Origin of the sequence: Alloacidobacterium dinghuense, from assembly GCF_014274465.1 — a bacterium.
Lineage (GTDB): Bacteria > Acidobacteriota > Terriglobia > Terriglobales > Acidobacteriaceae > Alloacidobacterium > Alloacidobacterium dinghuense.
In genome coordinates this window covers 2,883,568-2,938,576 of sequence record NZ_CP060394.1, presented here as the reverse complement: position 1 = coordinate 2,938,576, position 55,009 = coordinate 2,883,568, and the positions used below count along the sequence as shown (strand labels likewise).

Here is a 55,009-nt window from a genome sequence, read left to right as displayed (position 1 = left end):
AATACTTGCCGAAAAGGATGCGGTCGCCGGACTTCACATCGAGCGGAAAGGTTTTGCCTTCATCGTTCGACTTGCCCTTGCCCACGGCGATCACTTCGCCTTCCTGCGGCTTTTCCTTTGCGGTGTCGGGAATGATGATTCCGCCACGAACGGTCTCGCCCTCGTCTACGCGGCGGACCAGGATGCGATCATGCAGCGGCGTAAAGGTAGTGGCTACAGTTGCAGTTGCCATTGCGGTGCTTCTCCTTCGCGCGAGGGTTATCCTCGCGGTTTTGATTGCTGAGTTTGAGAAAAGTCTTACTGTAAGCGAGGAGCTTTCATGCGACAGGAAGGCCGATTTCGCAGCCTTTAGCACTTCCACTCTTCGACTGCTAATGTAGGAGAGTCCTGCAACGGTTGTCAAGTGTGGAACCGAAATATATGAGTGTGTCTCGCTCATATATTTCAGGAATGTGAATCAAGGCCGAAACCAAGTAACCCGAACAAACGTCAAATACTTGTGCAGACGGGTATCGCTTCTCGAAACGATTCAAACATGGTGCTTTTGCGGCATGTTTCGTTTCAATAGAATGCGATTTTTCTATTGATTTTTGGAGAAAAACTACCTAAAATAGAAGAGTTTGTAACTTCCCGGCGAGTTCTGCTGGTTACAATGTTTCCCGCCAACGCCGGAGTATCTGCACGTCACCTTACTGCTAGGGGTAAATAATAAATGGCAAAACGTCGTGGTAATCCTAACTGGGGCAAACCGGAGCCCATTGGACCGGTCGTGCCCACTGTCACCTCCTTTGAACAGGTGGTCAAGGAATATAAGCTCACCCCGGATCAATATATCCGCTCGACTCGCCTGCGCGAATGGGCCCGCCGTAACCGCAACTCGAAGTACATCCCCGAGGGCCTGCTGGAAGCATGGGGCTTCGAGATCGAGTCTACCCTGTAAGCTGAGTTCTGAGTTCAGTCGATGAGAAACGCCGCCCGCCAAGGGCGGCGTTTCTGCTTCAGAAGTTGTTCGTAATCCGCAAGTTAGCTCGACTTCGGCGGAAAGTCCTTTAACATCTTCCCGATATCCCCATCCAGCGGTTTCGTGTTCTTGTTGGTGTTGCTTGAAAGGTCTGCCGTAGCCAGCCCCCTCCAGAGTATGTTCTTTCAAAATGTTGAGTGGAATCCTTACAGATGGTGGTTACCGCACATCCATGTTGCTCTTACCCGTCAGGGCCGTCAATTAAAGTTCCGCAGGCAAGGCAGTTAGAAAAATTTCGGGTCGCGCGTCGCGACCTGTCCAAATGGCCACCTCCCGTGCGTCACGGTAGTGACGGGCCAATGACCCGCCTACAATTCATCACGGAGGGAAATTCATGCAATACCTATTACTTCTCTACGCCAACGAGTCCGGCTGGGATCAAATGACGTCGGAGCAGCAGCAGCAGGGATACGCAGCCTATATGGCCTACACCGAAGCGCTCAAGGCAGCAGGCGCCCTCAAAGGCAGCAACCGCCTGCGGCCAACCGCAACCGCAACCACCGTGCGCGCCAACAACGGCAAATCACAGGTGCTGAACGGTCCGTATGCCGATACCAAGGAGCAGTTGGGCGGCTACTATCTGATTGACGCTCCGGACCTCGATGCCGCACTCGCCTGGGCAGCCCGTTGCCCCGGATCGGGTCACGGCACAGTCGAAGTCCGTCCGGTATGGGAAATGGGCGCAGCCTGAGAAGGTCGAAACATGGGAGGCATCAACTTTCGTTCAGCCACAATCGCTACGACGGAACTCATGCCTCCACCCATTTTGTTCGCTGGAAGTACGGATAAATAGAACGTCGCCTGATCGGCGTGAGATTTCGATGCTCACAGAAGAGTCCACACCGCCTCAAACGCTTGCTATTGAAGCGTCATCGCCGGCCGCCGGATGGCCATGAGTACAACGGGGACTCCTGCGATGCCATGTGAATCCGGTGACCAGGCTTATAGCATGGCAGAAGGAGTCGCCCGCCGCAGCTACGGCAAACTCGTAGCCTTTCTCGCTGCGCGAACGCACGATGTAGCCGCCGCCGAAGACGCGCTCTCGGAGGCTTTTGCTTCAGCATTATCGGACTGGCCGAAAAGCGGCTGCCCAGACAACCCGGAAGCATGGCTTCTCACCGTGGCCCGCCGCAAGTCGATCGACATGATCCGCCGACAACATACCGATAGCTTCGTCGATGAGGATCTGCAGCAGATTGCCGCCGTCCTCGACACAATGGTCGATACAGATATCCCCGACCGCCGTCTCGCGCTCATATTCGCCTGTGCCCACCCCGCCATCGATCCTGAGATTCGTGCGCCCCTGATTTTGCAGGTCATTCTCGGACTTGACGCAGCACGCATCGCCTCTGCCTTTCTCATGGCTCCGGCGACGATGGGCCAGCGTCTCGTCCGCGCCAAAAGCAAAATCCGCAAAGCCGGTATACCGTTCCGTATTCCCGAGCGCGAAGAACTCCCAGCCCGTCTTGACACAGTGCTCGAAGCCATCTACGCCGCCTTCGCCGAGGGCTGGAGCAACGCCGCCGGAACCGACGTAGCGGATCGCGATCTCGCCGAAGAAGCCATCTTCCTCTGCCGTGTCGTCACCGAGCTGCTCCCAGACGAGCCGGAAGCGCTCGGCCTGCTAGCGCTTATGCTGTACGCCGAAGCTCGCCGTCCAGCGAGGCGGGGCTCCAGCGGCGAATATGTTCCCCTCGCCGATCAGGATGTCGCCGTCTGGAATTGGCAGATGATTGACGAAGCCGAGGCCCTGCTTCACCGCGCGAGCACATCCAACTCCATTGCCCGTTATCAGCTTGAGGCCGCGATCCAGTCTGCGCATGTAAGCCGCCGTCGGACGGGCCACGCCGATTGGTACGCGGTGCTCGAACTCTACGACGCGCTGCTCGAAATCTCTGGCTCGCCCGTAGTCGCGATCAACCGCGCCCTCGCCGTCGCGGAGATTCACGGCGCTAGAGCCGCGCTCGAAGCACTCGACGAAATAGCCGCCGACCCGCGTCTCGCTCAGTATCAGCCATGGTGGGCGGCACGCGCCGAATTGCTCGCCAGAACCGGCGCAATCCATGACTCACACCACGCCTACGAAGTCGCAATCGGCCTCGAACGCGATCCCTCCGTGAGCCGTTTCCTCGCACGGCGTCAATCCGCGCTCGTGCAGTGAGGCGTTTCTTGTGCAAGAATTTCCGTAAACCGTGAAATTCTTCCCGACGAACTTTTTAAAGTGTCGGGCTCTAACCATCACATAGAAAATGACTTGTGATTAGAGGGTCGTGGAACGGAACGTGCTTTCACGTTAATCGGAGATAGATCTGTCAGTTCTCTCCGGAGGCACTATGGAAGACTCGCTTATTCCAACAGCGGCGCCTTTTGTCAGGCGCGTTGTCCCTTATGTTGTCGCAGTTGTGATTGGCGGTGCCGGTGTCGGCTACGCCGTCCATGAGCACCATGCCGCACAAAACCTTGCAGCGCAGAATGAGCAGGTAACGGCCCAGCTCAACGCTACGCACAGCCAGCTCGATGCTCTTACGGCAAAGGTGAATGATCTTGCCACACGCAGCGAAACAGCTCCTCCTCAGCCAGTACCTGCCGGCACGAGTACGGCCAAACCCCATGCCGCCACTGCACCGCATCCTCACGCACAGGACTCGCGCTACAAGAAGCTGCAGTCGCAGGTTGATGCCCAGGGGAAGGAAATCGAGGCGACGCGGACCGATCTTGTAAGCACTCGCACTGAGCTTACCGGCTCCATTGCGCGCACGCATGATGAACTCGTAGTGCTCGAAAAGAAGGGCGAGCGAAATTACACCGAATTCGATATCCAGAAGTCGAAGCAGTTTCAGCGCGAAGGACCGCTCAGCGTCAGCCTCAGGAAAGCCAATACGAAGCATCAGTATGCCGACCTGCAGCTGATGGTGGATGATCGCAACGTCACGCAGAAGCACGTGAATCTTTACCAGCCGGTGATGTTCTACGTGCCCGACAGTCCGCAGCCCGTCGAAGTCGTCATCAATGACATCACCAAAGACCACATTCACGGGTATGTAAGCGCGTCCAAGTATCGCCAATCGGAGTTGACCGCAGCGGCGAACGCTGATGCCAACGCGGCGCCAGGCTCAACGCAGACAGCAAACTCCAATCCGCCTCCTGCGCCCAGACAGAAGTTGCCAGTACCGCAGTAGCGACAACTGTCCGGCCCTGCTTTCAGCAAGGGCCGGACAGTTACGATCCTGCATATAACCACCCTCTAAGCGGTACCAGCGAGTTGACTTTCCTCCCGGGCGCAGCGTCTTCTTAAACTGAGGCGAATGTCAGATGAGAGCAATAGCCGGTCTCGCGTTCACTCTCATATCCACGCTTGCATGGAACGCACACGCGTCTCAGAGCGCGCCGCCTGCTGCACCCCGAGAACCTTATACCGCTGCGCATCCTCCCGATCAGTCACATGCCGGCTCGAAAGTATCGATTGCCTGGTTGAGTGACGTGGAGGGTGAAGTGCAACTCGCAAGCGCTGCTGGCAAAGAGTTTCAGCGTGCGCTCTCTCACACCTCCGTTCTTGAGGGGAACATCATTCGGACCGGGATGGGCAGAGCCGAAGTGGAGCTTCAAGATCTAAGCACGATCCGCCTCGGTCCTTATTCCGTGATTGCATTTCCTCAGCTGGAACTGCTTCCTTCCGGCATCAAGGCGTCCAGCGTACGTGCTTTTCAGGGAACGATCTACATCAGTTTGATGCCCAGGTACATCGTCGACAGCAAAGGTAACGAATTGCAACTCACCTTCGGCCAGCAACAACTCCAATTGCAAAACTCCGGCCACGTTAGATTGGAAATGGATGCCACGGAAGCACGGCTCGCGTTGCTTGATGGCAAAGGCCAGGTGAGCGGGCCCTTTGGCTCAATGGAACTGGCCAGGAAGAAAACCTTCACTTTTGATCTAACCGGGCAGTCTCAACCTGCCGTTTCAAAGAAAGTGGTTTCCAACCCAATGGATAAATGGGACATGACCGCTGTCTTCTATGAACGGCACGGCTCATTGTCATCCAGCCGTGGGCTTTTCAGGGGGCCATAAACCCATTGTGGCGGGAACAGCCTCAATTGGCAGACAATAGATGCATGGCTGCCAAAGCTCCATTTACCGATGTTCCAGGTGCAATCGAAGAGATCAAAGCAGGACGCATGATCGTCGTCGTCGACGACGAGGACCGCGAAAACGAAGGCGATCTCACCCTCGCCGCTGAGTTCGTTACTCCTGAAGCCATCAACTTCATGGCCAAGCACGGACGCGGCCTTATCTGCCTCACCCTGACCGAAGAGCGCGCGGACTATCTCCGCCTCGGCCCCATGACGCAGCAGAACTCCTCGCGCTTTGGCACGGCGTTTACTGAGACCATTGAAGCCCGCGAAGGAGTCACCACCGGCATCTCCGCGCATGACCGCTCCCACACCATCAAGGTAGCCATCGATTCGGCGTCAACCGCCAATGACCTGGCCCGCCCCGGACACATCTTTCCGCTGCGCGCCCGCAAAGGCGGCGTCCTCGTCCGCGCCGGACAGACAGAAGCCTCCGTCGACCTCGCTCGCATGGCTGGACTCATCCCCGCCGGCGTGATCTGCGAAATCATGAAAGACGACGGCACCATGGCCCGCGTCCCCGATCTGACCGAGTTCTGCACTCAACACGGCATGAAGATGCTGACAGTGGCCGAACTCATCCGCTACCGCCTGCAGAACGAACGCTATATCGTCCGCGTCGCCGAAAGCGAAGTGCCCACGCCCTACGGCGACTTCCGCATGATCGCCTACGAAAGCGAAGTCTGTGGTGGTGAGAGCCATGTTGCATTGGTCAAAGGCGACGTAAGCCAGGGCAAAGAGCCGGTGCTGGTGCGCGTCCACTCGCACTGCCTCGCAGGCGACATCTTCGGTACGACGCTCTGCGACTGCCACAGCATCATGCAGCGCTCCCTCAAAGCCATCGCCGAAGAGGGAAGAGGCGCGCTCATCTACCTGCACAACACCAGCCGCGGATTCGACATCGACCGCACCATCGCGCCACATCGCATCATCATGCACCGCGAAGCGCGCGCCCGCGAGCACCACGACGACCGCCATCAGAGAACGCTGCGGCAAGTCGGCTTAGGCGGCCAGATCCTCGCCGACTTGGGCATCCATAAGGTCCGCCTGCTCTCGAACACCCCAACCCACGTCCCCGCCCTGCAGGGCTTCGACGTCGAGATCACCGAGCAACTCCCCATCCCCGAGAACGAAACCACGGAACTGAATCGCAGCTGACTGCGAGGGCAGGCAAACCACTATTGAATCTGCACAGGTATAAGAACGTAATCCCGCAGCTTCTCCGATAGTTCTTCCGCAGGCAGGATCTCGCCTTGGGAGCGTTTTCCCTTGAATGCAAATACGAGCTGATTTTCTCCGTCGTCGGGAATAGCGATTACCGTGCGCCCATGGAAAGCATTGCGGATGTTGTCTATCGAACCCTGATCTTCAGGGCCGCATAAATTAACGACCATCAGCCCATCGGGAGCGAGAGCCCGATAACAGTTTTTGTAAAACGCCGGCGAACATAGCTGTGGAGATTGCCCGTATGCATCGAAACCATCTACCAGCAGCACCTCTGTCCTATCCTTCGTGTTGGCTACATAATCGGCTCCATCTCCCTCAATCACACGAAGTCGATGATCGTCTGGTGGAATAAGGAACTGTTCTCGTGAAGAAATAACATCCGGATTGATCTCGATGACAGTGATCCCTGCATCAGGATGGTTTTGATAACACCACTTCACCACGGATCCACCGCCTAATCCGATGATTGCAATGCGTTCAGGCTTCTGGTGAAAGAACGAAAAAGCCATCATGGCCCGGGTATAAGTGAGTACGAGGTGATTCGGGTCGCTCATGAGCATCTGGCTTTGAATCTCCCCGTTCGCAAATTCCAGGCTGATGCAATCTCCGTCCTGATAAATGCGGGGGTGCGAATGCCGACTGGTTTTCTTATGCATCAACTTCAATTTGCCCATTGGTCCGAACACTGTATCTTCGACAACTGCAGGGAAACGCTCGTCTATCGCCCCATTGTTGTTGTTCAATCATATGAGATGAAGAAAGAAGAAGTGAACGACCATCCAGGCAAGATTCGTTGTTCATGGGCGCAGAACGATCCGCTCATGCGTGAGTATCACGATAAGGAATGGGGTGTGCCCGATTTCGATAGCCGCTCCCTGTGGGAATGCCTGATGCTCGAAGGCTTTCAAGCCGGACTGGCCTGGATCGTCGTGCTCCGGAAGCGAGAGGCCTTCAGGTCCGCCTTCCGTCAGTTTGATCCGGCAAAGGTCGCTCGCTTCGCCGAAAAGGATATTGCCAGGCTACTTGAGAACCCGGGCATCATCCGGTCCCGCGCAAAGATCGAGGCGACGATCGGCGGCGCCCGCGCCTTCCTCGAAATGCAGGAAGCCGGCATCGATTTTTCCGATTGGGTTTGGGAAATGGCTGGAGGTCAGCCAATCCAGAACAGCGGTCCGGTCCCGGTCAGCTCGCCGCTTGCCGAAAAAATGTCAAAGGAACTCAAGCGGCGTGGCTTCAAATTTGTAGGACCGGTAATTGTCTATGCATGGATGCAGGCCGCCGGCATTGTCAATGACCATGCTACAGATTGCTTTCGACGCAACATTTGTGCCCGAAAGAAGAGAACAGCCCGATGATACAAACACCCGGTGCCCATAGCCTGCACTGAGCGTAGCCGAAGGGTCGCGCGAACCGGTTGTTCTATATTCTCGCAAGCTAACGTGGGCCAAAACGACTGCCGTCAAAGACGGCATACTGATTCTCTCTACTCACTCCGCAGCGCCACCATCGGATCAATCGACGCCGCTCTTCGCGCCGGAATCCACGCCGCAACCACAGCCAGCAACAACATCAGCAATGGCACAACACAGAACGTCAGCGGATCAAAGGGCCGCACCTCAAAGAGAAACCGCCGCAGCAGGCTCTCACAAACAATAGCGCCTGCAAGCCCGGCAACCGAACCCGCAACCGCCAGCAACAAACTCTGCCGCACCACCGCGCGCACAATCTGCCATCGCGGCGCACCCAGCGCCAGCCGAATCCCAATCTCTCGCGTCCGCCAGCTCACAACGTAAGCAATCAGGCTATAGACACCCACCGACCCAACACCAACCGCCAGCGCCCCGAATCCGAGCAACAGAATCGCCAGTGATCGCGGCGTCGAATTCGAAGCCGCCACCACCTCATCCAAAGTCCGCACATGTGTCACCGGAACCAGCGGATCGATTTCCGCCACAGCCCTGCGCAATCCATCTGCTGTCTGCGCAGCCGGAAGATGCGAATGCAACAGCACCATCATCTGAGGCTGCTCATTGTCTCGCGTCATCGGCAAATAAACTTCTTCGTCAAAACCGCTCGCCAGGCTATCGTGATGCGTATTGCTCACCACCCCCACCACAATCGAAGCAACATTCGGATTCAGCATCCCCGGCGACGGCTCATCCGCCACTGACTCAAGGTGCTTGCCAATCGGGTCCTGCCCCGGCCACAGCGTCTCCGCCATCTTCTGATTGATCACCGCCGCGCGGCTCGCCCCCGACTGATCCGAATCCGTCAGCAGCCGCCCACGCAGCAAATGCAGTCCAACCGTCTCAAAATATCCCGTCGAAACCGTTCGTCCAGCCGCCTGCTTCGCCACCTGCCTCGCATCACGCGGATGCCCCTCAGCGTCGTAAATATAACTCAGGTCCCACCCCGTCATCGGCAGAGTGTCGACGAGGGCCGCATCCTCCACGCCAGCAATCGTGCGCGCCTTTTGCTCTACCTGCTGAAAGAACGCGAGACAATATCCCGGCTGCCTGCATGCCGAAGCATTCAGCGAAACCTCCGCAGTCACAATCCGACCCGTGCGGAATCCCGGATTCACCTGCGACAAGCTATACAGACTGTGCAGCATCAGGCCCGCCGCCGTAATCACCACCACCGACAAGCCAATCTGCCCCACCACCAGCAGCATCGAAACCCTGAACTGCGATCCACGCCCCGCCACACTCAAACCACCCGAACGCAGCGATTTCTGCAGATGCGGCGATGCCATCCGCATCGCCGGAACCAGCCCGAAGAGCACGCCCGTCAGTACCGACGCGACCGCCGCAAACAAAAACACATCCCAGTGCAAACCAACATCCGCGATGCGCGGCGTGTCAGCCGGGAGCAGCCGCGTAAGCGCGCGCAGACTCAGCGCCGCAGCCGAAAGCCCCGCAGCGCCCGCCAACAAACCCAGCAGCACACTCTCCACCAGAAGCTGCCGAACAATCCGCCACCCCGAAGCCCCGAGCGCGCCGCGAATCGCCATCTCCCGCTCCCGCGACGCCGCCCGCGCCAGCGCCAGGTTGGCAACATTCGCGCACGCGATCAACAAAATCAACCCGACAGCCCCGAGAAGCAGCAAAAGCCGCGGCCCCGTGTCCCCCACAATCGAATCGAGCAGCGGAGTCACCGTCGTCTCCGCCTCCCAATCCGTCGGCATCACCCACGGAAACAACGGCATCAGCAGTTTGTGCAACCGCCGCCACTCCGCCTGCGCCGCCGCCGTCGTCACTCCATCCTTCAAGCGCCCAATCGCCTGCTTGTCAAAAGGATGCCCCCACGCATCCGTCGCATCTCCACCCTTGAACGAAATCGGCACAACAAACTGCGTATCCGCATAAGGAAAGCGAATCCCCTGCGGCATTACACCAAGAATCTTGCGCGAAACGCCATCAATCCGAACCGTCTGCCCAATCACATGTAGATCGCCCGCAAACCGCTGCTGCCAGTAGCCGTAGCTCAGCACCACGACCAGATCCCGCCCGGCAATTTCGTTCTCACGCGCAAAGAAACTCCCCAGCGCAGGATGAACACCCAGCGTGTCAAATGTATTCACCGACACCGTCGACCCGAACACCCGCTCAGCCGCATCCGTGCCCTCAACATTCGCTTCCGCATCCGTCCCATAGCCAGAGAGCGAAGCAAACGACTGCCCATGCTCCTGATACGCGCGCACCCATCCCTTGGGAAAATTCCCCGAAATGCGCATCAGCCGCTCCTGGTGCGGATAGGGAAGCGGCCGCAACATGATCGAATCAATCAGCGTAAAGATCGCCGTGTTTGCGCCAATCCCCAGCGCCAGCGTCGACACCGCCATGACCGTGAACGCGCGATACCGCACAATCTGCCGCAGCCCAAACCGCACATCCGGCCAAAGCGAATCGAGCGAAGGCCACTGCCACGCCTCCCGCCCGCGCTCTTCCATCAGAGTCACATTGCCAAACTCGCGTCGCGCAACATGCTCGGCGTCGATGCGGCCCATGCCCTCAGCCACCAGCGACTCCACCCGCTCCTCCAGGTGCTGGCGAATCTCTTCCGCGAGATCGTCGTAAGCCTTATCACGCGAAAACAAATTGCGAAGCCAGCGCATGTGCGCCTCCTGTGTGAGCTACGACTCAGCCGGTGAAAGAACCAGATGAATCCCCGCCAGCATCTGCTCAAAGCGCGACTTCTCGCGTTCCAGATGCCGCACACCCGCCGCCGTAATGTTGTACTCACGCACGCGCCGGTTCGTTGCCGAAGTCTTCCACTCAGCCTTCACCAGTCCATCCTTGAGCATGCGCTGCAGCGCCGGATACAGCGACCCCTCTTCCACTTGCAGCAGCTCATTCGACCGTTGCTTGATGTGCTGCACCAGCGCATATCCATGCATGGGCTGCCACCGCAGCGACTGCAGCACCATCATCTCTAGCGCCCCAGGAAAGAGATCGCGAGGTTCAGTTTTGCCGGATTTCGTCATAGGCTTGTCCGAGACATGCCTAGACTAAAATAGTATAAGAGGAGAAGTCAATATGTATTCATTGATCGTCATTCTGACGACCGAAGGAAGAGCCTGTCCTGAGCGAAGCCGAAGGAAAGAATCTCAACGATCCTACAGCAGGCCGAAGAAGCGGGTCGTCGCTATAGGAGCGGTTCAGATGGATGGAAACGACTTACCCCAAAGGCAGCACCAACTCATCCAACAACCCACGAGCCTCAAGATCCCGCTGCAATTGCTTAACATCCCTGAACTGAATCCCAACCAGCCCAACCTCTTCCGCCGCGCGAATATTCTCAGCCTTGTCATCCAGAAACAGAGCCTCGCCGGGAGCAACGTCCAACTTCTCGCACGTGTAGGTGTAAATCGCCGGATCGGGCTTCGCGATCCCCAGTTCACACGACCATGTGTGATGGTCGAAATCGCCCAGCCACGAAAACTCCTGCCGCATATAGGCGAGCGTGTCTTCTCCCATGTTTGAGAGAATCCCGATCCGTAGCCCCGACTCAGCCAGCGACTTCGCCCATTTCAGCATCGGCTCATTGATCGTGCACCACATCAGCACATCGTTCTCAATCAGCCGCTCAATCTCCGTCGCCGTCAACTCAATCGCAGAGTCGGAAGCAAACTGCTTCCAGTAGGTATGACCGTTCAACTTGCCCATGTCATACGCATGCCGATGCGTCCAGTAGTGCCTGTCAAACGTGTCGCGATCGAGCCCGGTAATGGTGAGCAGGTTATTCAGCGCGCCCGGCTCCTGCGCCTGGCTCAGCACCATTCCGTAATCGAAAATCACAGCACGAATCGCCATGCAAGCTCACCTCTCTATTCCATTATGCGGGATTGTCAATAAAAGAAAGAAAAAGCAGGCGCCCCTAACCGCTGTCATCCTGAGCGAAGCGTAGCGCAGTCGAAGAGCCTGTCCTGAGCGCAGCCGAAGGGTTCGTGCGAAGCCTTGCAAAGCAAGGCCCGCTTTTAACTTAGCAACAGCACGAAAATGGGTGCCCCATCCTGACGCAGTCAGGGTGGGAAAGCAAGAACCCAACCCAGCCGAGCTTAAGGCAAAACATGAAAGGATAACCCCATGCCTTTCTCCGCGCGCACCAACTGGGAAACTACTGAAACCGACCTCGCCCGCGCGTTACGAGAAAGAAGGGAATCCGGCCAACCGATCTGCGACCTCACCGCCTCCAACCCAACCCACAGCGGATTCACCTACGACGAAGCCGCCATCCTCGCCCCATTAGCGACACCAGAAGCCCTGATCTACGACCCGAACCCGCAAGGCATCCTCAAAGCACGCGAAGCCGTCAGCGCCTACTACAAAAGCCACGGAGCAACCGTCGATCCTGCGCAGATATTCCTCACCACCAGCACCAGCGAAGCCTACAGCTACGTCTTCCGCCTCCTCTGCGATCCTGGCGACGAAATACTCATCGCGCAGCCTAGCTATCCACTCTTCGATTTCCTGGCCGCGCTCGACGACGTCAAGCTCACGCCCTACGCCCTCTTCTACGACCACGGCTGGCACCTGGACATGGAAGCCGTCCGACGCCGCATTACGCCATGCACCCGTGCCATAGCGCTCGTCCACCCGAACAACCCAACCGGCCACTTCACCAAACAGAACGAACGCGCCCAACTCGAATCCCTCTGCGCCGAGCACAACCTCGCACTCATCATCGATGAAGTCTTCCTCGATTACGCCTTCGATCCAACACGCGCAGAAAGTTTCTCGACAGGTCCGCATCCCGCTCTGACATTCGTTCTAAGCGGACTGAGCAAAATCGCGGGACTGCCACAGATGAAGGCCGCCTGGGTTTCCGTCTTTGGTCCCTCCGTATTCGGCCCGAACAAAGCGTTAAAGCAGTCCTTAACCAGCCTCGAAGTCATCGCCGACACCTTCCTCTCGATGAACGCGCCGATCCAGCACGCCCTGCCACACTGGCTCGCGCATCGCCGCGCCATCCAGCAGCAGATCAGCGAGCGGACTGCGAGTAATCTCGCAACCCTCGACGCGCTCCTCGCCGAGCAAACCATGATCACCCGCCTCGAAGTAGAAGCAGGCTGGTACGCCATCCTCCGCATCCCCGCCATCCGCCGCGACGAGGAAGTAGCCATCGACCTGATCCGCAACGCCGGAGTCTCAACCCATCCCGGCTACTTCTTCGGCCTCCCCGGAGAGGGCTGGCTGGTGGTCAGCTTACTGGCGCCAAAAACCGACCTTAAAACGGGATTAACGGCAATAATCCGCACTTATCCCGAATGAAAACGCACCATCTTGCTGCTCCAATAAACGAAGATGTCATCCTGACCCTGAACGCAGTGAAGGGGAAGGATCTGCTTTTTCTTGGCGGCAGCACGAAAAAAGGGTGCCCCATCCTATGCAAAGCATAGGGTGGGAAAGCAATATCTCTAACCAACCAACCGAAAGAGGTGCAAAGCACCTCCCGGGTAATCGGCTAAATAATAATGGTGATCCCTTTGACGGTGGTTGGAGTTGGATCGTTTGACCTGGAAGCAGGAGGGCCGTGAAAGAGCGGCGCTCAGCCATGCGGTAAGACCTCAAGAAAAAAGGCTCTAGAGGGTGCTGAAAAACCGTTGCTTTGAAGGGGCACGGCTTCAGCCGTGCCGTAAGTGCCACAAAATGAGCGCGGCTTTAGCCGCCGAGGGGAGGAGGGTTTTCACTCACAATCAAACTTCTTACGGTAGCCCTCATTAGCCCCGGGCTTTTCCCTGCTTCTCCTTTGTCAAGGGGATGATCGGCAAAATAATTCTTAAGGTATTGAAAACAAATCAAATAAAGATACAGAGATGTGGCTGCCGGAATTATTCTGCACCGAATACAGGATTTAGGCTGCACCACTAGTGCAAGATAATTCCTGTATTCCATTTTTCATACTTCCCGAGACGCCACGGTAACCAGACTCTCCCATATCTGTGGGATATGATGTTCTGGCTCAAATGGATACCTCCAAGAACGCCCGGATTCCAACTCTCGATGGATGGCGCGGCATTGCGATCCTGCTTGTCCTGATTGACCATGTGCAGCATTCCTGCTTTAGGGCGACCCGATATGAGACTTTCAGCTACCTCGGCCAGCATGGCGTCACAATCTTCTTTGTCCTCAGCGGCTATCTGATCACCTCAAAACTTCTGAGCGAACTCAACACCACAGACACCATCGACCTCGGCAAATTTTACAGGCGTCGTTTCTTTCGCCTGATGCCCAGTGCGTGGCTCTATCTAAGCATCGTCACCCTCGTCTGCATCGTGCTGCACAGCGACAATTTCGGGGTCATTCCAGCACTCTTTTTCTTCCGCAACTACGTCGGCCACAACCTGCTTACCGGCCACTTCTGGACGCTCTCAATCGAGGAGCAATTCTATCTCGTGTGGCCCGCGATCCTTCTTCTGCTGCGCAGAAAGGCATGGACCGTCGCAGTGCTCGGCTGCATCATTGTCTGCCTGTGGCGCATCGCAGACTGGAACATTCTGCTGTCCGAGCATGTCGCCTACAGCTTCCTGACGCAATATCGCGCTGACGCCATACTGTTCGGCTGCCTGCTAGCGCTCATGATCGTCCGCCTGAAGAAGATGCTCCGCGCCTGGATGCTCTGGCCGCTCTTGCTGGCTTTTGTCGCCTGTATCGGCTCTTATCATAAGTTCATCCCCACGCGGGAATCGATCGTCATTGCACTGATCCTCGCAGTGACATCCACGAGACCAGATTCGGTTCTGTCAAGGCCGCTTAATGCGAAATGGCTGGTCAGCCTCGGCCAGATGTCCTACAGCCTCTACATCTGGCAGGAGTTTAGCCTCATCCAGTTTGGCGGCCATTGGTATATCGCGCTGCCCACGCTCCTCACGATCATCTTCGTGCTCGGCTACCTCAACTATTACTTTATTGAGCAACCGTTGAACCGGCTTGGGCACAGCCTACTTGAAGCTCATGATTGTCCCACCCCACCACCCAGTTGCAGCAAGTCCATTGTTGAGTGTGGCCGTGATGCTCGTCTGCGCTCCATTGGTTAGCGTACCAATGCAGGGTGCAGCCCCCGAGCTGAACCCCGCTCCGAAGGATGCCGCATAAGGCCCAATCAAACCAGGCTGAAATGTGCCCGCATTGAACAGCGCGTCCGGACAAACGATGACAAGGCCCTTTGCCGAGGTGGAAAAGGCGTTGCTCGTATAGAGCGAGACCTTGCTGCCGGTAACGATGTTTGAATAACTGACCCCATTATCGACGGAAGTCAAAAAGCCGGGACGAAACTGCTCGACGGTCAATCCAACAAAATTTGCTGAAGTCCCAATGCTATGCGTGAAGGTTGCAGTGCCGCTGTGAGTGACGAAACTATAGCATCCAAAGTCATATCCCGTTGCGCCGGATGGAGAAATCGAGTTGATGGTTCCACAGGTGAACGTGTCGCCTAGGGAATCCGTAATTGACATCGTTGTTTCGCTCGCACTGTTACCCCTTCCTACAGCGATAACCAGGTCACCTGCAGTAAAAGTGAAGGACGATGCATAGTCGCCTGTCGATAGAGTCACGCTAGAAACAGTGGATGACCCCGAGAAAGTAGAGCCCGTGTTTACAAGGGTGGGCCAGTTTGTCTGCGGGACATACTTAGGTGCCGATGACACGGCAAAATTGCCAATCGATCCCGAAGCTGTACCCCAAAGCACATCGGCGAAACTAATGAGATATTCAGTGTTGCCGAATGCGACCAACTCTGGATGCGAAGGATTAAAGGTTCCAGCAGGCCAGGGAGCATTCAATGCGCCGAGGCTGCTGCCAGCCGGGCTGTAAATCGAGCTGGTCCTCACTGCGCTGCCAATCTTGCCGCCCCATGCGCCAAAATAGCTGACCCCTTTACTTCCTGATGTAGTTGCTGTTCGCAAAATGCGCGAACCCTCATAACCCAAGTTCGATGTGGAAGCCAGCACCGACCACGAGTTAGCACTCGGATCAGCCGTCGAGCTGAGAAACTCAGAGCCTACGCCCGAGCCTGGATTTCCCGACACTATCGCCATGGTCCACAAAGAACAGGTGCTGGCGGAATAGTTCCAGCTTGTGCAGGCCATATTAGCGTCATAGTTTGATGAGGCACTTGGAACCGTCACCGTTGATGCGGCTGGCGTAACATGCGGGCCACCCGACAGCCAATCATCAGTTGAAATTGACTGTGATGTGTAAACAGTCGCGGGGGCGTTGCTAGTCGTTGCCCACGTTCCAATTAACAGTCGCTCTTGGTTGTTGATGGGGTCATAGATGATATCGCCGGCCTGGTCTTCATAGACAGCGCTGCTCCTGCTTACGCCGAGCGAACCGAGCATTGTCAGCGTCCCACTGACCAGATCATAAGAAAAAATCGCGTTTCCAGAATCGAGCGTTGTGCTTGTAAACCCTCCAATGGACGCTATGAAATAGGCTACCGAGCCTCGCATATAGGGGCGGCCATCCGGATAGGTTACAAGCGCAACGTCACGCATCCCCGTGCCCCCGAATAGCCCCGTCTTCAGATTCGCCAGCTTCCAAGTTGTCGCCTGCGAAGTAAATAGCTTGACCGCCGTCTGAAATCCGGTCAGATTGCCCGATGTACGCGGGTCGTAATAAGAAGACACATCCCCCGTCGTGATCTGCTGCCATCCGCTGCCAGAGTTATAGAAAGCCGTCGCCTGCGAACCCATCAGGGAGAAACCCAGATACCACGGTGCGGATGGGGCGGTAAAAGACGCCGAGCCGAGTACATGGTCTGTCCCGGCGTAGAGAACATGCATAAAGCAATTTCTGCCCACCATATCCACTTCAGCGTTGATCTGCAAAGTCGGATTAGAACCCGACTCAGGCGCAGTCATCCCCAGCGCAATATGATCCGTGCCGCTCGTCGTCCCGTTCTGCATAATCTCGACTTCGATAAATGTATCCGGAATCGAGAATGACGAGGCGGAACTCCCAATGACATAGTTCGCCCCGGAAGCAGAACCGGTAGTGATTGTACCCACGTTCGACGCCACACTGAACGTCGTCGTCGCATCGTCCTGGCGGATTGCGGTGAAGTTTGAAGTAGAAGCGAACGCGTTGTTATCCGAGATCGTCGACGCGGGCTGCACTTGGGCGTTCGATAATAGCGTGTAGCCAGGCTGATTATTGTAAGGAGCGACAGCGGTAAACGGGCCGAAGTTGTATTGAAGAGGCGTCAGCTCGCCATGCCGACGCGAAGCACCCGCGCCGGTCTGAGCCATCGCCGGCACAGTCGTCAACAAGACCAAAATTGCGGTCATAAATCTCATTGCAAATCTCCTTCAGCAACCCACACATTGGTTGCGATCTGCTTGATCGCGATCGTTGAATACTGAGCCCGGCAAGAAAGGCTGGTGGGAGTGTTGATCGTTACTCCGGCACCTGCAGCCAAGGCTGTCTGTCCTGCTCCGAGCTGGACAAATTCGAGGACGGTGCCGACCGGATAATTCACGCTGGAGTTCGGTGGAACAGTGACCGTATTATTCGCCGCATTGTTCATCGTCACAGTCCCGAGTCCGTTGGGCGCATCGGAAAGCTGAAGCGTATACGAGGTTCCAGTCTGCGCATCAACTGGTCCGTACAGGTTGCCGCCCCCGCCGCCACCCCCAGCGTCAATCGTGACCGCACCGGTTCCCCCCGAAGGCGAAATAGTGACATTGGTTCCTGCAATGATCTGCGTGACACCGCCGCCGCCCGATCCGCTTCCACCAATGATTTGAAACTCGGTGCCGTCGTATGCCAGCTCGATGATCTGACCCGCTGCGATCTCGCCGCCGGTCAAAGCGGTCGTGCCCGCCTTGGTGATGTTGATCGCCGTACCGCCGTTGATGCTGACCGTGCTGGCTCCAGTGTTGGCGTGAGCTGCCTTCATCTGGAATCCAAAGCCTGCAACCAACGATGGGGCCGGTGAGATCGTCACCGCGTATGCGTTAGCTGATCCGCTATCGGCAAAGTATCCATTGATTGCCGCTGTCGCACGTCCCTTCACGTCAAACGTGACGGTCGGATTGTTATATGTACCGGCTGTAACGCCAGAAGCTGCGAGCGTGGCCGCTGCGCTGCCAGGGCCGGTTGCCGTCACATCTCCGGTGAGCGCAGTGATGGCGCTCGCGCCGGCAGGCGTGACGTTATCCCATGACGTTCCGTTGTCGCGCCAGATCTGCTCTGTGTCCGTTGCGAAATAGAGGCGGCCAGGAATGCTCGCGGCCGGCAGCGCGGAATACAAACCCTTTTCAATAACACTTGCTAGCGTGCTCAATTCGGAACTCCTGTCACCACGATGATGTCGCCGCCCGCTGTGGGCGTCGCGGCGAAGATAAAGTTTGCGTTGCCGTCCGTCAGCGGCTCAGAGTGAGTAGTGCTGATCGGAGGATTCACCCAGCTCGGCGCTGCGCTCGTGCCGTCTGTCTGCAGGAGCTGCCCAGCAGTGCCGGCAGGCAGGCGCGTCGGCGTGCCCGATGCACCGCCGTAGATGATGTCACCCTCGGTGGTCATCGGATTCGTCATGCCGCTCGATCCATTCGAGGCCGCAGTGATGCGGCCTTTTGCGTCAACGGTGATATCTGGATTCGTGTAGATTCCGGGCGTCACACCGGATGGGGCGAGCGTCGCCTCAGCGAGGCCGTTGGCAGGTCCGGCTGTTACGTCGCCGACGAGCTGGTAGAGGCCAGGGCCAACGCCATACGCGCCGAGGAATCCAGTCGGCGCTCCCGCAACCAAAGTGCTGACCGGAATGGTTGCCAGTCCTGAGCCGGTATAGGTTGGGTTCGGATAGTAGTATGTCGTGATGCCAGCGCCCGCTGTCCCGCCCGATCCCACTGCTGTTTCACTGTTGGCTCCAGCGGCGAACTGGACATATACCCAGTAGTCATGGGCGGAGTCCGTCTGTAAGTCGATGACATCCGAATAAAACGTCGTCATCGCTGGCTCAGTTGGCAGCGTTGGCGCGGCTTGGCCGCCGATGGTCACCGGCGTGAACGACAGTACCGAGTCAGAACCGTGCAGCGTGGTGTAGATGCCCATGCCCGCAATCACAATGGGACCAGTGCCAAGGCTGGTGAATGCCTGGAAAGCGAAGTTCCACAGCGCTGGATACTCCAGCAACAGCGTTCCGTCGATCTTGAGGTAGATGACGCTGTTCTGCCAGTCGTTGGCGGACGACGAGAACGCGTTGATGCCACTGATGGGCGTGCCCGCAGAAACAACTTCGCGCACGCTGATTCTGCCGGTGGCATCCAGCTGGATACTCGTCCCATCCGGCATAACCAGGCCGAGCGAGGTAGGCGTCGCAGCAGCCAGAAATGCAGTAGTCGGAATGGGATCAGCCTCGGTTCCGAGGTGCGCGTTATCCGTGCGGAAATGCACGTTTGCCGCATTCGCCGGCGGTGCCGGATCGCTCGCGTTCAGATTTATCCAGGCCATCAGTCCTCCGTCACGATGAAGCCTTGCGTGGCTCCGCTATTGCCTGCGCCTGTCACAGAAACCTTCGCCGATCCTGAAGCGCTCGTATCCGCCACGCTGGTTGCGGTGATGGTGTGCAAGCCACTCGTTACCGGCGCGGAGTAGTTGCCGCTGGCGTCGATGGTGCCCACAGTCACGTTGCCGCCGGCGATGCCGTCTACGCTCCAGGTGACGCTGGTATTCGCATTGTTCTGGACCGTCGCCGTGAATGCTTGCACCGAGCCAGCGGGCATCGTCACAGAACTGGGCGAGACTGTCACTACGGTCGGCGTGGCGCTGCCCGAGGTGCAGAAGAGGCCGAAGACGTCGGCGGTGCCGTTCCACTGGTGGCCTTCGCCGTCCTCGAACATAATGACCACATCGTTGTTGCCGTCGAGATAGCATGCGCCCACGCCGTGGGCAGGGTGATCGACGATTTGAAATCCACTTGGCCCGGCGATCGCCTGCAGCGTCGATCCATCACCGGCAATGGCCGGCAGCGCGAAATTCGCGCCCTGCGACATGCCAAGGCCGCAGCCCACGCCGAACACCTTTCCGTTTGTGAGTGTGCAATGCATCCACTTCACGCCGCTGTCCGTCTCGGTCGTCACTGTGCCCATGTTGTTCTGCCAGGCGAAGACGAGCACCTTCGCATTGCCGTGCCAGGTGTTTCCGCTGCCGTCTTGATAGTTGAGGTGCACTGTGAGCGTTGATGGATCGACGAAAGCTGCCACGCCATGTGCGTCGTTCCCATTCGTCACAGCATCATGCGGATAGGCCACTGCAAAGCACTTCGCAGCGGTGAAACCGCTTGGCAGCGGGATCGAGAAGGAACCGTCGCCGGCAACAATCGCTTCGCCGAAGAGAATGATTTCGCCGCCGAGCAGCGTGAGTTGCAGCCACTTCATCGCGCCGGACGTCGTGGGCGCATAGCTTCCCATCCAGGTGAGAGCCGCGAAATTCACGTCGCCCGGCCACTCATTCTCGCCGCCGTCTTCATAGGTCAGCGTGAGCTGCCGCGTGGACTCGTTGGCATCGCACAATGCGATGACGTGCATGGGATGGCCGTATTCGATGTAGCCCTGCGGTCCGGCCCAGGCGAGCAGGTTGCTTGGCGTGAAGCCCGTCGATGGCAGTTGGAACACGCCGCCGCTCGCGAGCGCGCCGGTAAAGAACACACCAACGCCGCCGCCAGCCAGATCGAAGCCCGTGAAGCTTGTATCGTTGCCGGGATCTGAGCCCGGAACGTTCAACCAGCCTGCAGCGTTCTGATTGCTCGTGTCATAAAACACGGCTTCGTTGTAGGGACCGAGATTGAATTCGATCTCGCCGCTATTTGCATCAGGCGTGAGCCGGATTCCGTCGCCAGAAGAAGATGCAGACACCGTTGTTGGATAAACGGTGAGCGGCTCAAGTACCTCGTATTCGCCGGTATACGTGAAGCTCAACGTATCGTCGACCGTCACATGATCGCCAGGACGAATCGAGGCAGCGAGATTGCCGAACGCATCCTTTGCGAACAATGGCACGCGCAGCTTTCCCGCCGGCGGCGTGATATAAGGCGACTGATCGAGGCCGAGCGTGCGATCGCGCTCATAAGTGCTGATGCGCGCGGCCTGGTCAAACGTGCAGGTTGCGAAATCGAGCTGGTTCTTCACCTTGTTGCGCTGGCGCACAATGCCCACGCCGAGAGCGCCGCGCGCCAGCATGTTGGTCTTGTGCCAGAACTCCGGAGCGCGCTCCTTGAAGCGCGAATAGAGCAGGCCCGCGTATCCGCCTTCGCCCACGCTGGTGGGATAATTCGAGCCCTTGCTGTGCATGGTGAAGGTGTAGACATCGTCGATTCCCGGATCGGCCGGAGTGGGAACCTGGTCGACCTGCCACTCGCCGTCGTAGACGGTGCCAGTGCCACCAATCGCAATCCAGTCAGCGTTCGCGAAGGGATGCGGCAGGACGGTGGTGACGGTCGGCTCCTTGTGATCAGGGCAGCTGATCGATGCGATCTGCGCGGCCGCCGGAATCAGCAGGTCGCGAAACTGCGCAATGTAGCGATTGGCAGCGGTGTGCAGCGACTGATCGCTGAACTCAAGACTGCCGGGGATGACATGCTGGCGCGAGAAGGTGAAGATCGAAGGCCGCGGCGCATCGCAGATGAGCTGAATCTTCCCCGCATATTCACTGCAGAAGCTGCGGCAGCAGAGCAGGATCTGCGTAAGGACAGCCTGCAGCGTGGTCTGCGAGCTGAAGGCATAATTGCCGGTGAAACGGCGACGGCCGTTCGCGAGGATCTCGTCGAAGTATTGCGCCGAATTGTAGATCGTCTCCCAGTCGAAGCGCGCTGCGACGGCAGAGGGCAGCGGATCCGGACCATTGTTCAGATCGAGCGCGTAATCAGGAAAGAGCTTGCGCCGCAGCAGCACGTCGACGAAGTGCCATGCTGGATTGGTCGTGAAGGCATAGCCAGTTTGATTGCCATTGGCGTCAAAGAGCCGGCAGCGGAGCGCGCGCCACAGGCCGATGGGATTGATATCGGTCCACTGCGTCGGATCGTCCTGATGATCGTTCTGCGGATTCTCGATCGCCTGTTTGCGGAAGATCGAGTAGTACGCGATGCGCGAGTAGTGCAGCGGATTGATCGCCGAAGGAAAGTACTGGAAGAAGCTCTCGACGCCCTGGTCCGGTCCCGAGCTGGAGGGCGTCATGCCCGAACCGATAATTGAATCAGCGCCGCGATGAAAGTGGAACTGCGTCGGCTGATCGTTCTCGCTGCGCCAGATCAGGTTGTCGTTGATCCACAGCTCATTGCAGCCATCCCACTCCCCATGACCGAGCAACCATATGCCGACGCGCGTGTAGTCGAGATATTTGTTGCCGGTGTTCTGGAGCATGAAATACTCGGCGCGCTTGCCCGTGACCCATGCGTAGCCATAGGCCAATGGGATCGGTGTGCCGGTGGTATCGCTGGCCGAAGATGCGAGCGTGGTAGAGGAGTTTGCCACTCAGAACCTCCTCCGGCGATTGATCACTTGCTGCGCGGTGTTAGCCAGCGCTTCGCCATAATTTTTCTCGTAGTCGTTCATCACGACCATGATCCTTTCGAGCACCTGGCATGTCTGATAGCTGTAGCTGCACTCGGTCGGCTGCGTGGATCCGCAGCGGCGTCCGGCCCACTGGATCTGGCACGTCTCCGAATAATTTTCCAGCGGCGTATCGTCCTGCGAAGGGTTGATCAGTTGCGATCCGCGCAGCGTGACGGTGTCGACTCCCACCGGCTCGACGCTCAGCGTTCCATGCACTTCGAGCCATGCCGCCTCGGCATCCGGCTGCCAAAGACGATAGACAAACAGAGCGCCTTCAAGAGCGCTGGCGCGAATGATTTTCTCCATGTCGCGCGAGAGCGTGTCGCCTGAAATGTTCTGGACGACAAATGATCCGGTGTCCGTCTGCAGCGAGCGATGGAAGGCGAAGCTGGGCACGCTCAGCAGCCACGGCTTATAAACGCCACCATTGCTGCCTGCAGGCGCTGTATAGTAGACCGCGAGCGCGACGAAACTGATTTCCATCGCTGCGATGACGGGATGCGGACCGAGCGAATCTTGCACCGAGCAAGTGATCGAAGCATTCTGGATGGCCGCTGCAGTCGATCCGATGCTGCCCGTGCTTGTGAACTGGCCGTCGAAATCCGTAAGTCCATTGCCTGGGATATTGAGACCGCCGCTGCTGCTCGGCGTGCCGCTTACTGCCCAGGTCGCCGTTGCGCTGGGCTCGGTTGTTGAGAAATTGAGGACCGCAACGGGATAGATTGCCTGGATGACCGCGCCAGGGGGAAGATTCGGCAGCGCGAAATTCTGCCATTCGCAAAGGTACGTATGCGGCTCCAGCCCACCACTCGAAGACATCGATGCTGCGCCTGAAGTGAGCGTTGACGACGCCCCCCCATTCGGGCCAGGGCCAGTCGCCGCAGTCTCCGTCGCATAAGCCCAGGCCAGCTGTTGGCCGGCGGGCACGGGAACCGGAGGAGTCACGTTTGGGGCAGGCGCCACGCTGCCGGTGATCACAGGTGTCGCATCGGAAGGACGATCCGACCAGTAATAGAGATTGCCGTTGATGTCCTCGACGTCGAGCAGGTTCACAGGCGCGATGCCGGTCCGCGCGCCGCCCACGGCGAGCAGCGATGGTGGATACTGCGTGGCCATTAGCGCATCACCTGCAGCCCATACCAGCTGATCGCCGCGCCGGTCGAGCTGGCGTTCTTCGTCGCGTCGACGACCACCTTCACGCGATGGATATCGAGCGAGACGTTCGGCTGACTCACTGCGATTTGCACGCCTGCATCAATACCAGGTGAGGCGGCATAGCAGTCGACGGTCGTCAGCAGCACGTCGTCGAGATATACGTCAGCCTTTCCCATCGCTGGGCCGTTTACGAGATAGAGCTGAAAACCATACCCGCGATATTCGAACTGCGCCCAGTCGCCCGCGTTCGTGCCCGGATTGGTCATGATGACGCCAGGAAGATTTGTGCGCAGGATGCCGCCCAAGGTGATCTGCGCCGCTGCATAACTCGCTTCCGACCACGCGCCGCTGGTTGCGAGCTTCTGATCGCCGAAGTCATTGTTGACCCCGAAGAAGATCGAATCGTGGTCCCAGTCGCTGGGATACTCGACCATGGCCACGCGCGGGATCTCTTCGAAGGTCACATTCTGCACGTCCCATCGACCGTTGCCCGTCTCGGTCGGAACGACTTCCGAGCTAAACCGACCGACGTAATGGCGGCCGCCGCCGTCCTGATCAATGATGGTGAAGAATCCATCCTCGTACTGCTCGTAATACTGCTTGAGGCGCTGCACGCATAGCCACGAGCGCTGCAGCCAGGAGAAGAGGAACGTATGTCCGGTGTTCTGCGTTTCGCGCGTCCACGGTGTTCCGCCGACGGCTTTCTTTCTCAGCTGCGTCGTGGCTCGTTTGCGCGTGAACCCATAGTCCGGCGTCATCGAGTCTTCGATGTCGCTCTGCCAGGTAGTCGTCGGATTGAGGATGTCAGTCTCAGGCATCGGCCCCTCCGGAGTCCTCGCCATAGCTCGCATTCATTGCCTTGCGGATGCTGTGTTTATTGGCCATCAGGAACTGCATCGAACTCTTCGCGTCGATCGCGCTGAGATGCAGGTGGGTATCGCCGCTCCCCGTATCTGCAGGCATGTATCGCGGACCCGCACTCGCCATCGACCCGTTCTCGATGGCGCTTGTGATGCGCTCATTCTGATCGGAAGGCATGATGCGCTCGCCTTCGTGGATGAACGCGAACCCATCGCGCGGCACAGAGTCGGTTCCGACAGCATATTGCGCGGCGCTCACGCCGTATTGGCTGCGCCCTGCCCGCTGCTCGCGTGATAGCTGGCCGAGCGCATCGTTCAACTCTTTCTTGATCGTGTCCTGGTAGTAGCCCTGAGCGCCTGAACCCATCTTGTTGGTCTGGTTCTTCGCGTCAGTCATCAGCGTTTCGATATCCGTATACGCAGTGAGGTAATCCATGCTGCCCTGGTTATAGGCATCGAGATCGTTCTTCATTTGCGGGCGCACCTGCTTGATGTCGTAGAGGTGCGCAGCATTGCGTCCGCCAAAGCCGATCGCGCCGAGCACCGCTCCGCCGGCTGCGCCGATCGCCGCGCCGATCGGACCGCCGAGATCCGCGCCGAGCTTGGCTCCGCTCAATGCGCCTTGAGCAGCTCCGCCGAAGCCGCCCTTGCTCTCGAAAGCGCCGTAGAGGCCCATCGCATCGCCAAACAGGCCGCTGGCTTTGTCGAACGCATTACCAGCTCCCGATGCGGTACCGCTTGCGCCCGGCGCGGAGGTGTAGGTGCCGTCGGCATTGAGAGTGCCGGGAATATCGGGCTGCGTGGTATCGAGCGTCCCCGAGTCCGAATCGCTTCCCGATCCGCCCTTGCTGCCCTTGAAGATGCTTTGGAGGCCCTTCGCCGTGCTGATGCCCTGGTTGATATTGCCGAGGACGCCAGCCGCGCCGCTGCCGCTCGATGGAGCCGAGCCAGTGCCCGTGAATCCGCCGCTCACAGCGCCCGCAGAAGAAGATCCCGCGCCGCCGATGGTGGATCCACCGGCAGAGAATCCTCCGCCGAAAGATGTTGCGCTTCCGCCACCGGCGTTTATCGCGCCTGCACCGGCCGCCCCAAATGTGCCCGCGCCGCCGCGTGCAGCCCCGCCAGCGAATCCGCCGAAGGAAATGGATGCGCTGCCTACCTGAATCATTGCGGAGGCCACAGAGAGCGTGCTGCTCGCGCCGCCGGCAACCGAGGGCAAACGCCCCGCGCGGCCACCAGGCGCGTGCGGCGTCCCTGCGATGTGATCGAAGATGCCGCCGAGAATTCCCGTCCCCGTGCCACCGTCGCCGGTATTGCGGCTGAAGTGATTCTGCAGGCCCTGAATGATCGACGCGCCTGCTTGGCCGGCCGCCTTGTCCCCGAAGTTCTTGAGCGCATCGAGCGGATTCTTGAAGAAGCCGGCCAGCTCGCCCGCGAGCTTCTGCCGCGTGGCCTCCTGCTCGGCGATCATTTCCGCGTTGCGCTGTTGTTGTGCGGCGAGGACGCGCCGGCTGTAATCGTCTTCGGAGATCTCCTGCTGCTGCAGTTGCTCCTGGTATTTCTTCAGTCGCGCTTCATACTCAGTTTCAATGGCGGCCGTCTTTTGCTTCTCGGCCGAGAGAGACTTTGCGCGGGCTTCGGCCTCGATCTGCGCTGTCTCATCCGCGTTCTTGCGCGCGAGGTCCTCTTCCTGCTGACCGGCTCCGGCGTTGACGGCTGACTGCCCGCGCCCGAGCTGCGCGAGACCCTGCTTATAAACAGCTTCGCCACCAGGCGTGGAACGGTCGATCTGGCCGTAGGTCTCCTGAAACTTGCGCTGCAAATCGTCGAGCTGCTTGCTGGCTTCAGCGTGGATCCGCGCAAAGCCGGAAACCTGATGGGCTGCAGACGCATCCGCGATCTGATCAACATTGCGACCGAATTCCTGTTCCTGCTGAAGAATTTGCTGATTGGTTTGTTGGCGCGCAGCAGCAACACGAGCATCCTTCGCTTCATCGGAAAGATTGTCGTTGCCGCGTATTTTCCCGATCTCGATATCGCCTTCAGCCTGGGTTTTGCCAATGCCTTTCAGCCCGGCAGCCGCCGCCTCGGCCTGTATCTGCTGCGTCTCACGCGCCTCATCCTGCAGGCGTTTCATCTCCTCGTTGTGAAACTTCTCATGGATGGCCGCTCGCGCAGCGACCGAATCCATGTCCTTGTTCTTCAGGTTCTCAATTGCAGCCGCTTCTTGCGCGGCATAGAGTGCGTTGCCACGCAATCCTGACTGGACGGCCTCCTGACGCAACCGCTGCAGCTCCTGCGTATGTTCGCGCTGCAGATTGAAGGTCTGCGCATCGGCCTGGCGCTGCGCGATGCCGTTCTTCATGCGCTCTTCGGCCGCTCCTGAGTCCGCCGCAACAGGATTGCCTTTCGCCTTATCCATCTCCGTATTGGAGCGGCGATTTTCAGCGTTGATCTCGCGCTGCTTGGCCAGTTCAGCGGTGATCTTTGCATGTCCGCGCAGTGAACCGTCGAGCGCGTGGTTGTACTCGATCTGCTGGATGTTCTGCTGATGCTGCTGTTCCACCTGGCGCGGCGTGAGCTTGTCGATCTGTCCGTGATTTTTCTCTGCCTGATCGGTCAGTTGTTTCGCGATGAGGCGATTAGTTATGAACTGCTGAGGGTTCGAAACGAAGCCGCCGACCTGGCTCCAGAAGCCGCCACCGGAAAGCTCCTGCGCAGCGGCATTGAAGTTCTTCATCGCCTTCGTCGCGTCGTCGATGCGCAGCCGCGTGTCCTCGATCGAGCGCGTGTTGCCGAAGTCTTCATCCTTCGCCTTCTGCGCCTCCTCGTTGTATTTTTCCGCTGCGCTCGTGAGTGACAGATAGCCATCCCAGACGTGTTTCAGCCCTTCAGCAATGCGGATGCCGATATCGATGGCACCTATGGCCAGCAGCCCTTTACCGATTCCGCCGATCACGGTCATCATGGCCTGGCTCGACGCGATCGCTTTCTCCATCGAACGCGGGATGCGGACACCGAGATCGTCGCGCAGCAGGCGCACATTATCGAGCGCGGTGAGCGAATGCTTGCCCATCTTGTCCATGCCCGCAGCGACCTTATCGCCGGAGCTGGCTCCGGCCGCGCCTGCGCTGTTCAGGCTGCGCTCAAGCTGCGCGATCACCTCACCGGAGTTGGCGTCCGTGACGTTAATGACAATCTGAACCGCTGAGGAATCTACCGGCATGCTTCACTTTTTCCTGGTGCGGAATTTGACGCCACAGTTCGAGCACTCGCGATTGAAGCGCGTGTCCTGCCTCGCTCCGCATGCCGAGCATGCAGGATGCCGCGACTCATACGCGCCGCGCGCGCGGTCAAGCGCAACCAGGCCATCGACCTCCCAGCAGCAGAGATCGCGAAGGCTGAAGACGATGCCCGCGCGTCGCTCGGCATCAATGGCGAGCAGGTATTCGGCGACGCGGTAGTAGCCGGGCGACAGCGTGCGCCGGGGAATCTGCCGCTGCATGCGCTCCTTGGTTTCGGGCGTGGCCCCGGCTGATTCGCGATCGATGCGGGCGCGCACGAAGTCCTCTTCGAAGATTTCTTCGAGGGCCTTGCGCACGCCTTCCGCATCGCGAGCGACATCGATCATTGCTCCTCTTCGCTGAGTTTTGGAGCCGCCGGCGAGAACAGCTGATCGGCAGCAGCGACCTTATGGTAGGCATCCATGTACTCGACAATCGCCGCGCGATCCGGCATCGCGCCGCTCACGGTGTAGCCATCCACGCTTTGAATCAGCTCATCGTAAAGCTCGATGAGCGTGGCCTGAGCGCCCAGCCAGCGCGTTTTGCCGCTGCGCGAGCCTCCTACGATCACCGAGCGGCTGGCGTCGCGCGAGAATCGCCTCTGGTGCTCAGCGGATGGCGTCTGGAAGTTGTGGCGCAAGCCGTGATACTTGCGCATGACGCCGGACTCGTCCGCGCCCCACACGGCGTCCAGGGTGATCGATTCGTCGCCCAACCTGATCGGCTCGTCATCGTCGCCCGCCTTGTCCGAGCGCCTCACATCGATGAGCGCGTTCGCCACGCCCAGCCGATGCGAGAGAGGCAACAGCTTCTGCCATCCGGCGATCTCGGTCACGGGCTTTTCGGACTTGTATCCCTTGGCGTCGGCCAGGACTTGCTCGGCCAGCTCCAGGCGAGCGGCCGATGAATCAAAACTGTCGAGACGCTTGCCGTCCTGATTCTCCGAGGTCGAGACGATGCCCTCGAAGTAGCGCAGCCACTGCTTTTTCGCAATGCGGGCAACGGTGAATTGGTATTGTCTGCGGCGATCGTCTTCGATCACGATGATGCGCGGTGCGGTAAGTTCAATTGCAGCCATGAGTCCTTCTTTCGAAATAGAAAATGGAATATTTAGTGCTCGGAATTACAAGGGTGAAGGACCCTGTATTGCCTGAAGGCTGCGAAGTGGTGCTGCCCTCTCTTGCGGCGGAGTGGGGCCGCAAGTACTGCTGAAAAATGAGGGCGCGCTTCTGGCTGAAGCGCTCCCCCTGGGAAAAACTATGTACCCGGCGTCAGATACGCTGCGACGCTGTTGATGGCCTGAATCGTGATAGGTGGAACGCCCGCAGCCTGGTAGCAGGTCGTCTCATCCCCTTCGATCTCCCAGACCACCATGTCGCCGTCGAGGCCGAGCTTCGTAGTCTTCAGGTGCGTCTGCGGGATCGAGATATTGAGCTGCGCTGCCGCTCCGGAATTCACATTCAGGGTGAATGCCGAGGGCGTGTCATTGGTAAACAGCGTGTAGACGTCGTCTGTAGGCTTGGCCGCGATCGTCGTCGCGATCGAGAACTTCGGATCGCCCTTGCGCACGAAGATGCCGTATAGTCCGCCTCCTGGAGCCTTGTGGACCGTGAGCTGGTTGTCCAGCTTCAGCGTCGTCTTCATGTGCCGCCCGATGAATGAGGCCGGGCTGCCAACCGGGCCGAAGGAGAGCGCCGCATCCGAGCCGAGCAGGTACGTATCGGTGCCCGAATTCGGCAATGTCGCGATCGATCCCATCGTTTGCAGGCCCGTGCCCATCATCGACATCTCGGCCATGATCGCGCCGATCTCGCTGATCGTGAGCGTCAGATCGTTGATGCACATGTCCGGGCAGGTGTAATGCACATCGTTCGTGTCTTCGACGTAGATGCTGGTCGCCACAGCCGTGCGGGTCGATTCGTCGAAGGTGAAGGTGTGCGTGTAGGGCGCGCCCGTGCCCGTCACGGTCTCCTTGCCCATAAGGAAGGCAAAGATGTAGCCAACGAGCCAATCACTCAGCTCCGCCTTGAAGCCGTCGAGCTTGGTGTCATGCGTGGTGATCTGGCCGTTGGTCGCAAACGAAGTGCCCTTGCCGGCGTAGTCCTTGTCCGAGCGGCGGCTGATCGAGCGCTCCAGCACCGTCGCGCCGTCGAAGCGCTGGCGCTGCGTGAGCGAGGTGGTAAGGCCGGTTCCCCATGCCGGCTGCTTGGCGGCGGCGAGCACGAGGTTTCGTAGCCAACTTGGCTGTGCTTCAAAATTGTATGGTCCGGGCATTTAGTTGCTCCCTTCCTGGGCAATTTCCTGTTCGAGTACCGCTTCCTCGGCCTGCAGCGTTTTGATCTGGTCAGCCGCGCTCGTGGCGCTCGTCGTTCCGGTCGAGACCTGGAAGATCGCCTGGCCCTGGTGCTGCTCTTTCGAGAGCACGCGCGACCACTCGCTGGTAAGCACGCGCACCGGCTTGCCGGGCGTGAAGACGTAATTTAAGTGGCCGTTGGCCACGCGCACCTGCTTCAGCTCGGCGGCCGCCGGCGTCAGCTCGATATCGACGAAATCAGATTTTTGAGTGGTGCTCATTGTCCAAACCTCGCGTTGGCTCCGCTGTATTGCGCGATCCCTCGGATCGCGATCGTGATGGAAAACAGTTGGTCGATTGGTCCCTGGTCAGTGACGATCGGCGTGACCGCGCGCAGTTCAATCGGCGCGGAGCTGGAGCCGTCGACCAGGGCAAGCCGCGCGCCGGCGAGCTGGTCCTGAATGACCTGGACGAGCTGCAACGTCTGCAGGCGCTCGTCAGCCTTACTGCGCAGGGATTCCTCGAAGCACATCACCTCGAACAGCATGGATGCTTCGTAAGAGAGGCGCTGGTTATCGCGCAGATTGTTGTAATCCGCGCCGCTGAAACGGATGCGAATCGACGGTGGCTGCAGAGTCAGCGTGCCATCGTCGAGAAAGTCTTTGTCTCCGATGGAATCCACATCGATGGCCGCGCCATAAGCCGTGGAGACATTGCTGCCCTGCAAGAGCGTCAGCAGCGCGGCCTCGACATCGGCGACCTGAAACTTTGTAGGCAAGCCGCTCATGCTTTGCCTCCCAGCCCGGCTTCAGCCTTCTTCTTCGCGACGAAACGTGTCACGATGCCGCGCAGCCGCCCAGGATCTTCAGGACGAAAGACCAGGTAAGGCCGTGGCGGAATGTTCTGGTGGCGCGTGTGCGCCCGCGCATTCACCAGCGATGCATTGCGCGGCCCGAGGATCTTCATGCGCGTCGAGCGCAGAACGCCGCTCTTGTCGGACTTCTTCATCTTCCCCGTGCCCAGCTCGCCCGCCTGCCGGTAATAGCTGCCGGCCTTCACGTCCACCGTTGCCTTCGATTCCGCTTCCGTCTGCGGACCGATGGCAACGCTTCGATCGCGCGACCCGAACTGATGCACAGCGGCATACTTGAGCGATGTGCCGATGACGACCGCTCCGGTCTGCACGCGATAGGTGATCGAGTTGAGCAGCGTGCCTTTGTCGATGAGCAGCTTGTGCCCATCGCCATACTTTCGAGGATTGCGCTTGATCGTATTCGGAGAGAGTGGAACCCACGATCCAGCCGGCGAGCCTTGTTCGCGGAAGGTTCGACGGATCGACACGAGCTGCGCCGCGCCCAGTTCGCGCATCAGCTCCTCGTTTTCCTGCAGCGAGAGACGGAATCGTCCCAGCGCCACGAGCGCCCTGCTGCTGTCGACCTGGATGACTGCGGTGGTCACGGTTAGACGAACCCTTCGAGGTTGTGGTCTCTGAAGCGCAGGCGGCAGTCCTTTTCGGAGATCTCCGGACCGGCGATTGAAGTCTGTGGCGTCTGCGAAGTCGCAGGCTGATCGAGCGATGCCTTGGCGGTCGCGATGTCTTTCAGGAACGCGATCGCCTGGTTGAAACGCTGCTGCACCGTATCGGTGATGCGCGTCTCGCGCCGGCGGCTGAAGAGCAGATACACAGCGATGTCGAGCGTCAAGGACTTCACATCGTCGCTCTGCTGCAGCGGCGTGACATACCTAGCGCGGCAGTAGCTGTCTACGCGTCCAGACGCCTCTTCGAGCACGGCCGATACGAGGGATGCGGTCGTGGCTGCGTCGGTCGCCGGGTTCCCGCTGGGAACGTCGACGGTCAGCTCGGTCACGTCCTTCTGCGTAAGGCGCAGGGGAACGAGATCGGATTGTACCGCGTATGCCATAGCTCTCCGGTATCAACAGGCGGCGAGGCCGATTACTCGGCCTTTGCTTCTGCCTCGACGTCGGCTGCGTTCTTCGCGACCACGCCGCGTTCGATCAGCGTCTTCGCCTCATCTGCGGACAGCTCAACGATGCTGCCAGCGCCATAGTGCTTCAGGTTGTGACGGAGCGGCTGCTTCACGCGGTACTTCTTCGTCGATTGATCTGCTGCCTTGGCCTTCGCCATGTCGTTCCTCCCGTTTGCTGTGCCTATGAAAAAGGCGCGCCTCAGTCAAAGCGCGCCCAGGTTATTCGCTTGGCGTTATCCTTCTACGTCGCTCGGGATCGCGCCCATCGTCGGCGCGGCCACTGCGTTGAGGATCGGGATCGCCGTCTCGACTGCGGTCACCTGCAGGCCGTAGTACCAGTCCACCGAGGCCCAGTACTTCTTGGCCGACTGGTGCGGATCGATCCACTCCAGCACGCCGTAACCATCGACCGTGTTCATCGGACCAGGAATCGTGCCACCCTGGCCGTCGTTGCCGCCCGCCCAGACAAAGGTCTTGGCGCACGATACGTCGTCCATTGTGGGCGCGGCCTGCGTGTATGCGAGCAGCGCGTTGTTGCCCCACACCCAGCTGGCGTTGTTGCCCTTGTCGAGCTGGATGGCGCTGGCCACGATCACCTCGACACCGAAGGCCGAGCTGAGCTGATTGAGACTGATCGCTCCCTGCGGGTTGGTGAACTTGAAGCGGTCGATCAGGTCCGGGTGGTTGCGCAGCTTCACGAACACCGGATCGCTCAGCAGCAGGCACATCTGCGAGTCCTGGATGCCGGCCTGCCGCAGAATCGCCTTGTAGGCATCTACGACAACGATCGGATGCGAGCCGTCCGTGCCCGTCTCAGGCGTGGACGGATAAGCGTCCCACATCGACGTGCCCGAGAGCGTGACCCCGTTCGGAAAGTTGGTGGTATTCAGCAACAGGTTCGCGATGCGAACTTCGCGATCGAGATTGATGACGTCGATCAATTGCTGCGTGAGCTGCTTCTTGGTGGAGAAGCCCAGGCCGAGACCGTATGCTTCCGACTCGAACGGGACCGAGCCATCGAGCGCATGCGATTGGCACATGTACGGCGCAGTCGAGTAATCGCGCCGCACGCTTCCGGGTTTGTCACCAGGCGCACGCAGCGTCGATCCGGGCACGCGCATGTTGTCGCGATTCCAGATCACGTACTGGTAGCTCTGACGCGCCACGGGAACGCGCGGCGCAAACCGCTCGCCCACCAGGGCATTGTTGCGGAACTCTTTGGCGAAGTTGCTGAGCGCAACGTTCAGTGTTCCGGCCGGCATTGTAGGTACAAATGCACCCATCTATCGTTCCTCCTGCCCTCGCGGGGTTAAAACTTACGGAGCGTTAATTGCAGCGGACTCGGCGGATTTAGGTAGCTGTACCCGTTGCGTCCGTGCTTTCGCGCCCCAGATCAACTAGGGATGAACCGCGCCCCCATCCACCACCAGCACGCAGATGAAGTCGCCTGCGTTCGTGCCGCTCTCCAGCGCGCGGGCCACGATCGTGTTGGTGCTCACGGCCGGAATCAGCTGGCCGGTCGCGTTCGTCGCCAGCAACTGCCCAGCCGTAACTGCCGCGCCGATCTGCGCCACCGTCTGCCCGTGCTGGACCACAGCAACAGGAAGCAGCAGGGAAACCGCATCTTCCTCGACGATGCCGGAGATGGCCTCGCCGGCCACCCCTGCAATCGCGCAGTGGTATGCATCCGAGCCGTAGGTCACAGCCAGGCCACGCGCCGTCGGCAGCGCCGTGGGCAGCAGGCTCTCTTTGATCTGCGGCCCCTTCGGGCCTTTCAGTTCGACATTGATGTTCGTCATCGCTTCAGCTCCTCGCGTTCGAGACTTCGTTAGCCGGCGGACGTGTCACCGGCAAGATTTGCTGCGGGGCGCTAGACAGCGCCTGCAGCGGCAGCGCCCGGCCTGGTCAGCTCCGGATTCTCCTGCGCAACCTGGTCAAGCGCCTCGGAGAAGGTGATGTTCTTTTCCTTCTGCCGCGCGCGGGCCGCATCCGTAAGCGGATCGCCTGCGCCCTTCCCGCCTGCAACCACGGTCACGCCAGTAAAGTTCGTGCCACCGGGCACAATCTTCGGCAAGCCCTCCAGAAACTCGACCAGCAGCTGCAGCGGCGCAACCTGCTTCTTCGCATCGCCCTCGCCAAACTCGACAGTCGCGGATGTCTTCGCCAGCTCGCCGAAGACCAGGCCGAGGCCCATCTTCTCGTAAGCCGGAATCCACTTGCCCGCAGACTTCAGGCGGGTGATCGCATCGACGCCGCGCTGCGCGACTTCCGCGCCCGCGATCTTCTGCTCGCGCTCGGAGAAAGCCGTGCCCTGGCTCTTGAGATCGGTTTCAAGCTGCGTGATCTTCGTCGTGAGCGGCTGCGTGGCGGCCGTAACGGCTTCGCCGGCAATGCGCTTCACATCGGCCTCGCTGAAGGTTGCGCCTTCCGTCTTTCTGCCGAACAGCTCAGAGAAGAACGCCTTCAGGCGCTCCTCCATAGTTTTTTCGTCTGCCACAGATTCCTCCTCGCCGAAGACGATGAACGTCCGGCCACTGTCGTTGAATTGCACGTCCTGAAGACCCTTCACTTCGGGCGGCTGCGCGCCGAGATATGCGACATGCCGCAGCCCGGCGACATTGCCTGCAGCGTCCTGGTAAAACGCGGCAGATCGCTTCTTATAACGCCCAGCCTGGCGGGCCTCATTGAATTTGGGATCTACCTGCTTTTCCCTGGCGAGCAGCACGTCGCCATCGAGCGCGAGACGATCAATCCAGCCATACGCGGGCAGGTTGTCTTTGGGGTGCCCAACGCACACCGGCGCTTCGTGGTAGGTCGGATCGTAATTGCGAATCACTCGCTCCAGGTCGCTGCGCGTGATGACGCTCTTGCCCTGGGCACGGTAATCGCCGGCGCGGAAGATTTCAATCCAGGGAGACTGCGCTTCACCATGCTCGGAAGTCTTGAGGTAGGTGTCCGTGAAGTTCTTCGTGTCGAGGCCCGCGTCTTTTGCGGCGGCCGCGATCTTCTTCGCCGTCGCTGTCATCGCGCCTTCCGGCACATGCTTCTCATGCCCGAACATCTTCAGCGCGGACTCGATGTGGTCTTTATCGATCGGCAGATGCCATGTGGCGATATTCTGCGCATCGCCCACATAAGCGAACTTGCTTGCAGGAAGCGGGTTGCCGTCGACTGTCTTCGTGAGTTCGGCCACGAAACGAATGTAAAGCGCGGAATCAGAGCATCGTGCGGCACGCGCGGATCACGCGGTAAATGCGGAAGAAATACTTATATTGCGTGGAGGAGCGACGTGAATCCTTGCTGCGGAACCAGCACCATCGCCAATGCTGGCAAGCGTTCCAGTCCGCCCTGGTCGCTGTCCTTCGGTGCTTCCTCGGCGGGGATCGGCACAACTGAACAGCGGCAGTTGAATCCAGATGGAGGATAAATCTTCAGCCACACCGGGTCAATGGCATGCGCGCAGAAGCCGTCGAGCACCGCATGTTCAGGCCGCACGCGCAGATCGCCGACCGTCCAATACTGCCAGAACGGCAGTGCTTCCATCATGTGCGGCTCGCGCATCTGCACCAGGCGTCCGGAGCTGTATGCCTTCTGCATCGCGGTGTTATATGCGGTGTCGAGCGTGAACGCGTTCAGCTCAGTGACACCGGCGTCGTCGGCGATCTTATTCGCTGCTGCGCGGAAATCGCTGGCCGTGCCGCCCTTGCTGGCGATGTCCGCGAGCGCGGCTTGCACCTTCTGCACCAGGCGCACGTCGCTCGTGGCTGCGAGAGTGAACGCATCTTTGCGGTACTGCGAGGTGAGACCGTCGAAGACCTGCTTGGTGACAGGAGTAAGCCGCGAGACGTAATCGGCCGCGTCGTTGCCGCCCACGTCGAAGCCGATGCCGAGATCCACGTCGCCTTCGTCGAACTTCACATGCGATCCAGCAGCGCTCAAGGGCAATTGCTTTTTCGTCTTCGCGTAAGCATGGCGCACGATCTGCAGGCGGCCGAGCATATCGGCGCTGGCGAGCTTGCGTGCAAGCAGCTCGCCCATGCGCGGAACAAATGCGTTATCGCGCGTGACGCCGTGGTGGATGGTGATTTTCACGCTACTGCCAGCTCCAGCCGCTTCGCGGCCGTCTCGCAGAATGCCTCTTCGCGCTCAATGCCGATGGCCTTACGCCCGAGCGTGCGCGCTGCCAGCAGCGTTGTTCCTGAGCCTGCGAAGGGGTCGAGAATCGTCCCGCATTCCTCCGGAGCATGCTGGATACACCAGCGCATCACCTCCAAGGGCTTTTGCGCGCGATGTACTCGTTCCTCTTTGTTCTTCATGTCCTCTTGAAGAAATCCGTTCCAGCGCCATCTCAGCTTGCGCACTGGCTTTTCAAAATTCGTCCAGGCCAGCTCGCAATCGGCGAATTGGTTTCCGCCATTGTCCTTGTCCCAAACGAGCCAGCAGCGCGATGGCGGAAGCGGAAAATAGTTCCCGCCGAAAATGATCTGCCAGCGTGAATTCTCTCGCAGCAAATCAAAAACCCATCGTGATGGTGGCGCGTCATCCCAGTCATAATCGCCATAATCCCTACACTGCACCGGCTTTCTGCCTCGCATCATGCCGGACCTGCAGTGCTTTTTACCTCGTCCACCGTTCCAGCTGCGCCTTGCGACGCCGATCCCGTATGGTGGGTCTGTGCATACCAGGTCTGCTTTCAGGCCCGGCAGCAGTTCGCGACTGTCAGCATTAAACAGAACGATTCCGTCGCGTTCGTAGTAAGGCTTCATTGTCTCCTTTTCACTCGTTTTGTTGGACTGGATGAGCCGCCGATACAAGGTGGCGCGTGCGTTCTGCGAGCAGCGGATCGGCGCTTTCCTTCAACTGCTCGAAGAGCTTGTCGAACTCCTGCAGCTCCTTCTTGTTCTCGGCGAACGATGCGTCGTTGTCGCTGTTGTCGTTGAGATTCACCTGCGGCGCTGCGGCGTTCGGAACCAGCACGGAATCCGCTTCTTCGCCCACGGCTAACGGCACGTCATAGCGCTTGGACACATAACCGGCCGTGAATTGCTTGCCCATCTTCTGCAGCCCTGAATCCACGACGAGGCGTTTTGCCTGGTCTTCTTCTTCGCCGATATCGAATCCCCACTTCGGCATGGGCGCAGCCGGACCGAAGTTCCAGAGCGTCAACGGGCGCACGAACTGTTTGTTGATGACAGATGCAGTCGCGAAGCACAGCTCGATCGTGCGTTGCTCCAGGGTGTCCGCATGCGTCTGACCTTGCGCTCTCGAACCCGTTCCGCCTTCATTGCCGAAGCTGGTGAGCGTTTCGCCGAGGATCTTCCGCGCGATGGAATATTGCATCGCCTGGAAGAAATGTTCATACACCGCGGGGTCCTGCGAGCGCGCGATCTTCAGCAGCTCCTGGTCGTACTTGAAGCTCTGCGGCACCGCGATCGCAACGTTGTCGGCAATAGCCTGGGCGATCTCGACAGCCTGCTGCCGCTCCGCTACGTTGTCAGGGTCGTTGTAGAAGACGACTGCGGTGCCCGGTCCTTTCTCCGCATACTGCATCCAGAGGCGTTGAATGTTGCGCTTGAACCAGCTCGGCCAGAAGACGGACTTGAGCAGCGGCCGCCCCATGCGGTTGCGCGAACGCTTGCGATAGGTGAAGACGATGAACTTCTCTTCAGGAACCGGCTGCCCGGTTGAAGCCCACGGCTGCGAAAGAAATTGCAGCTGCCCGATCTGAGGCTGATAGCGGTCTCCGAAAAGGAAAAGCTCCTGCGGGCAATCGTTGATTTCCGCGATCGACGCCTGCCCCATGCTCGTATCGAAGACCATCTCCTGCACGCTGAAGCCATAACCAGGCGCGTCCAGGATGCAATCGAGCACGGAATGAAAGTCGAGTTGCGTCAGCTGGTCCTGGATGAAGTTGGCGGCGTCGAGCGCGAGCTGCGAATCGTCTCCAGGCGTCACGCTGGGATCGCGCTCCAGCACGCTCAGCCGCAGGCTGTCGAGCGCATTGGCAACGTCTTCGTCCTTGTCCTCCAGCTCGCGATAGAGCAGCATCGCCTGCGGATGGTTGTAGACCATCGTCGCCCAGTTCGTGCTGGGATCGCGCATGCCGCCGAAGGCGAGCGAGTTGCGGTAGAGCGAGATCTGCGTGTCGTACAGAGCCTGCTGCGAAACGATCTCGCCCTTCGGCGGCAGCGGCGGAATGGTGTCATCGGCCATCAGAGGTAGCCTCCTAGTCTTGAGTAGGAAGTGGGCGTCTGCGGAAGCTGTATGCCGAGCGCGCAGACATCCGACTCAGCGGCATAGGTTGCCAGCGCATGCGCCCAGAAGTGATCGGCGTGCGCGTAGGACTTCTGCTTTTTCCCGCCGGCGACGCCCGTTTCCAGCTCGATCCTCGGCGCGTCGAAGGTGACGCCAGTCGCCGTGGGAATGCGCTTGATCGCCTGCAGCTCGGCGCGGATTTGCAGATCGTAAGGGATACGCTCGCGCAAGCCTTCATGCGACCGCTTGATCTTCACCGCGAGATCAGTCTTCATGCGCACGGAGCCATCAGCGACTCCGCTTGTTGCCGGATGCCTTTTCTTTTGCTCGTCGCGCACGCGGCTGGATCCGGCGAAGTTGACGCCCATCACGCGGCCGCTGTTGTTCACATTGAGCAGATCATAGAGAGCAATGCCCATGCCGGTGGAGTCGATCGCCGTGCGCAGCGTCATCTTCACGTATGGTTCGAGGATCTCCGCCTGCTTCTGAAATGGCACCTTGCTGAGAGCGAGCACCATGCGCGTCCAGAGCACGTCGCCGATCTTCTCTTTGAGCCAGAACGAAGTGCGATCGCCAATGCGGCCTACGTCGATGCCGCCGAAGAGCGAGCCGCGCGGAGAATACCCGCCGGGCCATTCGAGCGTCGCGCCCTGGTCTTCGGCCTGCTGGATGAGATCGAGCGGCAGCCATGAACCGCCGGCCTTCAGGAAGATGCAATAGAACTCCTGATTGACGATGTCGTCGTCTTTAATCAGGTCGCGCATCTCCTGCATGTCGATCGGGCAGCCGTCTGCGACCGCCATGTTCACGTCGATCCAATGGATCGACCAGCCCTTGACGACAGCGAAGTTGTGCTCCGGCTCGCCGTCCGTCAGGCCCAGCTCTTTGCAGAGATCGTAGAACTTGCCCTGCTCGCCATTCGGAGTCGAGAGCACGCGGACCTTGTGTCCGAGCGCTACCTGACGCGTGATCGCCGCCCAGATTGCATAGCTGTCTTCGTGATGCGCAAACTCATCGAGGATCGCGTTGCCGGGATAGCCGCGCGCCGTGCGCGGGTTTGCGGGGAGCGCAATGAGGCGCGATCCATCCGGGAACGTGATGCGCTGCTGAATGGCCTCGATCTTGCCCAGCTCGTCATACCAGTCTTCATCGCGGTAGAGTTCGGCCGTTCCGAACATCAGCTCGATGTGCCGATGGCACGTCTCGATGAACTCGACCGACTGCGCCTTCGAGGCGCTCAGCACCGTCCATGTCGCGTTCGGCGTATGCAGACAATCGAGCACGGCTTCGAGGCCGGTGCCAAACGAAAAACCAATACGCGCAGATTTGACCGCGATCTTGAAGCGCGAGTCGTCCTGGATCCAGCGGACCTGATACTGGCGCAGCGGCATCGCTGCGGGAAGCGCGGCAACACTAGCCATGCGTGGCCACCGGCTTGAGGCCAAACGTGCGCTCGGCCAATCGCCCGAGATCCTCCGGAGTGAGCTGCCCCTTCGAAAGTTTCTTGGCCGCCTTCTCCGTTTCCGCTTCGAGCTTGCGCCGCGTCAATTCTTCGCGGGCTTCGAGAGCCTTCAGCTTGCGCTCATCAACAGCCACCTGGCGTTCACGGATATCGTTCTTGCGCGCTTCCTGGACAACCTCAGCGAGCGCAAGCAGAGCCTTCGAGGCATACATGCGCGAGCCATCATCGGCGCGCTCCATAAGGCCGAAGATGATATCCCGCGCGGCATTCATCACCGCATCATTCGAGTTTTCGAGATCCGCAGCGGCGAATGCCTCAGCGATTTTGCGCGCCTGCTGCGCGCGGTTGAGCACTTCCGCCTGCACCTGCTCGACGCGCAGATCGTACCAGCGATGCAGATTCGTATGCGGCAGACGCAGATCGGGAAAGAGTTCGAGGACGGGAGTTGGAAGCGCATCCCAGGCTACGAAGCCGCCTTTGTCGACGGGCAGCGCGGACAGCTCTTCGATCTCCTGCCACGTCTTGCCCTTGCTGCGCAGCGCCTGAATCTTGTCGCGTACTTCGATGGGCAGGCGGTCAATCTTCAGTGGTTGCCGCGCGCGCCGCCGTTCGCCCGTCTTTGGTCTCGCCATGCGGCTCCTCAGTCGAATAAAACGTCGTCGGTGCTCTTGCGCCTGGTCACCAGGCCAATGCCCGCAGCGGTCAGCTCGATCTGCTTGATCTCCACGCGCCCGCTGAATTCGTTGTGCTGCGATTTGAAGCTGAGCAGCGAAAGAATCTGCAGGTCCTGCAGCATCGTCAGCACCTGGTCGCGTCCGAGGTTGATGCCGAGGTCCTGCAGAATCGCCCACACTTCAAAATCGTCCATGCGGGAGAGCTGCTTCTCATGCCCCTGCCGCACGAGCTTCAGCACGATGCCGCGCTTCCGCCTTGTTTGCACCAGCTCGTGTTCCGCGCTCATGGCCCCTCAGCCTCCATCGGTAAGCTTCGCGTGCAATTGCTGGATCGAAGCAGTTAAGTCGCGCAGGACTTCATCCTGCCGGTCGAAGCGCTCGTACACGTTCGGGAATTCCCGCGCCGCGTAAATCGCCAGCCGCTGCACCTCTTCGTACTGGCGGCCGCCCTGGTCGGCGAGCCTGGTCAAAGCATCCGCTGTGCGCGTCGACGCCTCGGCGCTTTGCTTCACGCTCTCGGCCATCATGGAGAAACCGTCGCGCAACAGGTTGCCAAAGCCGGTGAGAATGCCGCCGACGGTGATGATCGCCAAGAGCGCAATCAGGAACCACGGTCCCCACGCCTGGAGCAGCGCGAATGATTTATCCGGCTGATGCTCCAGCAGCTCGTAGCCGCTCAGCACCACAGCCGTTCCGCCAGCGCCGCTCAGGACCAGGCTGATGTGCCGGAAAATTCCCTGACGGAAGCCGACGCGAACATTTGTGCCTGCGTCTCCATGAGCACCCAAACCGAGGACCGTCATCTGCCGTTTTTGCTCCTTGTCAATGGCCCAACCTTCTGCTGCACTGCAACCCTTGCATAGGCTGCCAAGTCTTTCAGAGTTTGAGCGCCGATCTTTGCTCTCAGCCTATTCAAAATGCGCCAGATTTCTTTCTCGTGACGGCCCGTATATTCAGCGAGCCGTTTCGGGTCGGAACTGAAGCTGCCCAGGAGCCAGAAAATCTCGGCCTGTTCCTTCTTCAAGGCCAACCGTTTTTCGATCAGTTCGACCATCCTCATAAATCTGCCATCCGAAAAGATTTTCCAGCCCATCGCAATCGCGCAGATAAATAGCGACAATAATTACCACGGGCTATCGTCGTACCGACGCCTCGCTTTTTCCGCCGACGCCTTAAAACGGCTCCTACGGCATTTCGAGTATTCGGGCCTTTGGCCGGTTAGCCTCCGGCCCGAATCTCTCTCAGTGGATAACTTTCGCTGCGCCCGTAACCGCCTGCTCCACGCCGGCGATCTTCTCGCTGATGCGGGTCTCGATCCCCTGCAGCAGCTTCTCGATGTAGGTCTTGATCTCGGTGGTGACCGTGGACCCGAAAATATGCGATGCGAAAATGCCGAGCACAACGCCGGCGAGTAATGCGAACCCAGCTAACAACATGCTTCCTCCTTTATTCGGGCTTTTGCGCCCGGTTGCCTACCACATCTGTCACGCGATTGATGCCGTACAGCGTGCCGCAAATCGATGTCACGAACACCGTCAGCGTGCCGACAAAGCTCTGAACCTCGCCCAGGGTCACCGGCTTGCGCACCTTCAGCAGAAGGCCGGTAATCCATCCCAGGGAAAACATCACGACCAGCGCGATCATGCAGCGCGTGCTGGACACGGTGCCGTCGCTCTCGGCCAGCATTGACCGGAAGAACTTTCGTTCCCAGCCGCTGATGTCGACCATCGCTCACTTACTCGCTTTCGCGGCCGCGTAACCGACCGCAGCACCGATGCCGATATCGCGCGCGTGGATAGCAAGGCGGTGCAACAGGCTTCCGCCCTTGGCCGCCTTCTCCCAGGCAGCAGACTCCTTCTGCTCGTCCGCCAGCTGCCTCTGCGAGGCGGCGAGCTGCGTATGCTCATCGTCGCGATCGGCCTTGCAAGTCGAAAGCGACTGTTCATCGGCGCTGCATTGCGCCAGCTTGTCGAACACGGGCTTGGCATCCGCCTGCGAGACCATGAAGTCTCCCGCCTGGACGGTAGGCGCATCGGGAAGCTTGGCAGCATTGATCGTGCTCGCCTGCTGCGCCGTGATCTGCTGCGGCGCAGACGGCAGTGTGATGTACTGCGGCAGTTGCTGCTTGATTTGCGCCAACGTCTGCACGCTCTTGATCAGGTCCGCCGTCTGCGACTGCTGCTTGGCGTCAGCGGTGTCGCGCGCGTCCATGCGCTTCTGGATCGCGTCGATCTGCTGCGCGGCCTGCTGCTTGTCTTTATCTGCGGACTTCGCGACAGACTCAGCCTGCATGCGCGCGTCGTGCTCCTGGAGCCACTCATGCCCGACGTATCCCAACACGACAAGTAAGGCGAGCGCGACCGCCAGCGTGATCTTGTGTGCGGTGGTCATTTGCGGCTACCTTTCTTGCGCTGGTAGAAGCCAGTCACATCGCGATGTGCGCCGCCCTTCGTCTGAGTTGCGAGCTTGACGATGAAGATCGGAGGATTTCCCATTACGCAACCTCCGCAGCGGGCGCGGCCGGATCCGGCTGGATGTCGTACTGCGTAAGATCGAACTCCTTCACCAGCACCATGAGGCTCGCGGCATAGTTCGGATTCGTGGAGTAGCCGCAGCGGTGCAGCTGCTCGGCAAACATCTCCACATCGCTGCGGCACGCCATTGCCGGCTTGTACCGCTCCGCCAGTGCAAGCAGGCGAGCGTGCGCGGCGAAGCCCAGCGTTGGCGATGGATACTTCGCGAACTGCGCCATCACCGAAGTCTTGCGGCCGTCGACGAACTCAATGGTGGGGAATTCCTCATAGGTGTCCGGCGTCGCGTGGGCAACGGCCTTCACCCCGAAGAAGTTGTTGCACTTCTGCGCGAGCGACGACTTGCCCCATCCCGATTCGAGAATCGCCTGGGCCAGCGTGATCGACGCGGGCACGCCATAGGTCTTCTGCGTGTACTGCGCGGCGGTCACCGTATTGCGGAGGAAATCAGACTGCAGCTGGTTCATCCGGCCACCTCCGCAGGGCAGGCGACTCCACGCGCGAATGCTTCGCACTCAGCGCGGCGGTCCGTCCAGCAACGTCCGCAGAATTGAAAGACGATGGCGCGCAAGATACGGGTCACGCCTTTTTGGCGGAATACGCGCGCACAGTTGGAGCAGAGAATTGGCCGCATCAGTCCCTCCCAGCGGAACGGCCCTAGACTGCTGCCCGGAGCAATTTGCTATCTGCTGACCGTGTGCTGCTCCGTCGCTTAGCGGGCGACATGCGCGTCAGCAGATTCAAATCTGGTCCGGGACTTATGCCGTCCGCTCTGGCCCGCCGCGATCATCCTTTCCAATGGGATTGGCCGATTCGCAGTGCCATGACCGTTCTGGTCTAGGTGGAGCATAGGGCGCAGCTTCGCTGCGCTCTGCGGCACGCGCGGCATGTGCGGAAAATGCGGAAGAGGGGATTAAATAGTACGAGGCGGGAGCTTAAATCTGGCCGAAGAGCGCGCTAGACGGCTGACGCAGGCGTCTGTCCTTCAGCACAGGCAGGGTGTCGATCTACAAATAGTCCCGCCCACTGACCACAATAAACACATTTTGGCATGAATGAACAGTCTTTCTGATTGGCGGGGGAATGCCGAATCGAAACAGCGGCGAGAGCATTCGCTCTCGCCGCTGCGGTCGTGGCTTACGTTCGTTTCGTTGTCTTGCGCGGAGCCTGCTCTGACGATGGCGCATCCGCGATCCACTTGAGCACCTGTCCGACGATGCTGTCTTCGCCGTCGTGCTTGAGAACGCGAACAGATTGTCCAGACGCTTCGTTCAATGGTTTGAGAAAGTACACATTGCGATCTTTCTGGAGCATGCGAACATCGATTCCAGTTACGGTTCTGACGGCGACCACACACCCGGCAAGGCGGTCTGCATCGCGACGGCTTACATCGATGATCGCAATGTGGTCTCCAGCGATCAGGGGAGATAACGGGTTGTTGTGAATGGTTACGGCTCGAATTGTTCCACCTTCGGAGAACCAATGATTAGGCAGGTGCAGGTTTTCTTGAATTTCAGCAACATCCATTTGGCCCAAGTCACCTATTTTTAAGGGATTCTTTATAAGTGGAATAATACGGAATGGACTCGCTGTGGGTAACGTTACGCCGGTAACGTCAACTTCTGCACCTTCCATGAAGCCAGCCTGTTTAGCCGCCTGATCGCGCCACCACTGGCGCTCACTTCCCTCCGATACCAGCTCAGAAATTTTTAAAAGTATTGCGGGCGAGGGCTTCATGACGCCCTTTTCCCATTTCACGACCGTGGGTTGTTTCACCCCGAGCAACGCGGCCAATTGGGTCTGATTCAATCCTCGTCCCTTCCGGATGGCACGAAGGCGGGTGCCTATGCCTAAAGACACCTCCGGTAACATAACCTTGGCTATTTTCTTCTTGACCAATTTATTCCAGCGGCTATATTCTTGGTTTTCAGGCGGGACGCTGCCACGCGATGACTTGTCCCGCCTCTTGCAGAATATATGAACTCCTCCGTCTATCGAAAGAAGCTCACCACCGGAATTTACAGCCGCATTGCTCGCCAACTTGGTATTGGACGCCAGCACGTCTCCGAAGTAGCAAACGGAAACAGGCGGTCTACGCGAGTTGAATCGGCCCTCCACGCCGAATTCGCCCGCATTGACCAGCTCGTCGCCAAATTCGAGCGGAAACAAGGGGAGCGCGCTGCGTGAGAAGTGCATGGACGCAGCATGCGGGACCCGACTCCTCCGAGTCATTGCAGAATTCACAGTCAAGAATCCGCAACGGCGGACAGGCCGCGCTGAATTTCGAGCGCCGCAGATTGGATCCCGCTGGCTACAACGATGACTCTCTTGTCCGGGAGTCCATAGCTCACGCCATTAAGGGCTGCAGCAAGAGCCGGGAACAGATCGCCGACGAGATGACCTTGCTGCTCGGCGTACGTGTAACCGAGCGCATGCTGAACTCTTTCACGGCCGATGCCAACCAGCTGCATCGCTGGCCAGCTGCCTGGGACCGTGCCTTCTGCCAGGCCACAGGCGATGACGCATTGCTCGTGTGTCGCGTGCAGCGCGCCGGCCTGCATGTGATCACCCCTACGGAATATGAGCTGCTCGAACTTGGCCGCGAATATCTGCGGCAGAAGCGGGCAGCGCAGGAAGTCGAAAGGCTCGAAAAGCGCCTTTCAGGAGTGGACCTATGAAAACCGCTGTCTTCTTTCTCTTCAACCTCGTCGCCGCCTTCTTCGTCATCCACTGGCTGATGCAGATGGTCACCAACGCCATCACCGTCGTGCTTGGAGCCATCCGCTAATGAGCGCGCAACCGGCCACGAGCCTCTATCTGCTGCCGTCATCGAGCGCAGCGGAATGGCTCACAGCGGAGCAGGTGATGACCGCGACGGGATGGTCGCGCCGGACATTCTTCCGGAATGTCTCGGGCCTCATCGCTCGCGATTCTGACCGCACTGCGCCCAATGGCCGCAAAGTTCGCGAATATCTTGCCGCATCGCTTCCCGCCGAAGCACGCGGCAAGATCGGGGTCTCCGGCGACGGGCGAAAGCTGCAGGCTGGTGAATCAGCCGGAGGATTGATACCCAATCAGTCCCTGCTCTTCACCAGCCTGCCCTCCCCCACGGACGAGCACCGCATCACGCTGCCCGATCCCGAGGACCAGGCGCAGGCCGAGCAGCGCCTCGGAATCCTGAAGCCCATCCTCGAATTTGGCGACGATCCGGGCCGCTACGCTTCGCTGCGGCTGAAAGATGGCCGTCCAGTCACATCGCCGACGCGCCTGCTGATGTACCAGGCCGAGACGCATGACATCGCGGAGCGCACGCTGAAGACCTGGATCCAGCGCTATCGCGCCGGCGGATTTCCCGCGCTCGCCGACAAGCAGCGCAGCGACAAGAACACGTCGCGCTGGTTCGCCCACAACGAGAAAGCTGCGCACCTGGCCGCATATCTCCACCTCATCTGCCAGCAGAGTTACCGCGTCTGCCACGAAGCCATCCAGCAGGATGCGGAGATGCTCGGCCTCGGCGACGATCTGCCGAGCTATGAAACAGTCCGCGCCTGGCTGGCCAGCGCGCCTCCGTACCTGAAGGCGTATGCCCGCGAAGGCCGCCGCGCCTACCAGGAGCGGATGTCGCCCTACATCAGCCGCCATTACGCCGATGTCGCCTCGAACCAGATATGGGTCAGCGATCACATGATCCACGACGTCGAGGTCATGAACGACTGCTTTCCGGAAGCGCCCTACGGAACGCCGATCCGCCTGCGCTTCACCTGCCTGCTCGACTTCCATTCGCGCTATGTCGTGGGAGCGAGCTGGTGCTGGGAAGGCAGCTCCCGCTCGATTGCGACGGCCCTGCGCCGCGCGGCGCTGCGGCATGGGGCTTGTGAGCATTTTTATTGCGACAACGGCAAGGACTATCGCAAGGTCGCCAAGGGCGCGATGCCGGCATACCTGGCGAAGACCGCCGTCGACGAGCAGGAGTGGTGGGCAAACGAGACGCGCTGGCTCGACGAGATCGGTATTCTCGGCCGGCTGCAGATGAAGGTCACGCACTGCATCGTGCGTCATCCGCAGTCGAAGCATGTTGAGCGCTTCTTCCGCACGCTGCATGAGCGCTTCGACAAGCAGTGGTTCCAGAATTACACCGGCGGCGCTCCACATCTCCGCCCGGATGCCACAACAGCAGCGATGGAGCTGCACCGCAAGCTGGTGAAGCAGGGGCGCGCCAATGAGTCGTTCCATCCGCCGGCCAGCTACTTCATCGCGGCCTGCATGGCCTGGATTGACGAGTACCACCATCGCGTGCACGAGGGTGAGGGCATGGATGGTCGCACGCCCGCCCAGGTCTTCGAGCAGGACCGCCTGGACGAGTCGCGGCCAATGCCCTCGGAGCGGGATCTCGCGCTGCTGCTGGCTGAGCAGACACGCCGCAAGGTGCGCGAGTGCTCGATTGAGCTGAACAAGCGCCGCTACACGTACTACGACGCTGAATCGCGCGACGTGCTGCATGAGATGAATGAGCGCGATGTCCTGGTCGCATACGACCCCAACGACACCGAAGGCGTCGCGATCCTCGACCAGGACGGTCACTTCCTCTGCTGGGCGCGCGAAGAGCAGATGCTCGGCTTCAATCCCGCTGATCCGGAGATCCAGCAGCAGATCGGCCAGAGCATGGCCGACCGCCGCCACCTTGAAAAGTCGGCGCGCAACCTGCTCGAAGGCATCGCGCGCACGGCCCGGTCCAATGGCGCGCGCACGCCGGTCGAGATGCTGGCCGAACGGACGAAGGTTTCACCCATCGTGGAAGCGACGCTCACGCATCGCGCTCCAAAACTCAAACCTGATCCCGAAGCAGCCGCTCCCCCATCGGCAGCCGATATTGCACAGAACTTTCTGGAGGCTCTGAAGTGAAAGGCCGCACGGTCAAAAACGAAGCAACTTACGAACGCATGGACGCGCTTGCGACCATGCAGCAGGAGAGCGACAGCGTTCGCGCGCTCTTGCTCGATTATCTTGGGCGCACGGGCCTGAAGGTGGATGACTTTGCCCGGCGCATCAACTATTCCGGCGTCACGCTGCGTTTCTTCCTCGACAACCGCTATTACAACGTTGGCCGCACCGACATTCGCGTCCGCAAGGCGGTCAAGCACTTCATCGAGACGCATCCCATCGAACCGCCGCAGCGGGTCTCGGGCGAGCTGTACGACACCGCGAACGTCCGCACCATCCGCGAGACCTTTCAGAAGCTGCTGCCGAAGCCGGTGGCCTACATGGTGTACGCGCCGCCGGGATCGCAGAAGAGCTTTGTGCTGGAGCATGAGGTCGCAAGGCTCAACCAGGAAGAGCTGCACAAGAACGGCCACGGCCAGCGCGCCTACTACGTCTACGCGCGGCAGAACCTGCGGCCCCGTGATCTGATCCGCCGCGTGTGCATCGCCTGCGGTTCCCATGCCGGCAACGACATAGACCGCATGCTCTCAAACCTGCGCTTCGACTTTCAGACGCGCCGCACGCTCCTGGTCGTGGATGAGGCGCAGCATCTTGAGATCGAGTGCTTCGAGGTGCTGCGCGAGCTGCTCGACCAGCCGCCGTTCTTCTCGCTGCTCTTCGCCGGGTCGCACGATCTGAAGCAGAAGTTCGATCGCTTCTCGGCGACGCTCGAACAATGGAACTCGCGCATCATCGCCAAGGTCAAGCTGCCCGGCCTGCAGCCGCAAGAGGCAGAGGGAATCATCCTGCGTGAGATCGGCCATCTGCTCGCGCCCATGCCGGAAGCCAGGCGCAACGCCCTGATCGAAGGCCTGATGAAGCAGGCCACCACCAAGGACGCGTTTGAGAAGGCCCGCACCTACATCAACATCCGCACGCTCACCAACGCGCTTGACCAGATCAGCCAGGCGCACGCGGCGAAGATCGGGGTCCCCGTCGACAGGTCCACGTCGACGGGGTGTGAGGAGGAAGCATGCGCGTAGACATCTTCATGCAGCGCGAGGGTGCGATCGTCGTCGCGCGCCAGAAGCAGGACGTGGATATCACCGTCAGCCTCGCCGCGCGGAGGCGCATGCGCGCCGCTGACCGCCTCGCGATCACTGCGATTATCTTCGCGGTGCTTTGGCTCGCTTGCGAACTTCTGCCGGCCCTTTTCGACGGCCGCATTGCCCAGGTGGTGCGCTGATGGCGATCACGACCCAAGTCACCTGCGACGTCTGCGGCCAGCAAAAGAAGGATGGCGAGAGCTGGCTGGTAGCCGTGCGCCGCATTGATGCTCCAGGCATCGGCTTTGGCGCGGAAGGCGCCATGTATGAAGGCCGTTCACAGGATCTCGCAATCGAGCACATCTGCGGACAGGGTTGCGCGCACACGCGGCTTTCGCGCTGGCTCGATTCTCAACTTCACCAAACTACGGAGGCAGCATGAATCAGACCTTTATCCGGCCAGAACCGGAAGTTGTTGATGCGCTCGCCAAGCGCTATCAGGACGCCAAAGAGGCTCTCGCCCAAAAGAAGGCGGAGTTCGAATCCATCGAGCAGGAAGCGGTCGCGATGGTCACCGAGCACGGCATTGTTCCGCCGTATGCGGAGAAATCGCGCCGGCTCACAGGCAAGCTCGCTGAGCTGACCGTCACCAGGGGCGACACGCTCACCATCAACGATGAGCGCGTAGAGACGCTCAGAGAGGCGCTCGACGCCAACGGGCACGGTGCGTTCTTCCCCAAGCTCTTCACGCTGCGCTCGAAGTATGAAGTCGTCGAAGGCGCGGAGTCCGCGCTCAAGAGCGAGAGCCTGCCGAAACGCCTGGCTGAAAAGGTCCTGAACCTGTGGGGCCGGTGCATCAGCGTCAAGGCCAAGAAGCCATCGCTCAAGGTTGTCCTCGCCGATCCGGCAAAGCCGGCGAAGAAGGCGAAGAACGGGGTCCCCACGGACAGGTCTTCGTCTGTGGGGTTTCAGAAAGGCGGCGCGCAATGACGCTCTCGCACGCGCAACGCATGGTGCTCGAATTTGCCGCCCTGTGCAGCTCTGAGTCTCATCCGCTCGTAGTGGCAGACTTCGAGCGCTACTTCGCCGCAAATCAGTTCCCGATGCCTGTCGACAATATCGAGGCGGCGCTCATCTTCCTGATGAACGCCGAATATATGCGCCTGGAAGCACCGGAAGGCTCCTTGCCGGCGTGGGGCTTTTGGACCATCACGCCGAAGGGCCGCGCTTTTATTACGCAGACCAGAGGCACGTTCCGCAGCATGATCGAGTCCACCGAGCATCTGCTTGACCGCAAGTATCCCGACGTGGGCAAACAGCATCGCGAACCCGTCAAGTTCGACGTGCGCGTCTCTGAGGCTGCTCTCGACGCATGGTGGGAATCGCTCGACCACTTGATAAAGGCTGAGCTGTTCAACAAGTTCTGGGAGCCGCTCGAAGAGCAGATCGAGAAAGAGGCCGCCCGATGATCGTCAAGATCATGCAGCTCTATTGCGACTCCTGCAGAGTGCACGACGAGCCGACCTATGATGCCGCGATCTTCACTCCAGCGGAGATGAGGTCCCACGCGAAGCGCGCTGGTTGGCGACGCAAGACGCTCGACAGCGGCATATTGCGCGATCTGTGCCCAGCATGCGCCAAGAAAGCAGGAGGCCGCTGATGGCAAATGATGACGGCAAAATGTCACGCGTCCAGCCTGATCAGATCACGGCCCTCGATCGGGCGGCCCAGCTACTGGGCATCGAGTATCGCGCCAACCTCGTAGTCGTGATTACCCCTACGCAGGGCGTCTGCGTTCCAGGCGGAGACGTGAGCTTCGGCGAACTCGCTAAGAAGCTCCGCAGTATCGCAGATGGCCTCGACCAGGCGCACGCGCGCTATCAGGGAAAAACCTTTCAGCAGGTACACACCTTGGAGGGAATGAACTAATGCCTTGCCATCCCTACGTTGACGAACAGGGGCACGTCTTCCTCATCAATTGCAGAGAGCCGCGCCTTCCTGCATGCGAGTTCTGCGGCAAGACGGCTCCGAAGCTATGCGACTTTCCCACCGGCAACGGAAAGACCTGCGATGCCACGATCTGCGACGCGTGCGCGAAGTCCGTTGGCTTCGATCGCGATTACTGCCCGGCTCACGCGCCACAGCGTTCGCTGTTCGGGGGGCAGGAATGACGGCCAAGATCGAGCGGCTACTCGCCGAAGCCGACAATCACATTCTCGATATTCGCGTGTGCGCCAACGCTGCTCGGCGCATGGATGGCGAGACGGCGAAGGCATTCGTAAAGATGGGCGAAGCTGCAAAGCGTGAGCTGGCCCACACGCTGCGCTTGGCGCTCGATGAAGCCACGGGCAGAAAGGCTGCGCGGTAATGCAGAACTCGCTCTTCGAGACAAGGACGCCGGAGCAGCTCATGCAGGAGCGCGAGGATCTGGTCGACCAGCAGGTGCTGAACCTGCTGTGCGGCCGGACGCAGTTTCCCGTCACAGAGCAGCAGCGGCACATTCTTGAGCTGTTGCGTTATCGTCGCGGACGTTCCAAGGCAATCAAGATCAGCGAAATCTCATCGCGCCTGAATCTGAGCGCCCGCTTCGTGAAGGACATGGTGCGCAGCCTGGTCGTCGACTTCAAGCTGCAGATCGGCGCGTCGCGCGACGGCGCTGACGGTGGCTATTACCTGGTGATGAGCGACGAGGAAGCGCTGGACACCGCGCGGCCTTACATCGAAGAGGGAATTGCCATGTTCAAGCGCGCCCAGGTGTTCGTGGGCACGCGCGCCATTCTTGAGCTGCGCGGCCAGCTCTCGATCGAAGAGGAGACACACAGCGGAGGGCAGCAGTGAATTACTGGTGCTATCTGCCGGAAGAGCGCTCTTACTATGAGCTGGAAAAGCTCAGCAAGGATGCGCTGATCACGATGGCGCGCGGCTATCTCCGGGTCTTATGCCTGGATGAAGCGGAGCGACTGGAGATCATCGCAAGGGCGAAGAAGACGGGACGGATTGTCAGCCTCGGCCGCCGCATCGACGAGTTCAATGCCGATCCGCAGAAAGCGATTGCTCGCTCCATCGCGAGAAGCAAGGCCGCCAAGAAGGCAGCTCGCAGAAGGAGGAGAGCGCGTTGAGCGATCACAGTCTCGAAACCGAAGCGTGGGATCAGTTGTTCTCCACGCAATGCGAATGCGGATCCACAAAGGTCAAGAAACAGTCCTTCTGCCGGCGCTGCTATTTTTCACTGCCCCGCGAGCTGCAGCAGGCGCTCTATCGATCGTTCTCTGAAGGCTACGTCGAGGCATGGTCCGAAGCCCGCGACTACCTCAAGGAAGAACGCACAGCAAGGAGCCACCGATGAAAACACCTCCCCTGGGAACGATGTGCATAGATTGCGGCTGCTGCCGCGCCGATCTCTATGCCGTCGACGATCCCATCTGCTGGGCTTGCGATGCTGGCGAGCCTTGCAAAAACAAACAGCAATCACAATCAGCGCCGGCCCACGCGGCCGTCGCACAACTGGAGGAAAACGTGATACGCACTACCGATGACATTAAGCAAAAGATCATCGCTGCCGATCCATCGATCTCGAATGTTGAGCTTGGACGTCGGCTCGGCGTCAAGGATGGAACGGTGTTTTACATCCGCAAACAGCACGGCATCCGGAGCACCGCGAAACCGGGCACCCGCGCTAAGAAGACCGCCGCCGTGACGGCTTCGTCGTCGACCACCATGACGGTCGACGGAACGCCGGCAGCTACGCAAACCCAACCGCAGACGATCAGCGTATCCCTGACTCCCGAACGCATGGATCTCGTGTGGGGCTATTTCTCTCCTGAAGAAAAGGCCATCGGTATCAAGGCCATCCTGCAGGCCCAGCTGGAGGCGTGCTGATGCTTTGCGCCAAGTGCGCCGGCGAAACTGTCCAGGCCAAAGACGGCCTGTGCCGTGGCTGCCGGCTGCGCACCTATCAGGTGATCCGCTATCCCTGGACGTCGCAGATGGACGACCAGCTGCGCCAGGCATACCGGATCGCCCGCAACAAGACGCAGCTCTCGCGCGAACTGACGCGCCTGAGCAACACCTTCAGTTATCCGCGCCATGTCCTCAATCAACGCGCGCAGAAGATGCGCCTGATCCTGCTCATGCCGCGCAAGTGGAGCGACGAGGAGATCGAGCAGGCGCGTGGGTTGGCCGGCGAGATGCCGCTGCGCAAGATGGCGAAGGTGATGCGCCGTTCGCCGTATGCCATCAAGTGCAAGCTGCACACTCTTGGCATCGGCGTGCAGGTCCTCGACGGCTACAGCACGCGCCTGCTGGGCGAGCTGCTCGGCGTGCACCACAACCGCATCTCGACGTGGATCGCGCGCGGCTGGCTCGTTGTGCGCGAGGGCCGCATCACAGAAGCCTCAGTCCAGCGCTTTCTCTGGGATCACATGGACGAGTACCGCTTCCGCTTGGCCGACGAAGCGTGGCTCAAAGGGATGCTCAATCCCAGCATCGGAACTCTGACGATTCGGCCAAAGAAAGAAGAGGCGGCATGATGCAAGTGGATACGGCAACCTTGATCCAGTGGGAACGTGCGAAGGGCGAGCTGCGTGCTCTTGTGGTCGCCTGCCAGCAACAGGACGACGACGTGGAAGCGTCGGAGGAGATCAACAATAGCGTTCAGAACATGATCGACGAGGTTGATGGGCTAATAGAGGGGGAACGATAGGGCATGTCCCCACGCCGCCCACGTAAGGAACCTTCCGATCATCGCCACGCGACGGTGAAGAGCTTGCTCGCGGCCTATTGGTCCGTTGAGAATCCCGATACGCCGGACCTTCCGTGGGGCGCGGCCGAGGCGGGATGCGTTGGGGCGTTCCTGCGCGCGCATCCATCGATCAGCGTCGGCATAATCGACCAGTGCCTGCAGCATCGGCTCACCAGCGATGACCACGCACCAGGCGAAGGCATCTATCGCTGGTTCCGCGATCTGCTGCGCTACAAGAATGGGCCGCTCGATCGCTTCCGTCTTCCGAAGAAGGTCAGCTCCGAAGCGACGGTTGGCATGCAATCCGCCGAAGTCGAATCGAAAGATGATGTACGCGCATGGTTTCTGGAGCGCGCGAAAAAGCGCAAGGATAACGGCTCGGCGCTCGATTCGCTCGATCTTCGGTTACTGCACGAGGAGGGTTTGCTGTGATGGCTGCTTTCAACTTCAAGCAACAGTTCAAGCCGATGATCCTCAGCGGCCGCAAACGTCACACCATTCGGGCAAAACGCAAGCGCTGCACGAAGCCCGGTGAACGCCTTTATCTCTTCTGTGGGATGCGTACTAAATTTTGCGAACGACTGATGGAGCCGGTCTGCACAAAAGTGCAGGACATTGTTATTGATTCAACAGGCTCGATTTTTATAGACGGCGAGCGTCTTCATAGCGATGAGCGTGAGGCGCTCGCTGCTGCTGATGGCTTTGCCAGCTATGTCGACATGATGAAGTTCTGGAACGGTCGGCTACCTTTCGAGGGCGACATCATTCACTGGAAATTCTCAGGAGCGCAAGCGTGAAGCAGTTCCTCCACATCGCCACCGAGATCGGCGCGCTGGTCGAGAAGAAGAACGCCGCTTATGGCAGCAGCTTTGCCAAGTCCGGTGCCTTCCTGCGCCTGCTGTATCCCGATGGGATTCGCCCTGAGCAATTCGACGACGCGCTGCTCATCACGCGGGTCTTTGACAAGCTGCAACGCATTGCAACCGACCGCGACGCCCTGGGCGAATCACCCTATCGAGACATCGCCGGCTACGGAATACTCGGCGCATCCATGCACGAAAGCAAGCTGAAGGAGAAGGGATCAAACGGTGGGCGCAAACCCCATGTACCTACGCGTGTGTCAAAGAGCCGGATGCGGCAAGCCCGTAAAAAGAAACAGAGACCGCTTCTGCAGCGACAGTTGCCGGATGAAGGACTTCAGGGAGATCAACGGACGGAAGCCGCCAACTTGCCCGCATTGCGGCAAGAATCTTCGCAAACCTGGACGGCCTCTGGCCCGGTAGAAGGTATAACGCAGTTATAAGTCAAGTTAGTAAGTTGATCTAAGTTGGAGTGAGTCATGGAAACGAAGATAACTACAGGTCAGATGAAGCG

The 55,009-nt window shown here is 59.4% G+C and carries 66 protein-coding genes (2 of these 66 running past the window's edge); 31 read left to right on the top strand and 35 right to left on the bottom strand.

Annotation, left to right across the window (positions count from 1 at the left end):
- On the bottom strand, positions 1-232 hold the 5' portion of the coding sequence (locus H7849_RS12045; protein WP_186746809.1) for a co-chaperone GroES. 80 nt of this gene lie to the left of the window's left edge; only the first 232 of its 312 coding nucleotides appear in the window; its start codon is at positions 230-232; its stop codon lies off the left edge, out of view.
- Positions 233-712: 480 nt separating this feature from the next.
- Here H7849_RS12045 and H7849_RS12040 point away from each other — a divergent pair, with 480 nt between their 5' ends.
- The 6 genes from H7849_RS12040 to ribB all read left to right on the top strand — a co-directional run bounded on the left by H7849_RS12040 (position 713) and on the right by ribB (position 6,309).
- Complete coding sequence (locus H7849_RS12040) at positions 713-940, top strand: hypothetical protein (protein WP_186746807.1); 228 nt, start codon at positions 713-715, stop codon at positions 938-940.
- 415 nt (positions 941-1,355) lie between these two features.
- Positions 1,356-1,712 carry a YciI family protein gene (locus H7849_RS12035; protein ID WP_186746805.1) on the top strand — a complete coding sequence of 119 codons (357 nt, stop codon included), beginning with the start codon at positions 1,356-1,358 and terminating at the stop codon, positions 1,710-1,712.
- A 258-nt stretch (positions 1,713-1,970) separates the two neighbouring features.
- Positions 1,971-3,182 carry an RNA polymerase sigma factor gene (locus H7849_RS12030; RefSeq protein ID WP_251106759.1) on the top strand — a complete coding sequence of 404 codons (1,212 nt, stop codon included), beginning with the start codon at positions 1,971-1,973 and terminating at the stop codon, positions 3,180-3,182.
- Positions 3,183-3,354: 172 nt separating this feature from the next.
- A complete protein-coding gene (locus H7849_RS12025) occupies positions 3,355-4,200 on the top strand; it encodes a hypothetical protein (protein ID WP_186746803.1) in 846 nt (281 codons plus the stop codon).
- Positions 4,201-4,333: 133 nt separating this feature from the next.
- A complete protein-coding gene (locus H7849_RS12020) occupies positions 4,334-5,089 on the top strand; it encodes a FecR family protein (RefSeq protein ID WP_186746802.1) in 756 nt (251 codons plus the stop codon).
- A 44-nt stretch (positions 5,090-5,133) separates the two neighbouring features.
- A complete protein-coding gene (gene ribB / locus H7849_RS12015) occupies positions 5,134-6,309 on the top strand; it encodes a 3,4-dihydroxy-2-butanone-4-phosphate synthase (RefSeq protein ID WP_186746800.1) in 1,176 nt (391 codons plus the stop codon).
- A gap of 20 nt (positions 6,310-6,329) precedes the next feature.
- Here the strand turns inward: ribB and H7849_RS12010 are convergent, their stop codons facing one another.
- Positions 6,330-7,034 carry a spermine/spermidine synthase domain-containing protein gene (locus H7849_RS12010; RefSeq protein WP_186746798.1) on the bottom strand — a complete coding sequence of 235 codons (705 nt, stop codon included), beginning with the start codon at positions 7,032-7,034 and terminating at the stop codon, positions 6,330-6,332.
- Between the two features lie 96 nt (positions 7,035-7,130).
- Between H7849_RS12010 and H7849_RS12005 the strand changes: the two genes are divergently transcribed.
- The gene (locus H7849_RS12005; RefSeq protein WP_186747447.1) at positions 7,131-7,733 is read left to right on the top strand and encodes a DNA-3-methyladenine glycosylase I; all 603 of its coding nucleotides are present in this window, start codon (positions 7,131-7,133) and stop codon (positions 7,731-7,733) included.
- A gap of 128 nt (positions 7,734-7,861) precedes the next feature.
- On the opposite strand, the gene H7849_RS12000 is transcribed toward H7849_RS12005, so the two are convergent.
- The 3 genes from H7849_RS12000 to H7849_RS11990 all read right to left on the bottom strand — a co-directional run bounded on the left by H7849_RS12000 (position 7,862) and on the right by H7849_RS11990 (position 11,693).
- Positions 7,862-10,495 (bottom strand): ABC transporter permease, encoded by a 2,634-nt coding sequence (locus H7849_RS12000; protein WP_222439802.1) that lies wholly within the window; start codon positions 10,493-10,495, stop codon positions 7,862-7,864.
- An 18-nt stretch (positions 10,496-10,513) separates the two neighbouring features.
- Positions 10,514-10,864: a PadR family transcriptional regulator gene (locus H7849_RS11995; RefSeq protein ID WP_186746796.1), complete on the bottom strand. Its 351-nt coding sequence runs from the start codon at positions 10,862-10,864 to the stop codon at positions 10,514-10,516.
- Positions 10,865-11,057: 193 nt separating this feature from the next.
- Positions 11,058-11,693, bottom strand: a complete 636-nt coding sequence (locus tag H7849_RS11990; RefSeq protein ID WP_186746794.1) for an HAD family hydrolase — start codon at positions 11,691-11,693, stop codon at positions 11,058-11,060.
- A 273-nt stretch (positions 11,694-11,966) separates the two neighbouring features.
- Between H7849_RS11990 and H7849_RS11985 the strand changes: the two genes are divergently transcribed.
- A complete protein-coding gene (locus H7849_RS11985) occupies positions 11,967-13,151 on the top strand; it encodes a pyridoxal phosphate-dependent aminotransferase (protein WP_186746792.1) in 1,185 nt (394 codons plus the stop codon).
- A 695-nt stretch (positions 13,152-13,846) separates the two neighbouring features.
- Positions 13,847-14,917, top strand: a complete 1,071-nt coding sequence (locus tag H7849_RS11980) for an acyltransferase family protein (protein ID WP_186746790.1) — start codon at positions 13,847-13,849, stop codon at positions 14,915-14,917.
- Here H7849_RS11980 and H7849_RS11975 read toward each other — a convergent pair.
- From H7849_RS11975 to H7849_RS11855, 25 genes are all read right to left on the bottom strand, one after another.
- Complete coding sequence (locus H7849_RS11975; protein ID WP_186746788.1) at positions 14,822-17,176, bottom strand: hypothetical protein; 2,355 nt, start codon at positions 17,174-17,176, stop codon at positions 14,822-14,824. The two genes, H7849_RS11980 and H7849_RS11975, sit on opposite strands and share 96 nt — an antisense overlap.
- Positions 17,173-18,165 carry a hypothetical protein gene (locus tag H7849_RS11970; protein ID WP_186746786.1) on the bottom strand — a complete coding sequence of 331 codons (993 nt, stop codon included), beginning with the start codon at positions 18,163-18,165 and terminating at the stop codon, positions 17,173-17,175. Before H7849_RS11970 ends, H7849_RS11975 begins: the two co-directional genes overlap by 4 nt.
- On the bottom strand, positions 18,162-19,328 hold the full coding sequence (locus tag H7849_RS11965; protein WP_186746784.1) for a hypothetical protein: 1,167 nt from the start codon (positions 19,326-19,328) through the stop codon (positions 18,162-18,164). The genes H7849_RS11970 and H7849_RS11965 overlap by 4 nt, the downstream gene beginning before the upstream one ends.
- Positions 19,328-22,345 carry an Ig-like domain-containing protein gene (locus H7849_RS11960; protein ID WP_186746782.1) on the bottom strand — a complete coding sequence of 1,006 codons (3,018 nt, stop codon included), beginning with the start codon at positions 22,343-22,345 and terminating at the stop codon, positions 19,328-19,330. Before H7849_RS11960 ends, H7849_RS11965 begins: the two co-directional genes overlap by 1 nt.
- Complete coding sequence (locus tag H7849_RS11955; RefSeq protein ID WP_186746780.1) at positions 22,346-23,542, bottom strand: hypothetical protein; 1,197 nt, start codon at positions 23,540-23,542, stop codon at positions 22,346-22,348. It abuts the gene before it with no gap.
- On the bottom strand, positions 23,542-24,399 hold the full coding sequence (locus tag H7849_RS11950; protein ID WP_186746779.1) for a hypothetical protein: 858 nt from the start codon (positions 24,397-24,399) through the stop codon (positions 23,542-23,544). Before H7849_RS11950 ends, H7849_RS11955 begins: the two co-directional genes overlap by 1 nt.
- Positions 24,392-27,667 carry a hypothetical protein gene (locus H7849_RS11945; protein WP_186746778.1) on the bottom strand — a complete coding sequence of 1,092 codons (3,276 nt, stop codon included), beginning with the start codon at positions 27,665-27,667 and terminating at the stop codon, positions 24,392-24,394. Before H7849_RS11945 ends, H7849_RS11950 begins: the two co-directional genes overlap by 8 nt.
- A gap of 3 nt (positions 27,668-27,670) precedes the next feature.
- The gene (locus H7849_RS11940) at positions 27,671-28,072 is read right to left on the bottom strand and encodes a hypothetical protein (protein ID WP_186746777.1); all 402 of its coding nucleotides are present in this window, start codon (positions 28,070-28,072) and stop codon (positions 27,671-27,673) included.
- A complete protein-coding gene (locus H7849_RS11935) occupies positions 28,069-28,803 on the bottom strand; it encodes a hypothetical protein (protein ID WP_186746775.1) in 735 nt (244 codons plus the stop codon). The genes H7849_RS11940 and H7849_RS11935 overlap by 4 nt, the downstream gene beginning before the upstream one ends.
- Positions 28,804-28,982: 179 nt before the next feature.
- On the bottom strand, positions 28,983-29,999 hold the full coding sequence (locus H7849_RS11930) for a phage tail tube protein (protein WP_186746774.1): 1,017 nt from the start codon (positions 29,997-29,999) through the stop codon (positions 28,983-28,985).
- Positions 30,000-30,299 carry a hypothetical protein gene (locus tag H7849_RS11925; protein ID WP_186746772.1) on the bottom strand — a complete coding sequence of 100 codons (300 nt, stop codon included), beginning with the start codon at positions 30,297-30,299 and terminating at the stop codon, positions 30,000-30,002.
- Positions 30,296-30,805, bottom strand: a complete 510-nt coding sequence (locus H7849_RS11920) for a hypothetical protein (protein WP_186746770.1) — start codon at positions 30,803-30,805, stop codon at positions 30,296-30,298. Before H7849_RS11920 ends, H7849_RS11925 begins: the two co-directional genes overlap by 4 nt.
- The gene (locus H7849_RS11915) at positions 30,802-31,476 is read right to left on the bottom strand and encodes a phage virion morphogenesis family protein (RefSeq protein ID WP_186746768.1); all 675 of its coding nucleotides are present in this window, start codon (positions 31,474-31,476) and stop codon (positions 30,802-30,804) included. The genes H7849_RS11920 and H7849_RS11915 overlap by 4 nt, the downstream gene beginning before the upstream one ends.
- A 2-nt stretch (positions 31,477-31,478) precedes the next feature.
- Complete coding sequence (locus tag H7849_RS11910) at positions 31,479-31,940, bottom strand: DUF1320 domain-containing protein (protein WP_186746766.1); 462 nt, start codon at positions 31,938-31,940, stop codon at positions 31,479-31,481.
- A 32-nt stretch (positions 31,941-31,972) separates the two neighbouring features.
- On the bottom strand, positions 31,973-32,164 hold the full coding sequence (locus H7849_RS11905; RefSeq protein ID WP_186746765.1) for a DUF7210 family protein: 192 nt from the start codon (positions 32,162-32,164) through the stop codon (positions 31,973-31,975).
- A 75-nt stretch (positions 32,165-32,239) separates the two neighbouring features.
- On the bottom strand, positions 32,240-33,289 hold the full coding sequence (locus H7849_RS11900; RefSeq protein ID WP_186746763.1) for a hypothetical protein: 1,050 nt from the start codon (positions 33,287-33,289) through the stop codon (positions 32,240-32,242).
- Between the two features lie 114 nt (positions 33,290-33,403).
- Positions 33,404-33,805 carry a hypothetical protein gene (locus tag H7849_RS11895; protein WP_186746761.1) on the bottom strand — a complete coding sequence of 134 codons (402 nt, stop codon included), beginning with the start codon at positions 33,803-33,805 and terminating at the stop codon, positions 33,404-33,406.
- A 71-nt stretch (positions 33,806-33,876) separates the two neighbouring features.
- On the bottom strand, positions 33,877-35,199 hold the full coding sequence (locus tag H7849_RS11890) for a hypothetical protein (protein ID WP_186746759.1): 1,323 nt from the start codon (positions 35,197-35,199) through the stop codon (positions 33,877-33,879).
- Between the two features lie 74 nt (positions 35,200-35,273).
- Positions 35,274-36,098, bottom strand: a complete 825-nt coding sequence (locus H7849_RS11885) for a phage head morphogenesis protein (protein ID WP_186746757.1) — start codon at positions 36,096-36,098, stop codon at positions 35,274-35,276.
- A complete protein-coding gene (locus tag H7849_RS27090; protein ID WP_186746755.1) occupies positions 36,095-36,772 on the bottom strand; it encodes a DNA-methyltransferase in 678 nt (225 codons plus the stop codon). The genes H7849_RS11885 and H7849_RS27090 overlap by 4 nt, the downstream gene beginning before the upstream one ends.
- A 10-nt stretch (positions 36,773-36,782) precedes the next feature.
- Positions 36,783-38,219: a phage portal protein family protein gene (locus tag H7849_RS11875; protein WP_186746753.1), complete on the bottom strand. Its 1,437-nt coding sequence runs from the start codon at positions 38,217-38,219 to the stop codon at positions 36,783-36,785.
- The gene (locus H7849_RS11870; protein ID WP_186746751.1) at positions 38,219-39,682 is read right to left on the bottom strand and encodes a terminase large subunit domain-containing protein; all 1,464 of its coding nucleotides are present in this window, start codon (positions 39,680-39,682) and stop codon (positions 38,219-38,221) included. Before H7849_RS11870 ends, H7849_RS11875 begins: the two co-directional genes overlap by 1 nt.
- A complete protein-coding gene (locus H7849_RS11865) occupies positions 39,675-40,355 on the bottom strand; it encodes a DUF3486 family protein (RefSeq protein WP_186746750.1) in 681 nt (226 codons plus the stop codon). Before H7849_RS11865 ends, H7849_RS11870 begins: the two co-directional genes overlap by 8 nt.
- 8 nt (positions 40,356-40,363) lie before the next feature.
- Entirely contained in the window at positions 40,364-40,684 is a 321-nt protein-coding gene (locus H7849_RS11860) for a hypothetical protein (protein WP_186746748.1), read from the bottom strand.
- 6 nt (positions 40,685-40,690) lie between these two features.
- Positions 40,691-41,200, bottom strand: coding sequence for a hypothetical protein (locus H7849_RS11855; RefSeq protein ID WP_186746746.1), 510 nt, complete (start codon positions 41,198-41,200; stop codon positions 40,691-40,693).
- Positions 41,201-41,280: 80 nt separating this feature from the next.
- Here H7849_RS11855 and H7849_RS11850 point away from each other — a divergent pair, with 80 nt between their 5' ends.
- On the top strand, positions 41,281-41,511 hold the full coding sequence (locus H7849_RS11850) for a hypothetical protein (RefSeq protein ID WP_186746744.1): 231 nt from the start codon (positions 41,281-41,283) through the stop codon (positions 41,509-41,511).
- A gap of 127 nt (positions 41,512-41,638) precedes the next feature.
- On the opposite strand, the gene H7849_RS11845 is transcribed toward H7849_RS11850, so the two are convergent.
- The 5 genes from H7849_RS11845 to H7849_RS11825 form a co-directional block, all read right to left on the bottom strand.
- The gene (locus H7849_RS11845) at positions 41,639-41,833 is read right to left on the bottom strand and encodes a hypothetical protein (protein ID WP_186746743.1); all 195 of its coding nucleotides are present in this window, start codon (positions 41,831-41,833) and stop codon (positions 41,639-41,641) included.
- A 10-nt stretch (positions 41,834-41,843) separates the two neighbouring features.
- Positions 41,844-42,125 carry a hypothetical protein gene (locus tag H7849_RS11840; protein WP_186746741.1) on the bottom strand — a complete coding sequence of 94 codons (282 nt, stop codon included), beginning with the start codon at positions 42,123-42,125 and terminating at the stop codon, positions 41,844-41,846.
- Between the two features lie 3 nt (positions 42,126-42,128).
- Entirely contained in the window at positions 42,129-42,788 is a 660-nt protein-coding gene (locus tag H7849_RS11835; RefSeq protein ID WP_186746739.1) for a hypothetical protein, read from the bottom strand.
- Positions 42,789-42,891: 103 nt separating this feature from the next.
- Positions 42,892-43,443, bottom strand: a complete 552-nt coding sequence (locus H7849_RS11830) for a glycoside hydrolase family 73 protein (RefSeq protein ID WP_186746738.1) — start codon at positions 43,441-43,443, stop codon at positions 42,892-42,894.
- 622 nt (positions 43,444-44,065) lie between these two features.
- On the bottom strand, positions 44,066-45,097 hold the full coding sequence (locus tag H7849_RS11825; protein ID WP_186746736.1) for a helix-turn-helix domain-containing protein: 1,032 nt from the start codon (positions 45,095-45,097) through the stop codon (positions 44,066-44,068).
- Positions 45,098-45,111: 14 nt separating this feature from the next.
- Here H7849_RS11825 and H7849_RS11820 point away from each other — a divergent pair, with 14 nt between their 5' ends.
- From H7849_RS11820 to H7849_RS11720, 21 genes are all read left to right on the top strand, one after another.
- Positions 45,112-45,606 (top strand): hypothetical protein, encoded by a 495-nt coding sequence (locus tag H7849_RS11820; protein WP_186746734.1) that lies wholly within the window; start codon positions 45,112-45,114, stop codon positions 45,604-45,606.
- 109 nt (positions 45,607-45,715) lie between these two features.
- Positions 45,716-47,830, top strand: a complete 2,115-nt coding sequence (locus H7849_RS11815; protein WP_186746732.1) for a Mu transposase C-terminal domain-containing protein — start codon at positions 45,716-45,718, stop codon at positions 47,828-47,830.
- Entirely contained in the window at positions 47,827-48,891 is a 1,065-nt protein-coding gene (locus tag H7849_RS11810) for an AAA family ATPase (RefSeq protein WP_186746731.1), read from the top strand. Before H7849_RS11815 ends, H7849_RS11810 begins: the two co-directional genes overlap by 4 nt.
- Entirely contained in the window at positions 48,882-49,094 is a 213-nt protein-coding gene (locus tag H7849_RS11805) for a hypothetical protein (protein WP_186746729.1), read from the top strand. Before H7849_RS11810 ends, H7849_RS11805 begins: the two co-directional genes overlap by 10 nt.
- Entirely contained in the window at positions 49,094-49,336 is a 243-nt protein-coding gene (locus H7849_RS11800; protein ID WP_186746727.1) for a hypothetical protein, read from the top strand. Before H7849_RS11805 ends, H7849_RS11800 begins: the two co-directional genes overlap by 1 nt.
- Complete coding sequence (locus tag H7849_RS11795) at positions 49,333-49,884, top strand: hypothetical protein (protein ID WP_186746725.1); 552 nt, start codon at positions 49,333-49,335, stop codon at positions 49,882-49,884. The genes H7849_RS11800 and H7849_RS11795 overlap by 4 nt, the downstream gene beginning before the upstream one ends.
- Positions 49,881-50,363 carry an SH3 domain-containing protein gene (locus H7849_RS11790; protein ID WP_186746724.1) on the top strand — a complete coding sequence of 161 codons (483 nt, stop codon included), beginning with the start codon at positions 49,881-49,883 and terminating at the stop codon, positions 50,361-50,363. The genes H7849_RS11795 and H7849_RS11790 overlap by 4 nt, the downstream gene beginning before the upstream one ends.
- A complete protein-coding gene (locus H7849_RS11785; RefSeq protein WP_186746723.1) occupies positions 50,360-50,554 on the top strand; it encodes a hypothetical protein in 195 nt (64 codons plus the stop codon). Before H7849_RS11790 ends, H7849_RS11785 begins: the two co-directional genes overlap by 4 nt.
- Positions 50,554-50,823 (top strand): hypothetical protein, encoded by a 270-nt coding sequence (locus tag H7849_RS11780; protein ID WP_186746722.1) that lies wholly within the window; start codon positions 50,554-50,556, stop codon positions 50,821-50,823. The genes H7849_RS11785 and H7849_RS11780 overlap by 1 nt, the downstream gene beginning before the upstream one ends.
- A complete protein-coding gene (locus H7849_RS11775) occupies positions 50,823-51,065 on the top strand; it encodes a hypothetical protein (RefSeq protein ID WP_186746721.1) in 243 nt (80 codons plus the stop codon). The genes H7849_RS11780 and H7849_RS11775 overlap by 1 nt, the downstream gene beginning before the upstream one ends.
- A complete protein-coding gene (locus H7849_RS11770) occupies positions 51,062-51,262 on the top strand; it encodes a hypothetical protein (protein ID WP_186746720.1) in 201 nt (66 codons plus the stop codon). The genes H7849_RS11775 and H7849_RS11770 overlap by 4 nt, the downstream gene beginning before the upstream one ends.
- On the top strand, positions 51,262-51,732 hold the full coding sequence (locus H7849_RS11765; RefSeq protein ID WP_186746719.1) for a hypothetical protein: 471 nt from the start codon (positions 51,262-51,264) through the stop codon (positions 51,730-51,732). Before H7849_RS11770 ends, H7849_RS11765 begins: the two co-directional genes overlap by 1 nt.
- Positions 51,729-52,013 (top strand): hypothetical protein, encoded by a 285-nt coding sequence (locus H7849_RS11760; protein ID WP_186746718.1) that lies wholly within the window; start codon positions 51,729-51,731, stop codon positions 52,011-52,013. The genes H7849_RS11765 and H7849_RS11760 overlap by 4 nt, the downstream gene beginning before the upstream one ends.
- Positions 52,010-52,240, top strand: coding sequence for a hypothetical protein (locus H7849_RS11755; protein WP_186746717.1), 231 nt, complete (start codon positions 52,010-52,012; stop codon positions 52,238-52,240). Before H7849_RS11760 ends, H7849_RS11755 begins: the two co-directional genes overlap by 4 nt.
- A complete protein-coding gene (locus tag H7849_RS11750; protein ID WP_186746715.1) occupies positions 52,237-52,773 on the top strand; it encodes an Lrp/AsnC family transcriptional regulator in 537 nt (178 codons plus the stop codon). The genes H7849_RS11755 and H7849_RS11750 overlap by 4 nt, the downstream gene beginning before the upstream one ends.
- A complete protein-coding gene (locus H7849_RS11745) occupies positions 52,773-53,423 on the top strand; it encodes a hypothetical protein (protein ID WP_186746713.1) in 651 nt (216 codons plus the stop codon). The genes H7849_RS11750 and H7849_RS11745 overlap by 1 nt, the downstream gene beginning before the upstream one ends.
- Positions 53,420-53,596: a hypothetical protein gene (locus H7849_RS11740; protein WP_186746711.1), complete on the top strand. Its 177-nt coding sequence runs from the start codon at positions 53,420-53,422 to the stop codon at positions 53,594-53,596. The genes H7849_RS11745 and H7849_RS11740 overlap by 4 nt, the downstream gene beginning before the upstream one ends.
- Before the next feature lie 3 nt (positions 53,597-53,599).
- The gene (locus H7849_RS11735) at positions 53,600-54,067 is read left to right on the top strand and encodes a hypothetical protein (RefSeq protein WP_186746710.1); all 468 of its coding nucleotides are present in this window, start codon (positions 53,600-53,602) and stop codon (positions 54,065-54,067) included.
- Positions 54,067-54,432: an ASCH domain-containing protein gene (locus tag H7849_RS11730; protein ID WP_186746709.1), complete on the top strand. Its 366-nt coding sequence runs from the start codon at positions 54,067-54,069 to the stop codon at positions 54,430-54,432. Before H7849_RS11735 ends, H7849_RS11730 begins: the two co-directional genes overlap by 1 nt.
- The gene (locus H7849_RS11725) at positions 54,429-54,938 is read left to right on the top strand and encodes a hypothetical protein (RefSeq protein WP_186746708.1); all 510 of its coding nucleotides are present in this window, start codon (positions 54,429-54,431) and stop codon (positions 54,936-54,938) included. The genes H7849_RS11730 and H7849_RS11725 overlap by 4 nt, the downstream gene beginning before the upstream one ends.
- Before the next feature lie 36 nt (positions 54,939-54,974).
- Positions 54,975-55,009, top strand: the 5' end (the start) of a protein-coding gene (locus tag H7849_RS11720; protein WP_186746707.1) for a hypothetical protein. It continues 505 nt past the right edge of the window; 35 of the gene's 540 nt are visible here — the first part of the coding sequence; it begins with the start codon at positions 54,975-54,977; its stop codon lies off the right edge, out of view.

Excerpts from the sequence above, each read along its gene's own strand:
- H7849_RS11945 (WP_186746778.1), bottom strand. The coding sequence starts at position 27,667 with ATGCCGGTAGATTCCTCAGCGGTTCAGATTGTCATTAACGTCACGGAC.
- H7849_RS11855 (WP_186746746.1), bottom strand. The coding sequence starts at position 41,200 with ATGACGGTCCTCGGTTTGGGTGCTCATGGAGACGCAGGCACAAATGTT.
- H7849_RS11940 (WP_186746777.1), bottom strand. The coding sequence starts at position 28,072 with ATGATCGATGTCGCTCGCGATGCGGAAGGCGTGCGCAAGGCCCTCGAA.
- H7849_RS11815 (WP_186746732.1), top strand. The coding sequence starts at position 45,716 with ATGAGCGCGCAACCGGCCACGAGCCTCTATCTGCTGCCGTCATCGAGC.
- H7849_RS11920 (WP_186746770.1), bottom strand. The coding sequence starts at position 30,805 with ATGAGCGGCTTGCCTACAAAGTTTCAGGTCGCCGATGTCGAGGCCGCG.
- H7849_RS11875 (WP_186746753.1), bottom strand. The coding sequence starts at position 38,219 with ATGGCCGATGACACCATTCCGCCGCTGCCGCCGAAGGGCGAGATCGTT.
- H7849_RS12005 (WP_186747447.1), top strand. The coding sequence starts at position 7,131 with ATGAAGAAAGAAGAAGTGAACGACCATCCAGGCAAGATTCGTTGTTCA.
- H7849_RS11730 (WP_186746709.1), top strand. The coding sequence starts at position 54,067 with ATGGCTGCTTTCAACTTCAAGCAACAGTTCAAGCCGATGATCCTCAGC.
- H7849_RS11980 (WP_186746790.1), top strand. The coding sequence starts at position 13,847 with ATGGATACCTCCAAGAACGCCCGGATTCCAACTCTCGATGGATGGCGC.
- H7849_RS11840 (WP_186746741.1), bottom strand. The coding sequence starts at position 42,125 with ATGGTCGACATCAGCGGCTGGGAACGAAAGTTCTTCCGGTCAATGCTG.
- H7849_RS11805 (WP_186746729.1), top strand. The coding sequence starts at position 48,882 with ATGCGCGTAGACATCTTCATGCAGCGCGAGGGTGCGATCGTCGTCGCG.
- H7849_RS11790 (WP_186746724.1), top strand. The coding sequence starts at position 49,881 with ATGACGCTCTCGCACGCGCAACGCATGGTGCTCGAATTTGCCGCCCTG.
- H7849_RS11795 (WP_186746725.1), top strand. The coding sequence starts at position 49,333 with ATGAATCAGACCTTTATCCGGCCAGAACCGGAAGTTGTTGATGCGCTC.
- H7849_RS12025 (WP_186746803.1), top strand. The coding sequence starts at position 3,355 with ATGGAAGACTCGCTTATTCCAACAGCGGCGCCTTTTGTCAGGCGCGTT.
- H7849_RS11770 (WP_186746720.1), top strand. The coding sequence starts at position 51,062 with ATGACGGCCAAGATCGAGCGGCTACTCGCCGAAGCCGACAATCACATT.
- H7849_RS12000 (WP_222439802.1), bottom strand. The coding sequence starts at position 10,495 with ATGCGCTGGCTTCGCAATTTGTTTTCGCGTGATAAGGCTTACGACGAT.
- H7849_RS11860 (WP_186746748.1), bottom strand. The coding sequence starts at position 40,684 with ATGAGCGCGGAACACGAGCTGGTGCAAACAAGGCGGAAGCGCGGCATC.
- H7849_RS11895 (WP_186746761.1), bottom strand. The coding sequence starts at position 33,805 with ATGACGAACATCAATGTCGAACTGAAAGGCCCGAAGGGGCCGCAGATC.
- H7849_RS11935 (WP_186746775.1), bottom strand. The coding sequence starts at position 28,803 with ATGGCTGCAATTGAACTTACCGCACCGCGCATCATCGTGATCGAAGAC.
- H7849_RS11845 (WP_186746743.1), bottom strand. The coding sequence starts at position 41,833 with ATGTTGTTAGCTGGGTTCGCATTACTCGCCGGCGTTGTGCTCGGCATT.
- H7849_RS12040 (WP_186746807.1), top strand. The coding sequence starts at position 713 with ATGGCAAAACGTCGTGGTAATCCTAACTGGGGCAAACCGGAGCCCATT.
- H7849_RS11750 (WP_186746715.1), top strand. The coding sequence starts at position 52,237 with ATGAAAACACCTCCCCTGGGAACGATGTGCATAGATTGCGGCTGCTGC.
- H7849_RS11995 (WP_186746796.1), bottom strand. The coding sequence starts at position 10,864 with ATGACGAAATCCGGCAAAACTGAACCTCGCGATCTCTTTCCTGGGGCG.
- H7849_RS11985 (WP_186746792.1), top strand. The coding sequence starts at position 11,967 with ATGCCTTTCTCCGCGCGCACCAACTGGGAAACTACTGAAACCGACCTC.
- ribB (WP_186746800.1), top strand. The coding sequence starts at position 5,134 with ATGGCTGCCAAAGCTCCATTTACCGATGTTCCAGGTGCAATCGAAGAG.
- H7849_RS11965 (WP_186746784.1), bottom strand. The coding sequence starts at position 19,328 with ATGGCCTGGATAAATCTGAACGCGAGCGATCCGGCACCGCCGGCGAAT.
- H7849_RS12030 (WP_251106759.1), top strand. The coding sequence starts at position 1,971 with ATGGCAGAAGGAGTCGCCCGCCGCAGCTACGGCAAACTCGTAGCCTTT.
- H7849_RS11975 (WP_186746788.1), bottom strand. The coding sequence starts at position 17,176 with ATGAGATTTATGACCGCAATTTTGGTCTTGTTGACGACTGTGCCGGCG.
- H7849_RS11955 (WP_186746780.1), bottom strand. The coding sequence starts at position 23,542 with ATGGCCACGCAGTATCCACCATCGCTGCTCGCCGTGGGCGGCGCGCGG.
- H7849_RS11785 (WP_186746723.1), top strand. The coding sequence starts at position 50,360 with ATGATCGTCAAGATCATGCAGCTCTATTGCGACTCCTGCAGAGTGCAC.
- H7849_RS12010 (WP_186746798.1), bottom strand. The coding sequence starts at position 7,034 with ATGCATAAGAAAACCAGTCGGCATTCGCACCCCCGCATTTATCAGGAC.
- H7849_RS11800 (WP_186746727.1), top strand. The coding sequence starts at position 49,094 with ATGGCGATCACGACCCAAGTCACCTGCGACGTCTGCGGCCAGCAAAAG.
- H7849_RS11910 (WP_186746766.1), bottom strand. The coding sequence starts at position 31,940 with ATGGCATACGCGGTACAATCCGATCTCGTTCCCCTGCGCCTTACGCAG.
- H7849_RS11925 (WP_186746772.1), bottom strand. The coding sequence starts at position 30,299 with ATGAGCACCACTCAAAAATCTGATTTCGTCGATATCGAGCTGACGCCG.
- H7849_RS12020 (WP_186746802.1), top strand. The coding sequence starts at position 4,334 with ATGAGAGCAATAGCCGGTCTCGCGTTCACTCTCATATCCACGCTTGCA.
- H7849_RS11930 (WP_186746774.1), bottom strand. The coding sequence starts at position 29,999 with ATGCCCGGACCATACAATTTTGAAGCACAGCCAAGTTGGCTACGAAAC.
- H7849_RS11990 (WP_186746794.1), bottom strand. The coding sequence starts at position 11,693 with ATGGCGATTCGTGCTGTGATTTTCGATTACGGAATGGTGCTGAGCCAG.
- H7849_RS11900 (WP_186746763.1), bottom strand. The coding sequence starts at position 33,289 with ATGGGTGCATTTGTACCTACAATGCCGGCCGGAACACTGAACGTTGCG.
- H7849_RS11740 (WP_186746711.1), top strand. The coding sequence starts at position 53,420 with ATGATGCAAGTGGATACGGCAACCTTGATCCAGTGGGAACGTGCGAAG.
- H7849_RS11870 (WP_186746751.1), bottom strand. The coding sequence starts at position 39,682 with ATGGCTAGTGTTGCCGCGCTTCCCGCAGCGATGCCGCTGCGCCAGTAT.
- H7849_RS11950 (WP_186746779.1), bottom strand. The coding sequence starts at position 24,399 with ATGCCTGAGACTGACATCCTCAATCCGACGACTACCTGGCAGAGCGAC.
- H7849_RS11775 (WP_186746721.1), top strand. The coding sequence starts at position 50,823 with ATGCCTTGCCATCCCTACGTTGACGAACAGGGGCACGTCTTCCTCATC.
- H7849_RS11765 (WP_186746719.1), top strand. The coding sequence starts at position 51,262 with ATGCAGAACTCGCTCTTCGAGACAAGGACGCCGGAGCAGCTCATGCAG.
- H7849_RS11745 (WP_186746713.1), top strand. The coding sequence starts at position 52,773 with ATGCTTTGCGCCAAGTGCGCCGGCGAAACTGTCCAGGCCAAAGACGGC.
- H7849_RS11865 (WP_186746750.1), bottom strand. The coding sequence starts at position 40,355 with ATGGCGAGACCAAAGACGGGCGAACGGCGGCGCGCGCGGCAACCACTG.
- H7849_RS27090 (WP_186746755.1), bottom strand. The coding sequence starts at position 36,772 with ATGAAGCCTTACTACGAACGCGACGGAATCGTTCTGTTTAATGCTGAC.
- H7849_RS11835 (WP_186746739.1), bottom strand. The coding sequence starts at position 42,788 with ATGACCACCGCACACAAGATCACGCTGGCGGTCGCGCTCGCCTTACTT.
- H7849_RS11905 (WP_186746765.1), bottom strand. The coding sequence starts at position 32,164 with ATGGCGAAGGCCAAGGCAGCAGATCAATCGACGAAGAAGTACCGCGTG.
- H7849_RS11780 (WP_186746722.1), top strand. The coding sequence starts at position 50,554 with ATGGCAAATGATGACGGCAAAATGTCACGCGTCCAGCCTGATCAGATC.
- H7849_RS11735 (WP_186746710.1), top strand. The coding sequence starts at position 53,600 with ATGTCCCCACGCCGCCCACGTAAGGAACCTTCCGATCATCGCCACGCG.
- H7849_RS12035 (WP_186746805.1), top strand. The coding sequence starts at position 1,356 with ATGCAATACCTATTACTTCTCTACGCCAACGAGTCCGGCTGGGATCAA.